This is a genomic window from Shewanella sp. LZH-2, from assembly GCF_016859145.1.
GTDB classification, from domain to species: Bacteria; Pseudomonadota; Gammaproteobacteria; order Enterobacterales; family Shewanellaceae; genus Shewanella; species Shewanella xiamenensis.
In genome coordinates, this window is the sequence record NZ_CP069350.1 from 3206173 (window position 1) to 3263843 (window position 57671).

Here is a 57671-nt window from a genome sequence, read left to right on the forward strand (position 1 = left end):
TTAACACTTCATCATCATTCACTTGAGAACTCCAGGGCATTGAATACTGGATAATTCTCAAGCACTGGCTATAGACAAACCACACCATAAATGATGCATTTCGACCTGTATAGTTATCATTTTGATATTTAAGGTCTAAAAAATGCTTCTATTGCAAGTAAGCGTCTTTTTAAGACCTGCGATGTCGTTAAACACAATTTTTAAAAGGAGTTATACATGTCTGTCGTAAAAACCATGTCAATCATAGGAATGGTGTTTTTCCCTTTATGCCTCATTCTTGCCTCTGCGTTTGCAGAAGTTGATTTAGAAGCTTCTGCCGGATGGGGGATATTTTCAGCATTATACGGGATTGGATACTCAATCACCGTTTTCGTCCAAAACAAAAAGCTCACTAATAGTGCCACGTAATGATTCATCTACTCCCGTTGAAAAAGCAAAGGGCGTGAGTCTAGAACATTGAAAATCAACAAGGTTTAAAACAAGTTGATAGAGTTCAACGATACTCTGACATACAGTAAAAAGTGTGGTTTATATGATTAAAACATTGGTTATTTTAGCTTTAACTTTGATGATTTTTGGCTGTGGAAACTCGCAGCCTAACATTGAAATTACTTACGAATATCAAACAACATTTGGCTATACGTATCCAAGTATCAACGTCAAAGCGATTAGCGATACTGTAACGATAAACAAAGTCATCATTAACAGGGGAAATTGTGGCGGCACCGTAATGTCGGGACTCCCTAAATTACTTAAATTTGGAGAATCGATTTCAGTGATAGCCAATGGTGATTGTGATGTAAAACAAGTCGATGTGCTTACCGATGATGGCGATTGGTCTGTTACTTTTTGATTTGGATTATAAAAATGCATTACAACACCATATGCCCCCCCGTAAGAGCATTTACTAATTGAAGAGCCAGGAAGTTGCACACCTTCGTAGCTTCCTATCTATCTGTGACATAAAGATGTGTTTGGCAGTCCGGACAGGGGTTAACCTTATTACGAATACCGATAAACATTTTGCCGCAACCAAGGCACTGGCATTTGAGCTGTTGATGTACAGGGATAGATAAAACATGGCTTCCGGTAGTTAATTCTTTCAGTGCCTTATTGATATCTTCATCTCTCTTAGCAATACACGCCTTCTCTCGGGGATGATAATACCAATCTTTAGCCTTGACACTTGTTTGAAGCCAACCTAATAACTGGGCTCTGGCGGTTCCTAGTTTTCCAGTTTTGGCCATCGGCTGATGGTAAAAAAACGTTGATAAAGCATCGATATTGAGTATTGCTGCACCAGCATTCAACTCTTGTAATAATGGCCTTTCGAGTTGGCATTTGCGCCCTCGGTATTCCAAATAGATCACTAGAGAGGCTTTATTGAATTCATATAAAGCATCAACTTTATGCCCGCAAAAATCAGCATCTACCGTAAGATTTACATCCGCAGTGACTTTTAACTCCTGCTCTTTAGATACCTTAACTTCGGGAGGATACTTTTCTCGTAAAACCTTTGGCACACTAACAGGCTTAAGATATTCAGGTAACTTGAGCGATGCGCCTTCCCGCAGCAATTGATGGATCATCATCCTCACTGAAACTTCAAAAGAAAATTCGCAATCAACAATGTCTGCTTTAGGTGTATTTCTGGTGTGGTGGGTAAAGTGCCATTCTCGCTCATCTCCCTGATGGGCGGACAAAGGCAAATGACAAGAAGGGCAAATACAATCGCAGGCAAGCCCCCGCTCGACCTCTGCAACATCTTTCCATTCGCCAGTGATTTTATCCTGCCCGAAAGGTACACCTAATTTCATTTCTACCATCCTTGAACAAGGTTAATCCCATCACATCTGCTTAGTTCCAGCGGCTAAAGCCTCAATCCGCGCTTTCAATTTGTCCGAGTCCATCGCTGGGGTCTCGGTATGCAGTATAGCGTGGCAGTTGGGGCACACAGGTATCAGGTCGGTGATGGGATTCACCTCTCTTTCATCATCAGCCAAGGCCAAATCCGCCCGGTGATGCACATGGATAAAGCCACGCCCGAGCTCACCATAAGTGCGTTCAAAATCAAAGTCACAGATCTGGCAAATGGGTCCAAAATGCGCAATACAGGCACGCCTTGCTGCCGGGTCTCGCTCGTGGACTGTGAGCTCTATGGTTTTCACAGCGCCTTCGTGATATGCAGGCTCTGGTGCTTCATACGTCTCAGTAAGGCTTTGTTCTGGCGAGGCAGCGGTTGTATTCCCTGCTGACTCACCGTCGTTTGAAGGTGGCTGAAGCGCAGTAAAAGCGCTACCGTAAAAGACTTCGGCCAGGGATTGGAACTCCGCCAGAATGCCAGCCAGTTGCCGCTGTTTACCAGCGCCTTAGGCATTGTAATAGCGAATATGCCCTGCGACTGACCGAAGTACAGCAACGAACTCATCGACATTCATCTCGCCCATAAATCGCTGTAGATAGTAGCGGGTCGCGCCGTTACTGATGGTTTTTTTGTAGGTTTCACCTGTCGGCATAATTTGGAGTGCAGACAGGTAGAACGACGCAGAAGGACGACCAAAACCTGTTTCAACCATCAGCTCAATTGCACGATTGCGGTGAAATCGGCCTTCGCGCATGGCTTTGGCAATATCAAAAGCGGGTTCGTATTGTTGTGGGGTTATTTTGGCCATCGTTCTTCCTTGAAATAGCAATTGTGCTCAAGCCAGTATAAATGAATATAAACCAGACTCTGTAACGGCATATCGGTCAAGTGACTGAGAAACCCTTACAGACTTTCAACCATCAGATCATGATCTGGCATCAATAGATGCCGCGGGACTTATATGACGAAAAACCAATAACGTGAGCATTGGAACCTTGGCTTTGAAGACACAATTCTGTGCAGATAATTCGATAAATATGGGTTGGAAATCCCCCATCAAAGTCCCACCTGTCAACGCCATCACTCATTCTGGCGATACCGGCTATATTGGGATACTTCCTGCCAAGCCGATTGGCTACAATGTACTGTGACAACTGCTTGCTATAACGAAAGTTCAATGGCCGCATCTCTGCCAAAAGCTCATGCAACTCCTTGGCATCTTGTTGCGTTAAGTCATATTTGACTTGTAATCCCTGAATCGACGTTGCCGTAACTATCGACTTACTCCCGGCGAGAGACGTAACAGCGTTCGATTGTTTAACTGGGATTACTGAATGAAGATTGGCTTTACTAACAAGTGGCAGGGTCAAAAGATTAATAGAAGACAGGGTAGGTTTGCTGACCACAGTCTTGGGCGCAGGCTCAGATAAAGAACCGCTCGGCTTAGTGCTTGCCGCGTTACTTGCATGTTGAAACAAACGGCCGTCGGCATACCATCTTTGCAGATATGTTAGTATCGTTTCCAGCCGATTTGTGTTTTGTGTGTGTGAAAACAGATAAACATCTTTAGCCGCCTTAGCGACCTTATTGTATAGCAAACCGCGGATGCTTAAAGTAATTTGCCCATTTTCCAACGCGCTTAACAGTGACGAGAGTGATTGTTTTTGGCTACTACTTTGCTGCCATGTTGGATTGTCTGTCGAAGACATTTTCATGTGCCTCCCCTCATTGCCCTGGTCAGCATTCCGATGCTGACTCTTGTGTGCCAAAAGCGACTCAATTATTTTATCCAAATTGAACATGCAATCCCTTCCCTAGCGTTTGCCCCTACATTACCGTCTAGCGTGAACTATTTCTTAAAATAGAAATCATTATTAAACAATAAGATAAACTAACCAACCCAATCCTTTACTTGACACATCCCCAATAGGGACCTACCATCCGCCTATCTCATCTACCATCTTTCGAGAGTAAGTGTAGAAGGAGTTACGGCCCCGTCCTTTTCGGAGGGCGCGGCCAGCCAAATGCCCTGCCGATAGACAATAACTCCCCCAACTAGATTGCCCCGTAGCGTTGCCAGCGCTTGTTGTATTTGCGCCTTTCATGTTCGTACTCAATAAAGAACGCTGTCCACGGCAACATAAAGTCACCACGGTCATCCAATACAACCAGGTATCCTTCTTGTTCAAACCAGATGTAGATCCGCTGCCACTTCCCCTTGGGTTCAGCCCAGACCTTTAAAACCGGGTCGGTACTGTTATCTATCACAGGTCTTGGCCAGCGAATGCGTTCACAACGGCGCATGTCCGGTAAACGCTCAGCCTCGTCCTCACCGGTTGACATCATATGCCAGAAGGTCGCAGATTTTCCATCATATTCAGGGTGTCGCTTCAAGCCTAGGCGCTTGCCCCTGAACTCAGGTTTGCTCATCACAAAGTCCTGCTCAAACGCAGCGTAAACCGCTTCAAAGTAGCGTAGCCAATCGCCATGGTGATCTTCAAGTAACAGTAATGCTGGCAGCCATACAGGTTGCATTACCAACCTCCTCTGCCGTTCCATATCATCAAATTGAATTTACTTTCCCGAAGCAGCGTATTGTGGGTCAGTTTATAGCCACTGCGCTGGCGGATCCGTTCTATCAGCGCCAACTTGGCCTCACTGCCATTCAAATGTCGATGTAAATAGCCCAAGGCGCCAATCAGCAAATCAGCTACTTGTAATAGCTCAGCCTCATGGGAATGAATACGCTGCACACGGTCGATGATTTTTTTTGAGTAATCATAGGCATTGTTACACAGCACATCGTGCAACTTGCTCACCCGCTCATGGCCCAAGGTGTCTTTGATATCGATATAGACGCGATAGGTGTTTTGCGGCTCAAAGATGGTTTTTAACATGACAAAGTACATTTTGTAGTACCAGTCATCATGGCTTTGGCCAAACGCCTGGTGATCCAGTTGCGACTTGTCCGGGATCACCAAACCACGAAAGTGCAAATCATCATCATCGAAAAAGTAATCCAGCACATCCATATAAAAACTGAGCTTAGACTTGCTGACTTTGGTCCATTTAACCTCAAAATCGGCTGGCAGCTTGTGCCTTTGCTTAATCTCCCTTAAGCGAGTGGTTATCTCCAGCCGCTTATCCAGCGGGCACCACACCGCGCCCAGCACCATCGCCGGTTGTCCATCACTTTCAAGGTGGCAGGACTCATCGCAATACACATTGAATATCTGGCTCATCAGGCAAGGGCTCCTTCCACCAGCGACTCGGCCAAAGCAAGCTGGGTCTGCTGGCTGGTTTGCAGGCGAGATTTAAGTTGATCGCAGAGGGTCATTAACTGATCCACTCTATCCATAATATGGTTTTGCTCCTTTATAGGACCCAACGGAATAGGAGCAAGTTTAAGCTTATCTTGAGATATATTCATTTGGCTTTCAGCCATGCCAGATTTGGAATCATCAATATAGACAGCTGTTGCACCAGCATTTAGGCATAGAGATATAAAACGCTCCGACAAACCAACTTCAACCAAGTGAAATCGAATTATTTTGTCAGAAATCATCAGCTTTGGTCTGGTTTTTTCAACTAAGCATGAAATTCCTACTCTATTTTTAGGGCCAGCACGAGTAATTAGGATGTCGCCAACCATAACTTCATACTCGGGTCTCGGAGTCTTTGTTTTATCAAGAACTTTGTTCTCATATTCTCGATACTCCAAGGTTTGTACTGCTGTTGTCTTCAGGACACCCCAAGTATCAATATCTGGTGAGGATTCAGGAGGACAAGCAGGACTCCAGCCTGCATCCATTATGGTTATGATGTCTTTTAAATGGCACCATTCCCATCCCTGCGGTAGTTCAAACGGTTTTTCGTCTTCACTAATCGCAGGTAGCGGTTTCTCTTTTTTGATTTTCTTCTCTTTGACCAGTTGCGCCTTTTCGGCGGCGATGCGTTCCAGCAGGGCGGAGGCGGGTTCATCGCTGGGGTCTTGCGGTACCAGCTTACCCATCACCGCCAGTTGCAGGATGGTCTGTTTCAAGGCGTCGATGCTGGCCTCGGTGGTAAAGAGGGTATCGAAGTGAGTGCTTAGCCGCGCCCAGTTTTGTGCCAGTTCATCGGCGTCGGTGCTGTCGGTCAGGGTCGCCAGCAGGGCTTCCACCAGCGTCTGATGGGCCGCCAGCTGCGACTCGCTGCACTGCTCCAGCTGGTCACAGAGGGCCATCAGTTCATCGACTTTTGTAACGATACTATGTTGTTCTGATAATGGGGGTAAACAAACAACTATTGGGTATAGCTTTCTTCCAGAAATTACAGGTTGTGCAGTTGCATTATCATTTTCATTAAGGTCTGTTGCTTTTAACAACAAAAACAAAAAATTAATATCTATATTGAGATATGAAAATTTGGTGACAAATGCATTGTCTGTAACCCATGCCTTTTGGGGTGTTATATGAACTGACCCACAGTAAAAACCCACTCTTCCAATAACCAAAGTAGGTTGACTGACATTATATTTATCGTGATAACCTGTAATTCCATTCCCACCAAAAACAGGAATATCACCATCAACAGCCATCTGCTTCGATGTGAGTCCATCACCAGATGATATATTAATAATATCATTCAGCCTGCACCATGCCCATCCTTTTGGTAATTCAAATTGCTTCTCTTCCTCACCAATTTCAGGCAAGGCTTTGGGCATTTTAATTTTGCCCTCTTTCACCAACTGCGCTTTTTCGGCGGTAATCCGTTCCAACAGCACGGAGGCCGGTTCATCACTGGGGTCTTGTGGCACCAGTTTGCCGCGCACGGCCAGCTCCAGGATCAGCTCGCGCAGCTTTTTGATGCCGGTGAGTTCCAGCTTGCTATTGCTACCGCGTCCGGCACTGCTTTTCGGGCGCACCGCCGCAGTCCAGAGATCCAGGTAGTCACTAATAGCTCCTGCATAACTGACATTCACGCCATCCATGGCGCTCTCGGTAATCAGATTTTCTATTTTCAGAGCAGCCATTATGCCTGCTCCCCTTGCTTGGCCGCACCTTTGCCCAAGGCATCGCCCAGAATGGCTTTTAGCTGGTCACGCAGGGTCTGGATTTCAGCCTGCTCTGTGGCATAGCGCGCCAGCAGCTCGTCAGGGTCATGGCTTATCTGCTCGCCGACATGGGGGTTTTTGATATCGAGGTTAAAGTTGCGCTCGATAATTGTCTCGATACTGACCTTCCAGGCTTGCTCGTTCTCTACCCGAGCAGCAAAGCCATCCGCCTCATCGCCCCACCAGGCAATCTCGGCTTCGAACTCCTCGAACTTCATCGGCTTGGTCTTGCTGTAGTTTTTCACCCCAGCCGGATAGGGGTGCTCGTAGAACCAGACATCCTTGGTGGGCTGGCCCTTGGTAAAGAAGAGGATATTGGTCTTGATGCCGGTATAGGGGGCAAACACGCCGTTGGGCAGCCGCACTATGGTGTGCAGGTTGCACTCGCTGGTGAGCAGTTGCTTGATCTTGGTTTTGACCCCTTCGCCAAACAGGGTGCCATCGGGCAGCACCACTGCGGCGCGCCCCCCTTTGCCATTGCTAGTACTGCCATCTTTGAGCACTTCGATGATGAGTTGCAGGAACAGATCGGCGGTTTCACGGGTTTGCATGTCGGCTGGGAAGTTTTTTTCAATACCGTCTTCTTCGGTGCCGCCAAAAGGCGGGTTGGTGATGATAACATCAACATCGTTATCCCAGTTTGACAGTGGCTGGCTTAGGGTATTGCCATGTTTGATTTGCACCGGCACTTCGATGCCGTGCAGCAGCATATTGGTGGTACACAATAGATGCGGCAACTGTTTCTTCTCAACACCATGAATTTGTTGCTGTAACTGTTGATGCTGGGCAGCGGTGCTGACCTGTGCCTTTAAGTGCTCGACTGCGCAGGCCAAGAAGCCGCCGGTACCGCAGGCAGGGTCTAGCACCTTTTCACCCAACTGGGGATTGATGCGATTAACCATAAATTTGGTCACAGCGCGGGGGGTATAAAACTCACCGGCATTACCGGCGCTTTGCAGATCACGCAGGATTTGCTCGTAGATATCACCAAACAGGTGGCGCTCACTGGAGTCAGTAAAATCAACCTCGTTGAGTTTGTTGATCACTTGGCGCAGTAAGGTGCCGTTCTTCATGTAGTTAAAGGCATCGCTAAAGGCCTCTTTCACCACATAACCACGGGGGTTGGTGTCTTTGGGGGCGGTTAAGTTTTTGAGGTCAACAAACAGCTCGTTGTTGACGAACTCTAAAAGCTCATCGCCAGTGATGCCTTCTTTGTCTTCGGCCCAGTTGCGCCACAGGTATTCACTTTGTATAGGTGAACGATAATCATCCTGCTCAAATTCCAGTTCTTGTTCCTGCGCATCAAATATTTTAAGAAACAGCAGCCATGAAAGCTGGCCTAGGCGCTGGGCATCGCCATCGACGCCTGCGTCTTTACGCATGATGTCTTGGATGGATTTAATAACGGAACTGATGGACATGAGAGAAATACCTGAATACCGGAAAATGCTTGGGATAGTAGCAAATTAGTGGCGTCAGTACACGAATTGAGGGGATATTGACGAGCAATATAATTGGATGGCGTGAATAAAAAATCGCCTTGTAGCAAATAGTTAATAACATACATCACAAAATCAATGTCTCTAGATAACAAGGACTGTTAAGGAATAAGTCTTTGTGCTTAAATGCGCATCACAACAACTCATTAACATGGACGAACGTGAGATACGATGATCATTGAATGCCCCCACTGCCGACACGATAACGAAATAGAGTATGCAGAACATATCCGCTGTAAAAAGTGTGAGAAGGACTATAAGGGGTTTAAATTTTCAAAGCGCAAATGGATTGCTACCGGGACCCTTGTTGTTGGCGTAGCTTTTGGTGTTCATACGGGCAAAGACCACTTATTGCACGACAATGCCGATCGTTATCCGTTGGATGTGGAATATGCCTTTTTGGACAGCTGCGTTAATGGCAGTAATAACCTGCTTCCCGCCAGCAGGTATCAGGATAAGCGTAAGGTGTGTTTATGCGCGATGAAAGAAACTCAAAAACAATTGAGCTATCTCGAGGCACAAAAAAATATCGACAATTTTAAGGCCACACTTCGGCTAAATGCCCGCAACTGCAATTAATCTAAAGAGAAAAAGGCCTACATCATGTGCAGGCCTTTGACTTATCAGTTCAGATTATTTTTTGGGCGTGTTACCACGCCCAAGGCCGGATGGATTACCCGTCTTGCTTGGGTAATTGGGATTTGGCTGAGGCTTTGCTGGCGCATAAGCAGGCGATTTAGTCATCACTGTCTCCTTATTTACCAGCATTTTGGTTTTTTGCTGCTCCGCTTTGGGCGCGGGCAGCGAAAGAACCTTTGGGAACTTGGCCACCATTCTGCTTGGCGGTACCAGACTGAATACGAGCAGCGGCTGCGGGTGTCATTGGGGTTTTATTGTTGGACATAATCAATTCCTTTAATGAGTTAAATGGGTGTCTTCGCTAAGACAGGCACAGAATCGCACAGGGATCGGGGACAAATGGGGACAGCACAAAAACAAAAGCAAATTAAAGAAATACTGAGCAAGCTACAGCTGAGTATTCGCAAATTCGCGGGCCTGGTATATGAAGCGCTGTACGATGATTTTGATGAAGAGGCAGAGATTAAGCTGGCTGAAACAATAAAAAAGCAGCTGAGCCGCAAGACGACACCTGAAGCGACTCTGGATCAATACCTTGAGATACTGGTCGAGCAGCCAGGCTTTGAGGCATTGCAACTTGGGTACATTAAAAGCCGCTATGTACCTCACACCTGTTTAAGTGATGAAATGACCGAGGCCATGATCCTGCTTTCTGCCGAGCTGGATTCCCAGACAGAGCAAGTCTGAGCTAGTACACCTGAAGAGCTAATCAGCCCGCTGATTGGTAGATAGCGGCCTCAAGCTCGCTGATAGCCTGCTCGTAATCAGCGACATCCCCAAAGCTCTTTTTCACAATTTCCATAGGGCGTCCCAACTCAGTAAAGGGGGCGACCTTCAATACCTGACGGTTTTCAATCTCCTGCACTCCTGCGTCGGCATACTTGTCGAGCAGGCTTTGGAGCACTTGCTGAGCGGTATCTGAATATTTGGTGAAATAGTTGCGCTTTTTCACCTGCTCGGCACGCTCGCGGCGGGTGAGTGGCGGCTGATCGTACACCACATGGCATATAAGGTCGAAGGGGTCCATTTCTTTGCCGACCTCTTGCTCCAAGAGCTCCCAGACGATCCCCAGAGTTGCCAGTTCCTCTATGACGGCCTGCTTACGCTCGGCGCCATGCCAGCGCTTGATAAACTCGTCCATAGAGGCAAACTCTTTAGACAGGGTTTTACGGGTGTAATCTTTAAATGACTCGGTAACCAGTTTGCCATCAGTGTCGTAATACTGTACCCGCTCCGCCAGCGCTTTTACGTCCACGCCGTTAACATGGAATTTGCGGACTTTATCTTCACTTTCCCAATCACTATCGTTGCCCTGCTTGTTATTGCCTGCCCCCACCTGATAGCTGGATGGCGGCTCCTGAATCGAGCCGGGATCGATATCCTCACCACCAAAGATTGAGGCGGGGTCATCACTGGTTGCATCAACATCATCTCCCGAGATGTTATTTAAACCTTCTTCGGTATCGAAGTCCTCTGGCTTAACTTGCTTAACCCGCTCGGGGGTGCCGTCGAAGCGCTCGTCGGCAAATAGTTCAGTAGCCTTTTTGAAATCGAGAATGGTAAACCACAGTTTGTTGTATCTGTCGTCAATGCGGGTTCCACGGCCGATGATCTGCTTGAACTTGGTCATCGACTGAATGGATTGGTCGAGCACCACTAGTTTACAAGTTTTGGCATCTACGCCGGTAGTCATCAGCTCTGAGGTGGTGGTAATGACCGGATAGGCTTTTTTCGGGTTGATGAAGTTATCCAGTTGGCCTTTGCCTATTTCATCATCTCCGGTGATCTTCATGATGTATTTATCATTTTTGGCCACTTGCTCAGGATTGAGGTTCACCAGCGCTCGGCGCATGCGTTCCGCATGATCGATGTCATTACAGAACACTATGGTTTTGGCCATGGGATCGGTGCGCTGCAAATACTGAGTAATCGTTTTGGCCACCAGTTCAGTACGCTCATCAATGACCAAGGTACGATCCATGTCTTTTTGGTTGTAGATGCGATCTTCAATTTCATGCCCGGCTTTATCCAGCTGGCCTTTGCTTGGGCGCCAACCTTGAACGTCCACATCAATATCGACGCGGATCACCTTATATGGCGCTAGGAATCCGTCTTCAATGCCTTGCTTGAGTGAATAGGTATACACAGGATCACCAAAGTATTCGGTGTTGGAGACTTCATCGGTTTCTTTTGGGGTAGCGGTAAGGCCAATTTGAGTCGCAGCGGAGAAATATTCGAGTATTTCACGCCAGGCGCTGTCTTCGGCAGCGCTGCCACGGTGACACTCGTCCACAACGATGAGGTCAAAAAAATCTGGGGCAACTTGTTTATACGCTTTTTGGCTTTCTTCTGGGCCTGTTAGCGCCTGATAAAGCGCGAGATGTATTTCGTAGGCTGGGTCTACAGTTCTGCCGGTAACCTTGGTCATGGCCGGACCGAAGGGCTGAAAATCATTAGTTTTAGTTTGATCGACTAGGATGTTGCGGTCGGCAAGAAACAGGATGCGTTTTTTAGCGCGGGACTTCCACAAGCGCCAGATGATTTGAAAGGCGGTGTAAGTTTTCCCCGTGCCAGTTGCCATCACCAAAAGCACTCTGTCCTGCCCTGCTGCAACAGCCTCCACAGTTTTATTGATGGCTTGAAGCTGATAATAGCGCGGCGCCTTACCGTTGCTGTCAGGATAATAATCCTGAGTGATAACCGGCAAATGCTCTGTCTTGTATCCCTTCCAAGTGCAGTACTTGTCCCACAGCTGCGCTGGTGTGGGAAAATCTTCGAGGGTAATAGTGGTTTCGAGTGCTACAGGATTGGTTTTATCGTGAAAAACAAAACCATCTCCGTTTGAGGCAAATATGAAAGGCACTTCCAGTAAGGCTGCATAATCCAGCCCTTGTTGCATTCCCTTGCCAATTTCGTGCTTGTTGGCCTTGGCCTCTATGACAGCCAGTGGCATGGATGGCTTGTGATAAAGCACTATGTCGGCTGATTTTACTTTGCGCCTTGCAGCCACCTGACCACGAACAATCACTTTACCATCTCGAAGTTTTACCTCTTGACGGATTTGCGTCATATCGTTCCATCCTACTTGCTTGATGGCTGGTAAAATGAACTTGGAAATGATATCGGCTTCAGTTAACAAGGCTTTTTGCATTAGTAGGCTTCCGCTACATCCATGGGTTGGAATATATTTTGATTCTCGCACAAAGAAACTGATTCAGGTAGCGGTGAACCTGAGTTATTTGATTTAAGACAATGGGATAGATATTTAAAATCAATCAAACACACGCAGATTGGCACGGACAAATACATTCTGTACAACCATCAGAAAGCAACAGAAGATGCAGACTCAGCACGGCTTCCTCCGAACATCTACCATATTGACAGTCTCAATATTGAAGTTTATGTTAAGGCCGTAAATTAGCACGCGATTCACCAGTGTGATACTGAATTGGCATTTATGGAGAGTATGGGTTGAGCCCGAAATCCAAGCTTGGCCGCTTTGCCATGGACTACATCCATTAGGAGTAGTTGTGAATCCTGATTGAAAGACTCCCATAAGGGGGCTTTCGCCACCGTTTGAGCAGCCATGAGCCAACGGGGGCATTAACTCAGGATCATAACTATGCCAATCAAACAGATCGAAACCGCCCCAAAAACCGCTCAATTTTTTAAAAGTGTATCCTATGAAACTCTAGCAGCATCTTGGCTACAGGCTGATGGCTGGGAAGTCTTTATGCCCCTTACCGATCATGGCAGTAAAACGGATTTGCTTATCTCAGATGGCAGACAGTTTTATCGTATCCAGGTAAAGTCACTGCAAACCAATGATGAAAATACTGAAGTGGAAGCCCAATGGCCAAAACATAAGATTGACTATGTGCTGTACTTTTCTCGAGTAGGGAACTGGGGCTACATTACCCCACCTTTCCAAGGACGTGTAAAACTGAATCGTAAAGGGCATATTCGGTTTCACCAACATCCTAAAAACTTCAATACAATGTTCGCCCAAATTTAGGGTAATTTTTATGCAAAAAGTTTTTTAGGTACATTAATAGGTGCATCGAATTAATCAAAAATAAAAATTCACTATTTAAATTAATAAATTACAAAACAAATTCAGATGACGCCGCCCAAATATAAGAACGAAGACGTCTCAGGAGGTCTTTTTTCTTGCCTAAAACAACAAAAAATCAATAACTTACGGTGCATTAACATCTAATTACGTCCAACTACAGCTTTGATTTTTAGGTACACCTGAGGGTACACGGCCTTGACTTCGAAACTACAGTGTACCCATCATGACCATTGTCACTACTCGCCTAACAGATAAAGAAATCAAAACGGCAAAACCAAGGGATAAAGAATATAACCTATTTGACGGTGACGGACTCCGCTTAAGAATTATCCAAACAATGGATTTTGAACTATTACAATCCCCCCATGTTTCGGGTATTTGTGCGCAATTGTAGACGATGCATCATAAGCTGTTTAGATAAACGCTCAATCATTGAACAAATGGACTCAGAAACACTATCAACCTCTTGTGTCTTAGTATATTTTCTCCGCCAAACCTCAGCTAAAGTGAAAATAAGTTGTTCCGCTTGACTTAGAGATTGATGTGATAACTCTCTGATAAATAAAACTCTACAGCATTCAAAAAAGCAATGTAGCACAATATTATCCGGTAGTTTCTGCTCATTCATTGTTTTATCGAGAACTAACCATTGTGGCTGACCTTCAATAAAAATAATCGCAGACATAATATTAGTGACTGACGCTAATGACGTACCGCCACAACATAAGTCGTGAATATTTTCACAAGCAGCCAAATTCAATTGAAGTCGGTAGGCAAGCTGGGCTTTTAACCATTGATGACTCACTGCTGTCACAAACGTCATGAACTAACCTTTAGCGATAGAGTTTTACGGTTTGAGGTATCACGTTAAACTTCGTACCTAAATGTGCAAAAAACACTTGAGCAAGCATAGATATGCCACGATAAAAATCAGTCTTTGCATGAAGCTCTGCTAATGCCAAACAGCGCCCCGCCCAAGGTAAAGTATGTTGTTGCAACAATAGCGTGCAGACTCTCACCTTTTGTGTGTCATTGGGGTTTAACGCTAATTCATCAAACAAGTATTGCAACACTAATAAAATCAAGCCTAAATGGTCTACGGGTTCATTTCGCGTCAGAGATAACTCGATACCATGGGTGTTATAAAAGCTAACCAGATTTTGAGTCGAAGCCTCATTCAGTAACTGCCCCTCACTGGTGTATACCGATCCCCAGGGGGCAGCTTTAGGATCGGCAGGGCCAAAAAATAGCTGCCCATAGTCTAATTGAAGCTCGATTAATTGCGATTCATCATCCTGCCATTGAGTCAAATAGCTACTTAGCAAAGCTTTTCCTGACTGTTCACCTGTCGAGAGTTCAAGCTCTGGCCACTGTGTTGCTAACTCATCTCGCTTAAATTGTGTCAGTAACGGCATATTAGGGTACGAGTACAAAATGTTATGTAGCACTTTTGCCATTGCACCCCAGGTTTGGTAATCATTCGTGTTGATTGTTGACATAGTGTTCCTTTTACAAACGAAGAAAAATGAGGGGACTAAGCCCCCCCATTTTCACTATTACACTTCTGCGGGGTTTAATAATTGCCCACTACCACCAACTGGTTGACCATTTCGATTGGCCTTAATAATCAAGTTTGGTGAAGTAATTGAGGGCGATGGTAAGGGGGCAATATGACCATCACCCTCTCCATATTTCGCTCGTAAATTATCCATAGTGTCAAAGTCGAGTGCCCGTAAAGGACAAGAATCAACGCAAATAGGCTTTTTACCTTCCGCGAGTCTATCGCTGCAACCATCACATTTAGTCATCACTTTACGCTCAATATCTAGCTGAGGAGCATCATATGGGCAGGCTCTCGCGCAACTTTCACAACCAATACAAAGTTCAGTGGCAACTTGGACTAATCCATCTTCACGGCGCTTATGCATTGCACCTGTTGGACAGGCTTTAACACACACAGGCTCACTGCAATGGTTACAACCAATAGACATGTAGTAAGCAAAGACATTTTGCTCAAAACTACCATCGATGTTTTGCGACCAATTACCACCACCATATTCATAAACACGGCGCCAAATAATACCGGGCAAATTAGCGACACCATTATTCATCACATCATCTTTTGCGCGAACCAAGCCAGTCATGCGATCCTTACAGGCAATATGACAGGTTTTACAGCCAGTACATTTGCTGCTATCGAAATAGAAACCATATTGTGTTTGTTGAGTCATTTTCATCTACCCCTTATGCCTTGACGATCTGCACGCGATTGGTGTGTTGTGGGTTTCCCTTTGCGAAAGGGCTTGGTTGGTAACGAGTTAACGTATTAATACAGCCACCAACATCAATTGGGTGCCCGCTCCTTCCAATCCGAGCGATATCAGGTTGATACCAAGCACCCTGACCTAAAGCCACAACACCTGGGGCAACCCTTGGGGTAATCCGTACAGGTAATTCAACTGTGCCACGATCGTTCCACATCTGTACTTTATCGCCACTTCTTAAACCACGACCTAAGGCATCAGTTGGGTTCATCCATACTGCATCTTCTGCGGCTTCGCGCAGCCATGGCACGTTATGATAACTTGAGTGTGTACGCCCCTTGGTGTGATAACCCATTAATTGCAGAGGATAATCATCCTTAGTATCTTCATCGTCGTAGCCTTCCCATGTGGGTTGATACATGGGAATTGCAGTGATGTAATCGCCTTTAACATTAGGATTAAAGATCCAATCTTTACCCTTTTGCGCCATCGACAATGAGTAGATCTCTACCTTACCGGATGGTGTGCTCACCGCTTTACCGCCATTGATATAGCTATCGAGTGCAAGTACTGGCGTCTTACTAAACGCACGGAACACACCAATCTTTTGCGCTTCAGCGTAACTGTTAGGGAATGCAGGTTGTGCATCCGTATTCGCGCTATTTGTGCGAGTCTTTTGGTATAGTTCCTCTAACCAAGCGGCTTCATCTTTACCTTCTGTGTACTCCGCTTCTTTACCCATTTTGGCAGCAATTAAGCGTCCCATTTCAAACATCGAAATGCTTTCCCACATCGGCTTAACGGCAGCCTTCATGGCAACGAGATAACCCATGATCCCGGATGCATAGCTATCATTGACTAAGTCATTCGACTCTAACCAAGTGGTATCTGGTAGTAAGATGTCCGCATAACGTGCGCTCGGTGTCATCCAGCAATCACACACGACTATAAGTTCACATTTGCTGTCATCTTCGAGGATTTTAGCGGTACCGTTACAGTCTGAATGTTGGTTAATTAATGCGTTACTGTTAATCGCAAATACCGCTTTAATATCTGCGCCAAGTGGAGTATCTAAATCAGCTGTACCACGGATCCCATCTTTACGCGCCGTCATTTCATGGCCACGCTCTATCGCTTCTGCCCAAGTAAAGAAAGAAATGGATTCTTTAACCGGATTATTACCACCGCTCATACCTGCACGGTTTAAACTGCCTTGATAAGGCAATGCACCATTACTAACACCTGGCTGCCCTACTTTGCCGGTTAGGAACGAAAGCATATAGCAAGCACGCATGGCTTGTTCACCATTAGCATGACGGTTTACGCCTGCACCAGTCACAATAAACGGTGCTTTAGCATTCATAATCTTGCTAGCGACAGATTTAATATTTGCTTCTGATATTCCGCAAATTTTAGCTGCCCAAGCGGGGGTTCTTGGGCCATTATCGACAAACTTACCTTCACCAAGAATGTAGTTGCGATAGTTGTCTTCAACGTCGATATAAGGCAAATATTGAGTCTTTTTAGGATCGCCACTTGCGGTAAATTCAGCGACAAGTTTTTCAAGAGAGGCCTTGTCAAATCCAACGCAATACTTATCTAAAAATGCCTTGGAATGCGTATCAACCCATCCAGAGCTAATCATTTCATAGGCAATCGCTTCTGCAAATGCCGCATCGGTTCCTGGTCTAATCGGTAACCATTGGCTTTCTTTACCCGCCATTGAGTCCGTATAACGTGGGTCCACCATAATCACTTCAAGGTTCGCATTCGCCTCAAGCGCTTTTAAGAAATCATATCCTTCACCCGACCCACTTTGACGCATTTCACTTGGGTTGTAGCCAATACCGAGGAACAGATCACTATCATATAACGCCGTTAAAGAAGAACCTGATGTGCTACCAAACCCAGTTGCTGCGGCCGCTTCATTTTGTTGTGCCCAAGAATAGTTACCATAAATCTTCAGGAATCCCCCATTCAGATTGAGCACACGATCAAAACACGCTGAGCTAGCAAATCCATAATAAGCCCCTGTTCCGTAGTGTTTCAAAATCGACTTATTACCGTAACTACTGGCAATACGCTGAATTTCACTCGCAATCGTTGAAGCAGCCTCATCCCATGATATTGGCACAAACTTAGCTTCTCCACGCTTACCAACACGCTTCATAGGTGTACGTAAGCGATCTGGTGCGTAAGTTCGGCTGCGAAGTGAACGTCCACGGGCACAGGCGCGGATCTGGTGGTTGCCGTATTCATCGCTAGTTTCATGATCAGCTTCAATACGGGTAATGATGCCATCACGACTAAATACTTTGATGGGGCAATTTGAACCACAGTTAACCAAACAAGATGACCAAGTTTGTACTTCATCACCTACTGGCGGCTTAGGTGGCACCACATTCACATCACTAGAACCTGAATTACAGCCAGTGACCGTTGCTGCACAGCCCATGGCTGCACTCATTTTTAGAAAACTTCTGCGTTCCATTGTCTTTACCTCTTATTAATCAAGGCAGCAGGTAGCTGAAGGTAAACATCAGCAAGTGCGCGTTGTAGTTATGGTTTAAGTCGCCTAGGGTGATTAACCCAGGAATGCTATTGACTGCGGATTGGCTATAGTCGGTGTCGTAATAACGCTCGTACTGATAACTTAGCTTGAGCCCCATACGCTCACTCAGAGCGTAGCGACCATAGAGCTCGACACTGTGGTTATAGGAGTAGTAATCGCCGTATGGCTGGACCTCGTTATAGGTGACTAAGGTATCGCTTGCGGAGTTGGAGAATTGATAATTCCCACCAAGTGTCAGCCTGTCATCGAATAAACCACTATAGGTAAACCCTGCACCTAAATTGATAAATTCATCAGCAACATCGTTATACCAGTCTGGTGAGGAAAACGATTGGCTACCGGCGATGGCGGAGTCTATCCATTGTTGGCTTGCAGAGGCATAGAGGTGCAATTGCTCAGAGAGTTGCATCCCCAATTGCAGGTCATAACCATAATCGGTCGATTCAGTGAGGCCTATAATGGTTTTAGCGTAATCATCCTTGGCATAATATCCATTTAAATCAATAGTCAACCACGAAAGTGGTACATAATTCACCTTCAGATCAACCGCCTGACGCTCACGGTCTGCGAGATAAAACTTACGCAATAGTGGATTTTCTTCAATCGAGGTATTTTCGACAGCGTTGTAGACCGAGCCGCTGCGGTTCTCATAGCGCCCACCAAAATCAATCACAGTGTTTGCCAAGGATCTGATATTCAGCTTGGCCCAAAATGCGTCATCATGGGTTTGTTCTCGCTCAAGGAAACTGCGTTCTACCTCTTTACGGTCGTAGCCTCCCATGAGGCGATACTCACTGTTAAAACGGTAACTGCTGTGGAGTTTGTATGTCAGCCTTTCGATGTCCATGGGGACATTTTGCTTAAACGCACCACTGACATTATCAAACTCTAATTGCGCAAACTCCCATACAGAGCTTTTATTATCGCGTTCGCTATAGTCAATCTGACCGTTAACACGCCATCGCGGGCTTAACATATTGCTGAAGCCAATCCGCGCATCTAAGGTATCAACCTGACCATCCCAGCTTTGTAATGGATTACCACTGACTTGGATTAAATCGCCATCTTGAAGCATACGTCCAGCGGCGAGACGGCCATTGACGTTGCCACGTCCAAGCATGTATTGCCCAGATAACGAGACTTGATGGGCATCATTATCAGGCGTAGCAGCATACACATCGGGCGAATAAGGTAAGCTTAAGTTATCAATATTATTTCGGTAAAAACTGCCATGGTAAGCCAGCTCGCTTAACCAATTTTCACCCGAAATATTCAGGCCAGCATTGAGGTTATCAGTGTTAGCATCAACAGGCAGTGCAAAGTTAACAGGGCGAGGAGTTACTAAACTACTGCGACGATTACCCGTTTTTTGTTCGTGGTCGTAGTTAATAAACGCCTGCATGACGCCATATTGCGCGGCTAATCCCAAGCCCACCTTTTCGCGTTCCAGCTGTAAATCGACATCTCGAGTCGCAGTGTCTGGCAAAAGTAGGCCATTGTTGTGCCACAACTGCGTTTGCGCTCGGCTGTCGTATCGAGTTAATAATTGATAATCAAGGTTCAGGGCATACTGTCCAGACCGACCTGCATCAAGGTGGGCATAGCTGTTCTCTAGTCCCAATTGATATGCTTGAACATTAGCTTCATAACCCGCATTGCGATAACCTACGTCCGCATCCATAGCCGCGCGCAATCCATCGCTGGCATCGCCAAAGGCATTCCCCGCATGAATATCATCATTCTTGGCCCAGCCTGCACTTAACTGCAGCTCAGCTTGATAACGCTTCTCTCCTATGCAGCTTTTACACTGATAAGCATCCAACTTTAGCCCTTGCAGATTAGCTTTGTGCACAGAAAAGTCTGCAGCACTCACACCACTGGTAGCAGCAAGCAATCCCAAGGTAATGATATTAAGTTTAAAAGACATGGCAGACTCCTTAATCAACGGGCAAAATTGCTGCCGCTAGGGTGGTTGGAGCCATGGATTTGGCTATGACAATTGAGGCATCCCATACCAGCACCAAACGCGTCAGTACCTGGCTGAGTGACCACCCGACTAGCATGTCCATCATCGGCATGACATTGTTGGCAGAGTTGAGGGACGCGTTGCTTGACGAGCGCGTCATTCACACTGCCGTGGGGATTGTGGCAAGTGGAGCAGTTTTCGGTCACAGGAGCATGTTCCCACAGGAAAGGACCGCGTTTTTCCGCATGGCAGCTATAGCAAGTGTCATTAACTGAGGTCTTTTTTAAGGCACTCTCATTAAATGAACCGTGGGGGTTATGACAATCGATGCAGGTCATGTCATTCCACTTTAATGGATGAGATGAACGCTTATTCATATCGGATTTCTGCCTAGTATGACAAGAAGTGCACACTTGGCTCACCTGTTGCTTTTGCAGTACCGGATCTTTAGCTGCATGGACTTTATGGCAATCCGCACAGGCTATTTCTTCCATGTTATGTAAGCTGCTATGCCAGCCACTTTGCTCAGTTTTTTGATGGCAACCTAAACAAACGGTATTTTGGCTCGGTGCTGACAATGGACTGTCAGAACCAAAGCTAATCATTGGCTCCTTGCCTCCTTGATTGTGCTGTCCGAGTGGCCCATGGCATGCCTCGCATTGCAATCCTGCCATTGGGGATTTGCTATTATTGATATCGCCATGCACCCCATCAAAAATAGCCATAACGGTGTTATTTTTACGATGGCACATTAAACAAGTATCTGCGCCTTTAGCGGAATATTTACCTTCAGCAAACTTATCTGTGAGTATTTTTTCTATTTGCTCTCCCAGTTTGTGACTTGATGGAATATCTTGAGCTTTAACAGATGGAGATAATATAAGGAACAGGCTCGCTCCCATTATCAGAGTTTTAATTTTACGCCATCTCATATTTAATGCCTTATGGTTAACATGACTTAGCAGTGGAAAATCCACTTTTATAGTAACCACAAAGAAACCAAGGTTAACGATTGTTAATAATAAACATCCAATAAGCCAGCCCACATCTAAAAACCACTAAAAACCTGCCTTAGATCACTAAAAAAAACAAAAGAAAATCATTCTCAAAAATTACACAACACATTGAAAGAAATAAGAATAAAAAAATAAAACCAGAAGAAGAATCTGAAATGGTTAATTTATTGTATTAAAGTTGTTTTGATTAAATTCAAACATTCACTAAGACTAATTATATTTTGATCACATTTCAACAATCCTAGATTTCTAATATAGAGAAGAAGTTAAAATTAATTAACCACTAAAATAAATTAATTTAAAATTAATAATAACCAGATATGTGAATTAATATAAGGTTATCACTAGCTAAAATTCAGCTACTCTAATAAAGATAAAACTCTTTCAATATAACAAACAAAAACTAATTTAGCTAAATAGCATTAATGCGCTAAATTTATGCACTCACTCGCCAGCCATCTGACTAAAACCCTATGCCTCCACATATAGCGTGACCAAAGTCACTTATCACAACAAGAAACATTACATCTACATCACCAAACATTAGTATCTGTGACGTTGCGTATGCAATACCGTTTATTAACATACTATAACTACATGGACCTACCTCCCTATGACTTGGACCCAAACATATACGCCACTTGGTAGCTTGTGGCTAACTGCAATAGTCGCCTTACTACCTATTGTATTTTTCTTTTTAGCTTTGACGGTGTTAAAACTCAAAGGTTATATTGCCGGAGCTTTAACTTTATTGATTGCCCTAGCGGTTGCAATAATCACTTATAAAATGCCTGTCACTATGGCAGTTGCATCTGCGATATATGGTTTTAGTTATGGTCTCTGGCCTATAGCTTGGATCATTATTACCGCGGTATTTTTATATAAAATCACCGTTAAAACAGGCCAATTCGAAATTATACGTTCCTCTGTAATTTCAGTGACAGAAGATCAACGCTTACAAATGCTATTGGTTGGTTTCTCATTTGGAGCCTTCCTTGAGGGAGCGGCGGGTTTTGGTGCTCCAGTGGCAATTACTGCGGCATTATTAGTCGGGCTTGGATTCAATCCGTTGTACGCAGCAGGACTTTGCTTAATCGCGAATACAGCGCCAGTAGCCTTTGGCGCGATGGGAATCCCTATCATTGTCGCAGGCCAAGTTTCATCACTTGATCCATTCCATATTGGACAACTCGCTGGCCGTCAACTGCCAATATTATCGATAATAGTGCCATTCTGGCTTATTGCGATGATGGACGGTATTAGGGGAATTCGTCAAACATGGCCCGCTACATTAGTGGCAGGCGTTTCATTTGCAGTTACACAATTTTTTACCTCAAACTTTATCGGTCCTGAATTACCCGATATTACTTCTGCTTTAGTCAGCCTAGTTTGTTTGACATTATTTTTAAAAGTATGGCAACCAAAAGAAATTTTCACTTTTTCAGGAATGAAGCAAAGAGCTATTACGCCAAAATCTACGTTTTCTAATAGTCAGATATTTAAAGCTTGGTCTCCATTTATTATTCTTACAGCGATTGTAACCCTGTGGAGTTTAAAAGATGTACAACTCGCACTAAGTTTTGCCACTATCAGTATTGAAGTGCCTTACTTGCATAATTTAGTGATAAAAACGGCCCCGATTGTGACTAAAGAAACCCCCTATGCCGCAATATATAAACTCAATATATTAAGCGCTGTAGGAACCGCCATTCTATTAGCTGCAATAATTTCAATTTTTATTCTTAAAATGTCAGTAAGTAATGCACTTAAATCATTTAAAGAAACATTAATTGAATTAAAATTCCCTATATTATCCATAGGCTTAGTATTAGCATTCGCTTTTGTAGCAAACTACTCAGGTCTATCTTCAACCTTAGCGTTAGTACTGGCAGGCACTGGAGTGGCTTTCCCGTTCTTTTCACCATTCTTAGGTTGGCTAGGGGTATTTTTAACCGGTTCAGACACCTCATCAAATGCTCTTTTTGGTGCGCTGCAAGCCAACACTGCAAACCAAATTGGTGTAACACCGGAGTTATTAGTCGCCGCAAATACGACTGGTGGGGTAACAGGAAAAATGATTTCGCCACAATCTATTGCGGTTGCCTGTGCAGCTACTGGGTTAGCGGGTAAAGAATCTGATCTTTTCCGCTTTACTCTAAAGCACAGTCTATTTTTCTGTACTTTTATTGGTTTACTCACAGTGATCCAAGCATACATAATACCTTGGACACTCGTGTTTTTTACTAAGTAAACTTTTCCTATCAAAAATATCAAAATGCCGAGTGAATTATCACTCGGCATTTTTTATATTTACGATAAAAATAGTTGGCTGTGCTTATATCAATGACTTTATTTAAATGGACGATATACACTGCACATATATTTACGTTGTCATGCTAATAGCTCAAGATGCCCGAATGAGTTGCGCCTTATTTTGATTAAGATAAGACCAAATCACCCCAAGGAAAACTAAATCTTTGAGGATAAAGAATTCAGTCACCGGTACACCATCAACTAACTTCCATACCGACGGTAAGGTCAACAGGAAACTGAGCGTAATCACAAAAGTAATAAGAGCGATCAAACTGGCCCAGTAACCAACACGTGGGCGCCAAATCCCTATCACCAACCCTATTGCTGTGACTATCTCAACCACACCAATTAAATTAGAAACTCCCTGCTCCGATAAAATGCTATAGAGCCAGCTCATCAAAGGATGACTTGCAACGAGAGGACGAATTGCTGCCGCTTCGGTTGGCGTAAACTTAAATATGCCAATCCAGAGGAGTGTCAGTACCACACCGCCAAGAGCAAGCAAAAAACCTTTATCATATTGTTTCATAAATGATCCTTGGCTAAGGACGCAAAGGAACTATTGGGAAATCAATTTCTGTTGCGGCCAAATGATTTCCATAGTTGGTCAGGGTGTTGACTACAACTTGGCCGAGTACTTCGAGCATTAATTCATCATCAACGCCAGCGTGACGAACATTAGCAAGTTGTTCATCGGTGAGCACTCCACGTTGATGAACTAACGCGGTCGCCAGTTGCAACAAAGCATTATCGAGAGGAGACTCTGCATTTCCTTGGCGCGCAGACTTTATCGCGTCAACTGATAGGCCGGCCTTACTCGCTAACAATGTATGTGCAGATAGGCAATATTGGCACTCATTACTTTGGCCAATTGCCAGCGCGAGTAATTCACGCTGAGTCGTCGTTAACCGCCCCTTACCTAGTGCGTCAGCAAAAGCCAAAAATCCATTAAATAACACTGGCGAGTGAGCTAACGTGGCATATAGGTTAGGTACCATACCAAGGTTACGCTGCATTGCGGCAAAGCTTGGTGCAACAGTTGAAGAAGGTTGAGAAACAGGTTTAATACGGCTCATAGTCGTGCTCCAATTTAATTGTGTAAGTTACGGTTGATAGCTTACAGCCCACAATGATACGATTTATCGCAAATAGTCCTTAATTAAACGCCTATCGTCTCAAAATGGATCCTCTCTCAATTCTATTGGCTCATACAGCGCCACGTGCCTCGATGTTTTTCGCTGGTAACTTATGCCAAACCTCGCTTAGCCAAGATTATCCTGAAGGGGGCCATCTACACTTGCTTAACGCGGGTGCGATGACGCTTTATCAAGAATTTGATGAACCACGATTGTTAACAGAACCTTGCCTAATCCTTTTTCCTCGGGGGCTTAAACACAGCATGGAACCCGTTGATGCTAAAGGATGTGATCTCGTCTGTGCGAGCGTTTCATTTGGACAAGGAAACCAATCCCCAATACAAATGGCACTCCCCAATGTATTAGTGCTACCGCTGAGTGAACAGCCAGAATTAAAACCGCTAGTCACCCTACTTTTTTCAGAGGCATTTGCGAATCAATATGGCCAAGCCCCCATTATCACTCGCTTGTTGGAGACCGTATTTATCTTATTGTTGCGTTACATCGTTGATAATGGCCACACTCAACAAGGCATATTGGCTGGATTATCTGATCCACGACTAGCGCGTGCGATTGGCGTGATGCATAAGCGTTATGAGGAAAAATGGACAGTAGCAACACTCGCGAAAGAAGCGGGCATGTCTCGCTCACGTTTTGCGGCTCATTTTCAACTGTTGACGGGATTATCGCCACTTGAGTATCTGACTCAGTGGCGAATGATGATGGCATGCCAACAATTATTGGCTGGGGAACCTATTGCTCAGGTTGCACTGAGTGGTGGATACAGTGGCAGTGCAACCTTTGCACGCGCATTCGAACGAGAATTTGGGATGCCACCAGGACGCTGGCTTAAAGCACACCGTTAGCGCTGATGTGCATTAGCTCATCCTTGAGCCAATACGTTCAGTTCACCTCAAATCGCCCAAGATGGGTTTTGGGCGATTACCGTTCTGCTATTGACCGACATCAACCCCTTTTTGATAGTGATACACGGATGAGGCTTCACCATTGAAGTAATACACTAATTGACCGTGTAATTGATTATCAACGTACTCCTCGCTTCGCTCCAAGCTGCCATCTTCGTTAAAGCTGTAGCTTTTACCTTGCAAGCGGCCTTTATCATCATATTGCATCAGCCCTAATAAATGGCCATTTGCCGAAAACGCTTGCCAGCGACCAACTTCGTGGCCCGCACGGTACTGCCCGTGCCAGAGCTTAACCTGGTTATAACTACTGTCATCAACCAACCATTTACCTTCACGTTGACCGTTTACATACTGGCCTTGAGCCTGCAATTGTTTATCAAAGCCACGCTGTAAATACGCACCATGTAATTTTTCGTTTTGATAAAACGCTTGCAGCATTAGCGTGCCATCGGCGGCGATTTCGGTTTGTTCACCGTTAAGCTGGCCTTGTTGATTAAACTGCTCATTACGGGTCATATCAGCGCTTTTGGTCACCCACCTACCGACCTTTACACCGAAATGATATTGCCCGGTGACAAATCCACCGTCTAAGGCATTATCTTCGCGATATGCGCCGTGCATTTTACCTTTGCTGTAGTTTATCCGTCGTACATAACCATTCCAGCCATCCCCAATATACAAACCGTCATGCAGTCCCTTGAGTTGTTCTTCCCGTTCAATCAACTCACCGGTTGCAGTAAAACGCTGACGCAGACTCCAGTCCTTTACAGTATCACGCTGATATTGAGCGGTTAATGCTCCAGTTGCATCGAAGCGTTTTTCAGTAGTTAGCTGGCCTTTGGCAAGATACTGTGTGTCAGTTTGGCTTGTTACTTTACCTTCATCATCGTAGCTAATATTTTGAATTTCGCGGCCATCCTTATCATACAATTGTTGCGCTGCTAACCGCCCTTGTGGATCAAAACGCTGCTGTATCCCTACCTGCTTATCATGCTGATAGTGTTTAATTTCCTGTAACACATCTGCCGCTTGGTAAACCAACACTTCGCCATGTATTTTGCCGTTAAGATAAAACTCTTTGGTGAATAACCAACCTTCCTTTGTCCAATACAGTCGCTCACCTTCTCTTTTTCCCGCCACCATATTCACGGTTTGCTCCGGCTGCCCATTGTTATGGAAGCTTTCATAAAGCCCTTCCATACCGTTAGCGCCATAGGTTACCCGTGTTTGCAGCTGGCCATTGTCAAAATAACTTTGCGCTAATCCAGATTCCACACCATTCACATAATGTTGATGGTCGCGTAATTGACCATTGGTATGGTAACTTTTCTGCTCTCCATGTAACTGGCCATTCAGGTAGTGGTACTCTCCCGAGAGTTTTCCATCTTCCCAGTAATGCAAATGTGTTCCCTGATAACGCCCTTGTGCATCGCTACTGCCCTTGCGAGACAGTTGACCGTCGGGGTAGAAGAACTCGAAATCACCAACGATATAACTCTCCGCTAAATTGGGACTGTTAACGCGGCCCTTAAAAACCGGTTTATCCGTCTCCAGATAAAATAGCTGCACTGGCCACTCGCCATTTTGCGCTGTTGCCGCTTGCTGCTGATAATAGATGGCTTCACCCGGCACATCGCTAAGGCGCCATTGTTCGTCGAGTAAGATCCGCTCCGCAGACAAATTAAATGACATAAAGAGCACTGATAATATTAATAAAACTCTCATATTCGGCTCCTTAAGGTAATGCTGGGAAGGTGGTAATCCACTGCTTATTCACTGGATCGCCGCTGATGGTCAGATATTCTATCGCGGCAGCTCGCCCTGCCAGCACAAACCAGCGCTCCTCACGTAATACTTGCAGCAACGGGCGCTGATAAAAATCACTGCCATCACCTTGAATAGCTGGAGCTAACGCTACATTCTGCGCATTTAAAAAACGATAACGGCGCATAAAGTCGGCCACCGTTTGAGTAGTATCTAAATTGGGCAGTTGGGTGATATCAATCAGCCAACCTTGTTTAGGTTGATAGGCAAGCGCTTGCCATTGAGGAGTACCAGTGCAGGCTAAAGTGCTGGCCACACGGATACCATAAAAGTTGCGACGGATGCCATCGGCACTCGTCAGTTGATACTGTACAGACTTATCGAGCTGCTCCACTAAGCTGTTTTCAGATTTGATAGATGTCCATTGCAACGTGTGACCATCGACTTGTGGCGCATCCACCACGCTCAAACGACACACCGCGGCTTGCTCGGAGGTTAACTGTAAACCAACGCCGTATTTGGCCAGCATTTGTGGTTCGAGTAATGCGGGATCATCGGGGATTGAGGGTTGCGGTTGCTCATCGTAATGCGCATACATATCGTCACGGTAAAGCGTTGTCTCATACACTGGGGGATAGTTGGTATTTTGCATGTAATCGTTCATCGGAATAAAACGAACATTTTTAGTCAATTCGCGACTATCCGCGGCAGTATTAACATAAATGGTGAGCGTCGGCGGCTCAGCAGGAAAGCTAAACAGGGTGGTGGATTGATATTGCTCCGATGAGACTAACGCCAACATATTCAGCTCAGCAGGGGTTAACCAATCCGGCCCTGTCGTAGTAGGGGTTTGGTACTTCAGCATAGCGCCTTCAGCCCCGTCAAATCGGCCAGTCAACCAAGATTTATTGGTCGCATCCTGCGATGTCAGCAGATAAGTGAAGGGTTTATCGGCAACGGGGGTCAGCTCTAGTTGTAAATCTTGATACTGCAAGGTCACCGTTTTGCTTGGATCTGGCGTCAAGGTCAGTTTGACCAGTTTCGCCCCTTGATAATGGGCTTTAGCACGAAACTCAGCTACCTGATCAAACAGTGTCGAGGGCTCGTTCCAGCCGATAAGCAAATGTTGCTCAAGGGAACGATAAAAACCATCCTTTTCAGGGTAACTGTAACCACCGACCTTAAATAGTTGTATTGGCAACACTCGACCATCGGCACTGTGGGCGGTGATATCGGTTAAGTGAAAATCACCAGTGGCTTTTAAACCTGAAACATCATGCTGATAAGCAAGGCTTAGTTGGTCATCACTTAGGTCAAAGTAACCCGCATCAAGCGCAAATACCGCCTCTTCCGCTAAGGTTTTATTCGCATCTTCTAGCACTAATTCAGGTTGTTTTGGGTACTCTGTTGGCGGGAAATCGTAATCAAAACCCACTCGTTGCGATAGGTCACCCAGCTTTCGCTCACTGGGCACCATTATCACATTGCTGCGCATCACGCCTTTAAAGCCATAACGCTCAAATGGCGCTTCAGCGACTAAAGCCATCTGCACTAGCCAACCTCGCTCACGCTCTAGCATCAGTTGGCCGTAAATGTTGGCTTGGGCACCGTCACTTTGTACTTGAGCCAGTACATGTGTCTCTGTGACTTTTAACACGGTAAGCTTGGCATTAGCATGGCCTTGATAGGCTGGAAGCGCAACGATAGCGCCCTCTTTAGCGGGTATGCTGTTAAGAAAGACCGATGAACTAAATAGCTTTTTAAGCTCCTGCTCCAGTTCAAGCCCCCGCTCAGCCAACTGCGCTTGCCATACAGGCTTGTTGAGTGCGCTAAATGCTTTAACGCTGCCATCGTCTAAATTTAATGTAAATTCAAAACCCTGTGAAAAAATAGCGTGCATTTCAGGGTTCCGATCAGCCCGTTCGCCACTACTCACGCCACTCCCTTGACCATCACGCATTTTCATATAATCGACATGCACTTCAAACCGACTATTTGTGCCCGTATCGAGAACCTTATAACGCAATAATTGATGGGATGTGGTATTCACTGTTTCGGTACGACTATCCGTATCGACTGTAATCTTGGTGGAGCTATACACTTGATATGCACGCTCTTCACCTTTTTTAGGATTAAACTCCACATCAGCATCCCCAAAGGAACAGGCCGATAATAGAAAACAGCTCACTACGCTAACCAAATACTTCATGGTTATTCCTTGTAACTAAATAATTAAACGCCGCATTATGCCCGTTCATGGAACATAAAGAAAATTATTAGGTTATTTTTTACTTATATAGTAGTCATTAGCATAGTATTTTTCTATGCAGGCTTAACGACTATTTTGTGTGTAGCTTAATGTTATATATCTTGAGGACTGAAGAAGGAGGGAATATTAAATAATTAGAAAAGCACCGAACTCAAAATATCACTAAATAGTGGTTTAAAGCAAAAAATACTGCCAGCGCAACAAAGTAAACTCTATGTTGCAAAAAATAACAACTAAGCTAAATAATTATCACCTTGCTAAATACAGTACATGAATTAGCAAGGCGACAAATATAGAAGCAATTTTAGAAGTCGTAACGCATACCAAGGCTAACAATGGTGTCGTCAAAATCATCATATTGCTTCACATCAAACTGACCAATTTCGGTGTGTAGCCGTGTTGACTTACTTAATTTATATTCAGCACCAATCGCCCACTGAGAGATTTCTGGCACCTCATCGATTAAGGTGTTTTTACTAGCATAAACACGATTAGCGATTAATCCGGTACCGGAGTTATCAAATCCATATTGGGCCTTTAATGATAATTGGCCTAATTGATATTTGGCACTAACAATAACACCGTCACCTTCACGCTGTTGCCAATCAGTTTTATCAGTATTCACCAATTTTGAATGTTGCAGCATTGTCGCAAACTGCCACTTATCCCACTTATATTGGACAACGCCACGGTAAGCTTCAATATCTTCCACACCGTCACTGTAGGCAACTGCAGCGTACACATCACCCGTTTTAAAGAACTTATCACCATAGGTAACCGCTAACTGGTAATTGCCATTATCACGGCGGTTATCATTATTACTGTAATGATTGTCCTCCAACAAATAGCTCACACCTAATTGCAACTTATTCCAATGGGCGGATTTGTATTCAAAGGAATCACCCCAGCGTTTATCTCCGGCAAATAAACGGTCATGTTTTAAGGAGTAATTGTCCATTGCATCAGACATCCCCTTAGCCATTTTAAATACCGGATCAATCCGCCCAACCGCTAAGGCACCATAAGTGCTGTGCTTCACACCAATAAATGTTGGGCGGGCTGAGAATGGTTTATCGCCACTATCTTGGCTCTCACCATTTACGCCAACCTCAATTTGGTAAAACAGTGAGGTGCTGTCGGTTAATTGGCTAGCGCCTTTAATACCGATGCGCGTAAAGTTATTTTCTAATACGGTGCCGCTTTTATTTTTATGCGTCGCACTGCCGCTATCGGAATTGGTTACCGAATAATCGATACGACCATAAAACTTATGTTCATCGGCCACGGCCTGTGTAGCACATAGCGCCAAGGTAAGCATCGAAATAGCAAATGATTTATTCATCATGTTAAGTATCCAATATTACTGAGCAGGTAAGGCATGTTCATTAATCACGCCATCGGCACGCATTTGCTTGTACAACACATCAGCGAGTCGCAGATAGTTGTCCCAGGCATCTGAACGCTTAGTAAAGCCGGTTTGGGCGTAACTACCGGTATCACCTGCTGCTGGTAAATCATTAATATTGAACAGCGAACCACCCTCTTTCAGATGCGAAGATAAGGCATCGATCATCACGTTGAATCCAATACGTGCGGGCTCAACATAATTAATCGAGTCATATTTAGATTGGCGATAAAATGCTTTCAAGGATGCATCTTGGATATCTTTCTTCTCGTCAGCAAAAATCTCATCGTAATGGGCATGGGTAATTTTGTGGCTATTTTTATCAACCACTAACCGCAGCATGGCAGTTACACCTGTCCAACGGCCCTTTTCATCGAGTATTTTTTCCGCTTGCTGATAAAAAAGCGCATCACTCGCACCCGCTTGAATGCGGTTGTGGATCTTAGCAGTCAAGGGGATCATCGATTGTTGGATACTGTTTGAAGCGCCAGCAACAATATCAATACCTTGATATTTAAGACGATTAGGCTCAGTTAACTTATTGCCTAACTTGGGATCATAGTTGGGATTTAACTCAAAGGTAAGTTGGTCTTTTTCCATCATTAACTTTTCCATGGTTAATGCGGATTGAACCCATGCAGTGCCTTTCTTTTTGCCCATGGAGAAATTGTATTCAGACATACGCTTAGGCACATTTTGGTATAAGCGAGTGTAATAATTCGGACGACCACTCTCATTAAACTCGGCCAGAATCACATCCTGAAGATTGGTTGAATCCACCACCACTAACATGCTACCCATATGCCCTTGACGGAAACGGGCTTCTTCAAAGTAGTAATCACCTTTCACTAAGCCTAAACGCGGTTGGATAGACCATTTCAGTTTAAAATCATCATCCCCTGTTTGACTGCGAGCACCCACGCTTTGATATTCAGGCTTACTGCCATCTACACGAGGTAAATCATTGATTGCTTTTAAAATACCATTGGATGAGTAGGTTGCGCCTGAGATGGCATCAATCCCCTCATGACCATTACGGCTCACAATCTCGGGTAGCAAACGCTCAGCATTAAGGTACAGTGACTCGGTTTCTTTATGTGACAGAGTTTTTACCTGAGTGATATTCCCCTGCTCAACCTTAACTTCAAGGGTGATGTCGCTCTTTTTACCCTTACCACTGACATGATGGACGCCATCAATATATTTCCCCTGCGGTGCAGTATTAGCACAACCTGCTAAGGCAAATGTTGCGAATGCAACCGCACTAACCAGCAAACTTTTTTTAAAATGTAATTCAGATTTCATCATATAACGCTCTTCAACTAATGAACTTGCCGCCAGCATAGACCTCGGAAAGAATTCGACAATTGCGGATAACCGCAATATGCCAACCTCAATTCAAAATAGTTGAGTTAGCTAACACTTTGCTGATTGATTACTGTCATCAACTGAAATTCATGCTACTAATTTAATCGTCATCAAGATGGGGGATGTATGAAATATTTATTATCTTTTACTGTATTAATTTATCTCTTTTTTACGCCAACAATGGCAAATGCGACTTTTTCACCATTCGACTGCAATACCAATGCAACATTTAATTATGAGCACGGGAAAGGCAGTATGAATACGTTAAAATATTTTGGCACATCTATTACCATTGATATTTACGAAGCGGATAAAGACAAATCCTATTTAGCATTATGCCATGCACTTAATGTGGTGCAGGAATATCATTATTTAGCATCAAACTTTAGCACTTACCCTGGCTACACCAATATTCAGACTATCAATAACAATCCTGAAAAATTACACCATATCGATGCAAAACTCACCGAATTATTAGCAACCAGTATTGAATGGCATGGCATTACCCAAGGCCGATTTAACGTTGCCTTAGCCCCCGTGTTAGAAGTTTGGCGAAGCTATCGTAAACGTTGCCAACAGGGCGGCACATGCGAACTACCTAGCGATATCGAATTAGCCAACGCAGCAAAACACATTGATATAAAACAGATAAAACTCGACAAAAAAAATAATACCATTCAGATGAAAGCCGGAATGAAGCTGGATTTAGGCGGTATAGCCAAAGGTTGGATGGTTGAAAAAGTGTATGACCAATTAAAAGCCGATAACATTACCGCCTTTATGATTAATGCCGGTGGAAATATCCGCCACTTTGGTACACATCCTGATGGTCGCCAATTTATTACGGCTATCGAAAACCCATTAATTCGCAAATATCAATTAGAGCATAAAGATTTTAGCGAGATTAATAACGGTGAAATCTATCATGAAATTATTCAAGGTGAAGATATTACCATTGTATCAAGTGGTAATTATCTCAATTATTACGCAGTGAATGGTCAAGAGTATCATCATATTATTGACCCAACGACACTTTACCCGAAAAAAGAAGGTGTTTCAGTGTCGGTTATTATGAAGAATAAACCCATTCTAGCTGATGTGATTTCAACCAGTTTATTTTTATTGCCGATGCCCGAAGCACAAGATTTAATAAAGCGTATCGGCGATATTGAAGCGGTATGGTTTCTGGATGAACAAGGCCACAAAATCAACACCCCACAATTTGATCAATATCGCGCCAAGCTCAATCCTTAGGCTAATGTGTGAAGCGGCTCAATATATCAGTAATCACTAATAGGCATAATATGGCCAATATTGTTGGCCATCAGCTCAGCATCGCGTAGCCTCTTTACTGCCGAGCTGTTAGGTCTTGTGTGTTAACCATTTAATGAAATCGCCCTGTCAGGTTTAAACCATGTATCAATTCTTCACTCGATTAATGTTTATCCTGGCCTTTTTTATTGGCTTCAATCTGCCAGCCATTGCCGCTGCCCCCCCTGCAAGTGATCCGGTGCGGATTGGTATCATGGCATTTAATGAGCCCGATGAAGTCATGGCTAATTGGCACCCAACCGCTGATTGGCTGAGTCAGCAGCTGCATCGTCCTGTACACCTCACGCCATTAACGCCATCTCAATTAGATGAGGCATTAGCTAAACAAAGTATCGACTTTTTAATTGGCAATGCTCTCACCACGGTCGCATTTAAAAAAAACTATGGCACCAGTCACTTACTCACCCTAGTCCATAACCGAGTGCATTCACCAGAGCAGAGCATCGGCTCTGCCATCGTCACGCGAATTGACAACAACCTGAGCCAATGGGCACAACTTAAAGATGAAAAGTTGGTATCAAGCGACCCACAAGCCTTTGGCGGATTTCAAATTTTTGCAGCGACAATGGCAACCAAAGGCATCAATGCCTACCGCGATATTCCCCAGCTGCGCTTTATTGGTTTTCCACAGCAAAAACTATTGCAAATGCTGTTATCGGGTGAGGCTGATGTTGCGATATTACCTAGCTGCGTATTGGAAAATGCACAAGAGCGAGGACTCATTCCAGCGAATAAATTAAAAGTGGTCCTTAAGCAACCGCATCCTGATTTTGCCTGCGAAGTGTCCACACAGTTGTATCCCGGCTACGCCTTAACCAAATTAGGCCATACGGATCATAAACTTGCTACCCAAGTGGTCACCAGCCTGTTGCAAATATCCCCAGAGAGCCAAGCGGCGGTGCAAGGAAGATATCAATATTGGTCGGCTCCCGTGGACGATAGCCCGGTATTTGAACTGTTAAAACAATTAGAGCAATGGCCATTTGTCACTAACTGGCAGCGATTACTGCACAATGCCTTACCTTGGGGTGCAAGCTTCATTTTTGCCTTGCTACTGGGCTATATTCATCACTTAAGGGTTAAACGTTTAGTGGTCAAACGCACCCAAGCCCTATCTGCCGAAATAACCCATCATCAGCACACCCAAAAAATCTTACTCGAGCAACAACAACAGTTTTACCGCGCCCAACGGGTACTGCTGACGGGCGAAATGGCCTCAGGCATTGCCCACGAGCTAAAACAACCCCTGGCCGGTATTCGCTATCTCACCCAAGGCTGTTTATATCGGCTAGATAACACCCAAGCCGAGCTTGCTACCGCGCTCAATAAGGTCATCAACCAGGTCGATAGAGCCCAAACCACTATCCATCGTCTGCGCACATTTTGCCAACAAACCAGTGATTACCAGCCCTGTGATTTACGCGCCGTGATAGAAGAAACCTTGACCTTGATGCAACCTGAATTTCAGCGGCTCAAACTCAGCCCTAAAGTCAACTTACAAACCTTACCCGTATTTGCCGATGCCAGTTTGATCCAGCAAGTGCTGGTGAATTTATTACGCAATGCCCTAGATGCCATGGAAAACAGCCCCCGTAAGTCATTGATTATCGACACAGGTACCACAAGCGAAAGCGTCTATATTCATATCACTGACTCGGGTTGCGGCCTGAGTGATAACGCCCTCGAACGCTTATTCTTTCCCTTTGAAACCTCCAAACCCCAAGGGCTTGGCCTAGGCATGGTTATCTGCAAACGCATTATTGAGGAACACAAAGGCAAAATTGAAGCACAACATGCCGCGCCGGGGTTAACGGTAAAAGTCACCCTGCCACTCAACCAGCCATCAGCTTAAGAGAACTCAAATGACACCACTTTACCTTGTAGATGATGATCAAGATGTACTGGATTCGTTAAGCTGGATGCTTGAAGGAATGGGGCTTAACTGCAAAGGCTTTAACGCTGCGGATACGTTTTTAAAAAGTGTTGATATCAAGCAACCCGCCGTACTTTTGCTCGACATCAAAATGCCAGGTATGGATGGCGTGGCACTGCTAAGCCATTTAAATCAAGCGCAAAGTGTAATCAGCGTCATCATGCTCACCGGTCACGGCACCATTGCCATGGCCGTAGACTGCATCCAACAAGGCGCACTCAACTTTCTTGAAAAACCGGTTGATGGTGAGAAGCTATTTCAGCTTTTAACCCAAGCTCAACAACATACTGAGCAAAAATGGCATCAACAAAATTTGCAATCAGACATTGCCAATCGACTCGCCACCCTCAGCCAGCGTGAAACGCAGGTGATGGAGGGTATTCTGGCGGGAAAAATGAATAAAGTCATCGCGGCGGAGCTAGATATTGCGCAGCGAACCATTGAGTTGCACAGGCAAAAAGTCATGCAAAAAATGCAGGTAAGTAACGCCGCCGAACTTGCTTGGTTGCTAGCCAATCATAAATTTTGAAATTAAGCTTATGATTTAATCAGCCTAATTCTTAGTCGCAGTGAGACAAAGCTCGCTCACTGCGCGTGGAATAAAACCCGAATTGCAGGACGCCCTAACCACACTGACGAGTACAGGGAGATAATGCCTTGGTGTCGGTATTTGATAGCGCGCTACAGGCTGCGCAGGTCATATGGTCACGATAATGTTGGTCAAAAAACTTGATGGTTCTGGCCTCTAACGAATCAAACAGCGCAAAGGTTAACGGCGTTTTCCAATCGTATCGCGCCATCAGGTTTGCCAAATGTCGATAACAGGTTTCACGGCGATCAGATAAAAACTCAGGCGCAATCAATTGACTTTCAAATTGTGTCAGAGCACCCGTTAGATAAAAGGTAATTCCTTGAACTAATTCTTTTATTTGTAATGGAGTGGCGACTAATTCACCATTCTCAACCGCTAAATGTAATGAGTCTGTAAACCACCCCCAAAAAGCATTAATACGTTTTTTAAAACGTTCAACTTTTTCATCACTCGCCAATTTCCACACCATGGTATTTACCGACACCGAACGCAGCGTAAAAAAGCTACTACTGCGCTTAATGGTTTCAAAGGTAAATAATATCGGTAAAAGCACTTTCTCTTGTGCAGTTAACTCTGGATTCTTATGGATAAATATCGGTAAGTGATTTGATGTTGCACTTCTTAAAAATAAACAAACCAACACATCTTCTTTACGTTCAAAAAACTTATATAAAGTACCTGTAGAACATCCAACCTCATGTGCCAGCTGGGAAAACTTAAATGATACAATACCTTGTGATTCAATCAGCCTTTCAGCCGCATCCAATATTTGATTACAACGTAAAATAGAGAGTGAATCAGATGGACATTTCATTCATTTATTCCAACATACGTAAAAAGTACATTATGTGTTGCTAACAAATAATATTTATAGACAGTAAAGAGTTAATCGGGATAAAGGTCACATCCAAACCTCTTAAATACCAACCTTTGTGAGTTACCTCAAACTTACATTTTATCAACAGCATACTTTCATAGATTAAATTATCTTCATCTCGTTCGTTATTAAAGCAATCTACTTCAAAGAAAAGATATTCACGAGATAACTCACGAATAAAATTGTCACTGAAAAAAAGTCGTGACTCACTTCTCCTTAGGCGCGGTTCATAACCTCTATCTTGCTGGTAACTGACATAGAGGGTTAACAAAAAATGCATGATAGAAGAAGTTTTTTAAAGCTAGGTGCAAGCGCAGCGGTCGGCGGTATCGCAGCGGCACTACCAAGTGCAGCATCAGCCACTGAATGCGCCTCAAACATTAAATGGGATGAAACTCGTGATGTGATTGTGGTGGGTTCGGGTTTTGCGGGTCTGTCATCCGCACTAAATGCTAAGCGTCAAGGTCTAGGCTCGATACTGGTATTAGAAAAAATGCAGGTGATCGGGGGTAACTCTGCGATCAACGGTGGCTGGTTAGCTATCCCTAAAAACCCAATTCAATTAGCTCAAGGGATCAATGATGACTCACCCGAAGAGCTAGTGAAGGATCAAATCATTTCTGGCCGCGGTATGCAAAATACCGACATGCTGCGACAAATTGCCAATCGCGCCCTCGATACCTACCAATTGTGTATCGACACTGGCGTCAAATTCCGCGAAGGCTTTAACCAACAAGTGGGTGGCCACAATAAAGCACGTGCTATTCGCACTCAGCACGGTGTCGGTGGCGATATCACCACAAAGCTGTACGAAGCAGGTAAAAAAGAAGGCGTTGAATACCGTCTACAACACTATGTTGAAGACTTCATCATGGATGGCCAAGAGATTGTTGGCTTGAAAGTGCGTCAAAATTATCGCTTTCCGGATCTCAAAACCGGTAAAACGATCTACATCAAAGCCAACAAGGCCGTTATCCTTGCCCACGGTGGTTTCTCACGTAACTTAGTACTACGTGAACTGGTCGACCCTGCATTAGATAAAACCTTAGATTGTACCAATGCACTCGGCGCAACTGGCGAAGTCACGCTAACGGCTATGGCACACGGTGCTTTCCCGGTTCATATGAGCTTTATTCAAACAGGTCACTGGGGCTCGCCCGATGAAGGCGGCTTTGGCTGGTCAAATGCTCTGCTCTCGATTGGTTTCCATAAAGGAATTTCAGTCAATGTGTTAGACGGTAAGCGTTTTATGAATGAACGCGCCGATAGAAAAACCTGCTCCGATGCCATTATGAAAAACCGTCATCCAGATGGCTCACCCGCCTATCCCGTGGTGTTTTTTAACCATGACGATCATGTTGGTGCAGAAGAAGTGACCCGCGCAGTGCGTGACCAAATCGCTTGGAAAGTCGATAGCCTTGAGCAATTAGCTAAGCAATTCAATATTCCAGTTGCACAGCTCAAACAAACCGTTGCCGAGTACAACAAGCAAGTGCCCCAGCGCATCGACCCTTTATTTGGCCGCATGATGGATACGGCAGTTGAGCTTAAACCGCCGTTTATTGTGTCGCGTATTTGGCCAAAAGTGCACTACTGCATGGGCGGCTTAAAAACCGATTTAGGTGCGCGAGTCATACACAGCCAGTCACTGACCTCCATCAAAAAGCTCTATGCCGTCGGCGAAGCGACAGGCGGAACTCACGGTGGAACCCGTTTAAGTTCAACAGCTTGTCTAGAGTGCTTAACGATGGGAATTATCGTTGCTGAAACCATCAAATCTGACATGCAGGCCTAAATCATGATGAAAACATTACTACTCACACTCGTTGTTGCAACTCTGTTCACTGGCGCAGCCAATGCCGGAGACCTCGTCAAGATGAAAGGCAGCACCCAAGGCAGAACCAACCACGAATTTATCTACCAAGATAGTTGTAAAGGGTGTCACCAAGGTTCGGGTAAACAAAATGCCACCGATGCGGCCTGCGTTGAATGTCATGGCGAAATCACCAGTATTGCGGTGGATGAGTCCAAGCTTGCCATCCCTGAAGCCCATCCACACAAATCACTGCACTACAACGAAGGCGCCAGCTGCTTAGCCTGTCACGGCGAGCATGAGAAAAAGGCTCCAGTGTGCGCTGAATGCCACCGAACTTGGTTCAAAGAAATGTAATTTAATTTTTATAATACAAAAACTTAAGAAAGGTAATGATGATGAAAAAATCCACCCGGTTTATGTTGTCCATGGTGGCAACCGCTATCGCACTATCTCAAACTAACGCCTTTGCCGCAGAGCAAGAAGATGGCATCAATGTTGGCGGCGCCGTGCGCGTTAACTATGGCTATCGCGATTATGATGAAAAATCGAAGGATAAAGGCGGCGACTTTAACTTCGACATGGCCGCCATCAAATTTGATGGTAAAAAAGGCGATTTCGGTTTAGCGGCGGAATACCGTTTTACCTCAGGCACTAACTACATCAAGTATGGTTATGGCTACTACAACATTGATCCAGACTGGCAACTGCAATTTGGTATCAACAAAGTGCCCTTTGGTAACCGCGAATTTATCTCTAACAGTTGGTGGTTTGGTCTGCCTTACTATTTAGGCTTTGAAGATGACCATGACATCGGCTTAAAAGCGACCTATGAGAAAAACGGCTGGCACACGGATTTAGCGTTTTATAAAAATGCCGAATACGGCCCAACCGAAAACAAGCGTTATTCAACTGACTTGTATACCGGCACCATCAATGGCACTGAATACAACAACGAAGAAACCAACCAACTCAACGTGCGCCAAACCTACACCGCCGAATACGAAGGTGGCGCAACCACTTTTGGTGGCTCAGTACAGGTCGGCCAAATCTACAACAGCAAAACCGGTAATAATGGCGACCGCTATGCTGTCGCACTGCATTTAGACAGCAGCTACAACGGCTGGAACCTACAAATGCAAGCCATGCAGTATGAATACAATGCTGCAGATGCTATCGACGACAACAAAATTGGCGTATCGGTGGTGAGCTGGCAGTACGAAATCGCCTCAAAAGGCCAAGCCTATAACATCAACATTGCCAAAACGGTTAACACAGATTGGGGCAGCATTAAGTTTTATAACGACTTTGGTTTAATGACGCCTGATGTTGATGACGATAGCTACGACAACAGCATGCAAAACGTCACCGGTATGGCGATTTCTGCTGGCCCAACTTACACCATGATTGACTTTGTCATGGGTAAAAACATGACCTTCTCGACCGCCAATAACGACCACGTTGGCCTACCAGAAGTCGGTAACGATTGGGATAAACGTATCAACATCAACTTTGGTTACTACTTCTAATATTTGCGCAGTTTAGGACGTCCCTCCTCCCTGCCGTTTTAGACTGCTATACCTTTTTCGGCCCTATTCGTTAGGGCTTTTTTTATGCTTTTTTATTATAGAGTGAACGATGAAACTACAATCTTTACCTACACTTGCCGTTTATTTTATTTGTTCATCCTCACTGTATGCCGCCGATGTGCAATTAGGCGGCTTTATTAAGGCCAACACTCGCTTTGTTGAAGGAAATCTAGCCTTTCAAGACAGTTGGACAGGTGGAGGCAAGGTTGTCGAGCACAGCAAACGCACCCAATTTGGCGCCCAAGAAAGCCGCTTTAATTTGACACTTAACACCGATGAGGCCAAAGCCTTGGCCGAAATCGATTTTGTTGGCTCCAGCCAAGGAAATCCGATTATCTCTAACTCCTACAGTCCACGGCTTAGGCATGCCTATATCAGTTATCAAGGCATCACCGCTGGGCAAACCTGGTCAACCTTAGTCAATACCAGTACCTTTGCCGAAACAGCCGATTTAGGTGGGCCATTAGTTGGACAAGCCATGGTAAGACAAGCACTTATCCGCTATAGCACCGAACAATGGCAATTCGCCCTCGAAAATCCCTACACCTACGGCACCCAAGCCCAAACGGATGGACTAACCAGCGTTACAGCAGCCAAACCAAACTGGATTGATACCAGCCATGACTACATCCCAGATATGATTGCCCGCTACAACCAATCCGGCGAGTGGGGCAATGTGTCTATCTCAGGCTTAGTGCGTTATTTAGATCCAGCGGGCACATCGCAATGGGCTGGCGGGCTCTCCCTTGCCGCCAAACTCTTTACCTTTGGCCAAGATGATCTGCGCCTGCAATTGCACTACGGCCACCTAGGTCGTTATGTCGGCACCGACGCTGCGCGCGATATTATTGAAGGAGAATTAGAAACCTCGACATCCGCCATGTTTGCCTACCGCCACTTTTGGACTGACTACACCCGCTCGACACTCTTTTTTGGACACACAAGCACTGAGAGAGAACAAACGGATCGCAGCCACGTTGGTGTGAATCTGTTTACCAATTTAACCCAAGCACTCACCCTAGGTATTGAAGTGGGCCGCTATCAAATTGAGGATAACAACAGCTCAGCCCATCCCTATGCGCAGCAGGGAATGGCCAACTATGCCCAGCTCAGCATGCAATTGCAGCTGTAAAGCGGCTCGGACGGTAAGATTATTCGCGAGTAAAGTCACGAATAAGTTTGCCACTCAAAATATGCCGTGATCCAATTCACCTTTACCATCAACCAATCACTTTATTGTTAGTCACGTAACAACATAACCAACACAATATCGCCACTAAGCGATGCAAAAATAGGATTGGAATGATGAAATTAAAAATGCTTTTTGGATTAGCCGCACTAACGTCTACAGCGGTTATGGCTCAAGGCCCACAATGTAACCATGCGCAACTGCCCTATCAACAAATGACACCAGTGCCGTACGACAGCACACCCTATGTGCCGCAAAACACCATGCCAGAGCAGTGCAGTAACCCAGAAATCGAGGCCTACATTGCTGATTGGGAAGCAGGCAAAATCGACTTTAACACCATCAAACCCAATGACAGCATTGCTGCAGACCAACGTTTTTGTAAAACCTTGGATGACCACGGTAACGTACTCGAAGCCAAAAACTGCGATCCTAAAAACTCACCTGTGGGTTATATCTGGAAAGAACTCTCAGACAGCCCAATGGTTATCGGTATCACCAATGGTTTGAAATCAGACCATGAACCACATTTCCACGGTCAACCAGAGTGTTACTACGTGGTCAACGGCACCAGTAAAACACTGGCAAACAATAAATTTGAAACCTTAGCAAAAGGTCAGTACTTCTATATTCCTGGTGCCCATATTCACAACACCCCAATCCTCAATAAAGAAGGTTTAGGTGTATTTTACTGGTATCCAAACAACGCCCACTTTGATGGATTTAAATACTACTGGCGTAAAGATGTGAAAAACCTACGCGTGGCCGAAGAAGCCTTCGACCGTGTAGATGCCATCCGCAAACGCGACTTAGATTTAGGCCCATACGGCACCAACGAAGCCTTCTTCAAAAAATGATTTAAAAATTAGTCAAAAATGATTTAAAAAACTGAAGTAAAACGCTTCAAAAAAGGGGTTAACACTCACCTGTTAACCCCTTCCATCCCGCCAGCGCGATAGTTAATATCAGAAACCCCTAATAAAACTCGTCAACCCAAGCTATGTGTCTTAATATCAAGCTATTTAAAGGACTGAACTTATTAGGAAATACGCAAAATGGACTTAATATTAACTATAGCAAGAGCAATCTGAATCGTTTTAAAAAAACCACAACACCACCAGATAAAGCAAGATACGGGTGATAACCAGTATTTGCTCCGCGTTGTTAGAAAAACAGCGCCGAATCAATATGAGTTGCATGCCCAAAATCCAGCGTATCAAACGATGTTAGCCACGGACTCAATAAAAACCTTTGCGCGCTTAAAGGCCGTTCTGGAAATCCAAGATTAGCCTGTACTAACGACTCATTCGAACGGCTGAAAGCTTCTCAACTCTGCTTTTCGACCTTGTTGATGCTGCCTTTGTATCCAGTGGCATCAACAGCTTTTAGCAGATTGTCGAGGTTATAATCCTCAGCGACAGTCACTACCGCTTGCTCAGTTTTCAGATTGGCTTTGGCCTTAATCACGCCATCGGTTTTGCGCAGAGCTTGATTGACGACGGTGACGCACAATGGGCAAGTCATGCCTTTAACATCGAGTGTGACCAACAGATTGTCTGCCCAAGTGAAGGACGTAAATCCCAATGATGTGATGACCAATAGGGTCGATAGTGTGGTTAATCGTGTGGAAAATCCTGTGATACGTGATAGTGGCTTCATTCAAACACCTCAAGCAACCAAGGTAAAACAAAGGGATACAGCTGAAAGGCCAACACAATCGGCACGCTAAGCCAGTAGATGAGCAACATTTGTCCTCGGCTAAACTTGCCGGTACAAAGCGGCTTTTTAGCAAAGTACAAACGCCAAAACCCAAACAAGATAAGCCCGGTTGACAGGATCAACATGGGCACTTGTAACCAACCTAAACTCGATAACCCCGACAGCCCCGCCGCAGAGACACCAAACACTAAATAGATTAAGGGCGCAATACAACAAAGGCTGGAAGCGATCGCCGCAATCACTGCGGCGGTCATGGTGGCTAACAGCTGTTTAACGCTGTTCGCTTGACTGGTAGTCATAGGCAAATACTTTTGGCTCATAGTAATTGACAGGATCGCCATCCACTTCAGCGTAAGGGTAACCAAAATTGTTGAGTGGAGTCTGCTCTGCGGCGGGGAATAAGTCAAAGTCACGGCCATAGTTAAAGCCTACCCAATTCATTTCCCAGTTACCAAATAGGTAGTCGTTCACCGCTTGCACAGCAGGGTCGTTATGTTCTTTATTCTCGGTGAGGCGCATTTTAGTCACATCCGCAGGATCGGCGGGTAACCAGCCATAACCAGCAAGGTAGAACATGGCACGGCAATGTTGGCCACCAGTGACATCAGCAATCCCTTTTTCATCAGCGCTGCCAAAGGCTTTTTTAGAGTATTTCCCCATCTTGATCGCTTGGCCTAAACGAATACCAAACATCTCACGGGCGGGCACACCCACTGCGCGCATCAGCGCCACAAACACTGAGTTGATATCAGTACATTTTCCACCGAGTTTGCCACTTTCAAGAATCGCGGCCACATCACCATTACCGCAACCTATCACACTGTTATCACGGTACATATTGGCACTCACCCAGTTATAAATGAGTTGTGCTTGTTTGAGTGGTTCGGTCTCTTTACCCACAATCTTATCGGCGGTCTGCTTCACGATACCGTCCACTGGCATATGCTTGGTTGGCTTAAGGTAGATGGCCACTTCAGCAGGATACTCAGGTTTTACTGGCGCGCGATAATGGCTTAACTCGCCGCTTTTAAGGGGTTCCCAATCTTGGGTTTCTATCACTAATTCTAATGTTAAGGTCATTTTACCTTTAGCATCGGGCCAAGTCGCAAACAGGGTTTTGGCGCCATAATGGTTATTAGCACTGATATAAGCATCTTGATAAGTGCCGCTAAAGTTAAGTTTTTCAACCTGTTGAAAGGCCGTGTTTTCGGGTAGCGGCACCCATAACTTCACCACACCTGATGAGCCTTCTGGCGCGACTAATTGATAGGTATTGGTTAAGGTAAAACGGCGACGGCCGCAGGCTTTATCGACCATTGAACTGGCTTGGGTCGACGCCGCTAACACTGGCATCACGGTTCCCGCTGCCGAGAGAATTGCTGCACCTTTCAAAAAATCACGCCTTTGCATTAGATATTCCTTATATGAATAAGTATTAGAAAAAAAGAGACCACTAAAGTACTTGATAGCGATTATAGAAAGTCCCATCTGCACCTCAATAGTGTCGTGGATGGGAATGGGATCGATGTACCAAAAACCCCTTAAAGAGCACATAAATGCAAGAATAGTTAAGATAAGTGGGACATTTTGTCGCAAAGGTATTGAGTTTAGCGGTCGGTCAATTCAGTACTCTTAAAAACGTTGTCACACATTACTTATCCATGTTTGGCTCGACAGCCTCTTAACTGATGCATGGTCAAAATGACTAAACACCAAATAAATCAAAATCAAAGTAAAAAAGCCCTGAAGCTCTGCCGGAAAATGAAACTTAGACGTAATTGTTGCAAAATTGTTCCAAAAATAATGGTAAAAAACCACATTCATTCTAGGCTTAAAAATGCACATACCTTACAAAAGTAGGTTTATCTATGAAACATAAACTGTTATTCAGTCTCTGTTCTCTCTTACTTGCCACCAGTGTCCAAGCCGAAGTGAATATTTCAGGTTTTGCCTCAGTGGTTGCGGGTAGAGTAATAGATGGCACTGGCGTTGCAGAGTTTGACCTTGGCCCAACCTTCCTAGCTGATTATCCACTCGTGGGCGCATACGATGAAGATATCAGCTTTAAACCCGACACACTTTTTGGTATTCAATTTTCAGCCGATTTACTTGAAGGATTATCCGCCACTGCTCAGGTGGTTTCCCGAGGTGCCGATGACTTTTCAGCCGATTTTGAGTGGGCCTATTTATCCTACGAATTAAATGAACACTGGACGGTACAAGGCGGTAAAAAAAGACTGCCACTCTATTATTACAGTGACTTTTTCGACGTGGGATATGCCTATCCTTGGATCCGTCCACCAGCAGACAACTACACATGGCAAATATTTAACTACACAGGTGTTAGTGCGCTATATAACTATCTTATTGGCGAATGGACTATGTCTGGACAGGTCTATTACGGCAGTGAAGATAGTGACCCCAATAAATTACTCTCCGATTTCTTCTTTCTCGAGAACACTCGCGAAGTTTGGAAAGATATTGGTGGAATCGTAGTGCAATTAAATCGTGACTGGTTGGATATTCGCTTAACCCATATGCAATATACCAATGAGCGTTATATTGGTGGTGTACAACAAGAATGGAATGGCAATAAACAAAGAACAGGTAAATTTTACGGCTTATCGGTCAATATCGATTATAACAACTTCTTATTTTTATCTGAGCTGAATAGATTGGATCTAGATGGCAGTAATCTAGACACTTATCTCGTCACATTGGGATACCGCATAAAATCTGTTATGCCTTATGTCTCGTATTCTGACTTTAATGATGGTGAAGGTGGTGAAGTCCATCACACCACTTCTGCGGGTATACGTTGGGATTTCCATCCCTCTGCCGCCTTTAAAATTCAATACGATGATGTAAAAGATGAAGGCGGCCCAGGCATGAAGGTCGCGGGAGACTCGCAATCCATCAGCCTCGGCGTTGACTTGGTATTTTAGGAGAGAGACATGAAAAAATTACTTTGCTCAATCCTACTTAGCTTAGTATCAATGCCCATTTGGGCAGGCGTGGTGGTAATTGTTCATCCGAGCAATGGCGATACTATTGATCAAAAAGCGATAGAAAACATTTATCTAGGAAAAACAAAAACCTTCCCTAACGGTGCCTCCGCTGTTCCAGTGAATTTGGACAGTGCCGTACCATTAAGGGAAACCTTTGACTCAAAAGTCTTAGGTAAATCATCGAGTCAACTCAAATCCTATTGGTCACAAAAAGTATTTACCGGTAAAGGAACACCGCCCAAAGAAGTCACTAGTGGGGCAGAAATGATTAAACTTGTTTCTTCAAACCCCAATATTATTGGCTATATTGATAGTAGTGAGGCCAATGATTCGGTCAAAGTGGTTGCCGAATTTTAAGTTGGTGTGCCGGAGTATACTCCGGCACCTTTTGGGGGCTGATAATGAATTTTTTTAACAACGTTTCTATTTTTAAAAAAGTTGGCGCAATTTTTATTTTAGCTGTCGTTATATTCACATTAAATTTAAGCATTAGTGTTATTTCAATTAATAAAAATCGCGCAACGCTTAATTATATGGAGCAACAAGTTTATCAAAGAGTAGAGTTAGCCAATCAAAACGTATTTTTTGTGCAACGACTCGATGAACTTTATACCCAATCGGTTTCCTTTGCAGATGAAGATTTATTGACCAACGCGGAAAATATGTACGAGTCAGTTCGTAAGAATCTACAACAGCTTGATAGCGTTGATCCCTCGCAGGCAACTCAGTTAAACGGCTTATCTAATAAACTCACCCGCTACAATGACATGACGCTAAAGCTAGCTAAAGGCATGCTGGCTGGGACTATCGATATGGCAAATATTGGCCAAATCAGCCAAGAAAAGTCCCAAGCCTTTGAAGCGGTTCTCAATGAGGTACAAGCCTACAAACAGAGTAAAATCATTGAGTTTAAACAAGCGATCAAAGAAGCCGCAGACAGATCGGAGCAAAGCCTGTGGCTAACTGTGTCCTCTGGTATTGCATTACTTATCGTGATGTTTATTGTGACCATTGCAATTGCTCGCTCGATTAGCTCCGCCGCCCATAGCGTTGCCCGCTCGCTTGAAGAACTCGCTGATGGCAAAGGGGATTTAAATCATCAACTCACTGTTTCTGGCACTGATGAGTTAGGCCAAGTTTCCAGCAACTTCAATCGATTTCTAAGATTACTTGCCGATTCCATCCTACAAGTAGTGAACGTAACAGACCCGCTGTTAGAGAGTTCACATTCGTTAAAACAGCGGATGGAAGATGCGACTAAAGCGACTCAGCAACAGAGCCAAGATGCCAGTGCAGTGCAAGTTTCAATGGAGGATATGCGTCATTCCGTGATTGAAATATCGCAAAATGCTCGACAAGCCGCCAGTGCCGCCCAAGTTGCCGAAAAAGAAGCCATGCAAGGCATGAATGTGGTGCAACGAACCATAGATATCTCCCAAGATCTCAACAAAGGAATTCAAGTTGCTTCAAATTCTATCAATGAGTTAGCTAGAGATACTGAAAATGTCACCTCAATTTTAAATGTGATTACCTCGATTGCAGAACAAACCAATCTGTTAGCGCTAAACGCCGCGATTGAGGCCGCACGTGCGGGTGAACAAGGCCGAGGTTTCGCGGTCGTCGCCGATGAGGTGCGCGCCCTAGCCTCTAAAACCGCCGATGCAACTACTGAAATCCGTCAAGTATTACAAAATCTTAAAACCGCCGCGGTTTCTTCCGTTAATACCATGAATGCCGCCTTAACCAAATCCTCAGAAAATGAAACCAACGCGAAAAATACTGGCCTCGCCTTAAAATCAATCCAAGAGCAAATCGTCAGTATTAATGGAATGAACACGAATATTGCTTCTGCAACCGAAGAACAAGCTTCTGTCGCCTCTCTCGTTGTAAATAATGTGGTTAGTATGAATGCTTCCTTTGACGAAACCTTACAGATTTTGTCACAGGTGCGAAATGTGTCGGAAGGCTTAGTCGATTTTGCCGATGAACTGAAGAATGCGACTTCGCAGTTTAAGCTTTAGCTTGATTCACACACCTTCAAACAAATTTTGAGGGTGTGCTCATTTCTCGGGCGTATGGAATGTTTCGATGTTCGTTATGGCAAGATCGTGCTCGTGAAACAAGGAATAACGCCTAGTTATTCTACTTCAATGTCGAGCAGCTCTTATGACAAAATGTAAGAGTAAGCGTTTGCCAGAAGACACCAAGCTCGGATAAATAAATGTATATCAAACAGCTTATTGCAATGATAACTACGTTCAATGGACTTGCAATAAGCTCACGATTGACGCGTAAACTCACCTTGTAGTGGTCAACTAAATTTGGCAACAGCTTTAGAATCTAGCCAAAATCTTCGCTCGGATTCATTTGGGCTTAATCCTCTTAATACTATTAATCCTATTAACCAGAGTTAAAGCTAACAAGGGTATTACCGAGTCATAAAACCGCTATCTAATGCAAATTCATTTGAGTCAAAGCCAAGTTGAGTGTTTCCAACAGTAGCAGCCACAAAACATAACAATCTGATATAGCTAAATAAAAAATACAAAAACTTTCTATGGATACAAAAATATTTGCAATAACGATTGCTCTATCGCCAAAAAATGCAAATAATGTTGCAAATTTAGACTTTGGTGATTCAATCATGAAAAGCATTATTCACGCAGAACACGCGCCTCTGGCCATTGGCCCTTATTCCCACGGCACTCGCTGTAACAACCTTATTTTTACCTCAGGACAACTGCCAGTATGCAAAGACAAAGGTGGCGTGGTTGATGGCGGCATCAGCGAGCAATCGGTGCAATGCCTTGAGAATCTAAAATACGTGCTCGAAGCTGGCGGCGGCAGCATTGAAACCGTACTTAAAACCACTTGTTACTTAAGCGAAATCAGTGATTTTGCCGCTTTTAACGACGTTTATAAAACCTATTTTAAAACCGACTGCCCAGCGCGCAGCTGTTTTGCGGTGAAGGATCTCCCACTGGGTGTCAAAGTGGAAATCGAAGCCATCGCCCACGTTAACGATTAAGCATCTGTAAGGTTGTAGCCCGATGAAACCCCAATGGCAGCAGTATATTCACATCATCAACCAAGTTGTTAAACCTGCTTTAGGCTGCACAGAGCCGATTGCCGCAGCTTACGCGGCGGCGGTTGCACGCACATTGTTGACTGGTGATCCAGACGCAATTGCAGTGCAGGTCTCTGATAATCTGTATAAAAACTCAATGGGCGTCTATGTGCCTGGAACAGGTAAAATAGGTCTTGCAATTGCCGCCGCCGCTGGCGCACTTGCGGGCAATGCCGATGCGGGCTTAGAAGTCCTTGCCAGCGTCACCCCAGAGCAAGTGGCGCAAGCACAAACCCTTATTGATGCGGGTAAAGTAAAAGTCGAGCGTACCGCGACCGATGAATTTATCTATTGCTGTGTGACCTTAACCGCGGGTGAACAAGAAGCCATGGTGAAAATCTGCGGCGGCCATACTTTAATAGCCGAGAAGCGCTTAAATGGTGAGTTAGTATTTACCGCCGATAACGCCCAAGCCAAGGCTACAGGCTCAATCTGCGACGGCGTCGATATCAATATTGAATCGATTTACCACTTCGCCCAAGAAGTCCCCTTCGAAGAAATCCAATTTATCCTTAAAGCCTCTGAGTTAAATAGCAAATTATCCGATGAAGGTATGTCCAAACCCTATGGATTAGAAGTCGGCCGCACCATGAAAAACGGTATTGCCGCGGGGATTATTGGCGAAGACCTACTCAATAAAATTGTGATGCTAACTGCGGCAGCTTCCGATGCGCGTATGGGCGGCGCTAATCTGCCCGCCATGAGCAATTTAGGCAGTGGTAACCAAGGGATTGCGGCCACGATTCCGGTAGTGATCACCGCTCAGTGTTATAAAGTCAGTGAAGAAAAACTGGCGCGCGCCTTAATTATGAGCCACTTAGGGGCGATTTATATTAAGTCACACTACCCGCCATTATCGGCATTTTGTGGCAATACGGTCACCAGCGCCGCCGCCTCTATGGCGATGGTGTATTTAGCAGGCGGCAGTTTCGAGCAATCCTGCTTTGCGATTCAAAACGTTATCAGCGACAGCTCGGGTATGGTCTGTGATGGTGCGAAAGCCTCCTGCGCTATGAAGGTCAGTACCTCATCGAGTGCGGCGGTGCGCTCCTTCTTAATGGCGCTCAACAGCCAAAACGTTTCTGGGCAAGGCATCATTGCCAAAGATGTTGAGAAGACCATCAAAAACATTGGCAGAATGGTCCTTAATGGTATGTCATCAACGGATGTCACCATTATTAACATCATGTCAGAGTAAGACGGTTATTCCTGAGAGGCTTCTGAATAAAGGCTAACATGATGAAATTACATGACTTAACCCAAAGCGATCTGGATATACTCAAGTCCATCGAAAATATCGTCGATGGGATTGCCGCCATGTATGGCCAGCATACAGAGGTAGTGCTGCACAGCTTAGATGCTAAGCATCCTTCGGTGGTCAAAATTGCCAATGGTCATATAACCGGGCGAGAAGTTGGCGCGCCGATTACCAATCTTGCGATACAAAAACTAAAATCGGAACAAGATATTTCTAACGCTTACCTGACAAAATGTGCCAACGGTAAAACACTCCGATCAACCACCACCATTATCCGCAATAGCAAAGATCAACCGATTGGATTGCTCTGTATCAACACGGATATGGATGCCCCATTGCAATCAGTCCTGCGCACTATGATGCCAGAACAACTGTTTAGCAATGAGCAGACCCATTCACCCGAAGTATTCGCACGCAATATTGATGAGGCGCTACATAGTGCGATTGACAGTGTGAACCACGAAGTTCGTGCTAACGCTGCGATTTCACCTTCGCAAAAAAGTCGCGAAATCGTCAATCAACTCCATGAATTAGGAATTTTTGAACTCAAGGATAGCGCCCAAGTAGCCGCTACTCGGTTGGGGATTTCAGTGCATTCCATTTACCGCTATTTGCGTGAAATCAAAGCCAATCAAGCTGAAAACGACAAAGCCTCAGCCTAAAATAAAGGGCTAAGATCTAATAACCTTAGCCCTTGCGTTTTAGTATTTTGCGCTCATTATTGCGAGGCTTGTCCGCTCAAGCCCATCATATTCCATGCCTGTACCGTGCCATCGGCCATTAACGCAATGGCATCAAACAAATTGCTTCGAATCTCACGCATTTGACTCAAATCAACGGCTTGCTTATCTAACGTCATCGCAGGCTCTTCACCCATCCATACAGCAATGGAACCATCTTGGCGTTTAACCGTAAACCCAAAGCCTGTCGGGAAAATATCCGATGCTTGAGTGATTTGAGTTTTAGGTCCAGAGTGACCATCAACCACGGTGCCATCCTGTTTTAAAAAGGCAAACTCCCGCTCATAGGTCACCACCTTGTCCACCTGCGGGATTTCTTGATAACGTGGTTGATGCTGTCCCAAGTCCCAACCTTCCCAAGCAACGGCTGTATTATCCCGACGTAGCGCGACAAATCCCTCATCAAAGGGATAAACCTTATCAATGTTTTGCAACTTTTCCTGTATGACTGACGTATCGGCACCATTGAATTTACTGCCCCATACGTACAGTTGACGACTAATGGTTAGAGCGGCAAACGCACCACGATTTGCATAAATATCAATCACTTTATTAGCGCGACTTGTGGTAGATAAACGCGCTGGAAACGCGGCATGATACTCAGTCAATTCGCCCTCACCCCACGAATATACGCTGCCATCAGCCAGCAGTGCCGCAAACCCATGATCGGTGTTAACAACTTTCACAGCAGGCGCTAATTGGCTAAGTTTGGCTAATTGTTCACGGCCTTTTTGCTCATCGCTGGGCCCGCCCCAAGACACTAATTTCCCTGTCGCTGTCCTCGCGGTAAAGGCATTATCATTAGCATAGAGCAAATCGACATGGGTAAGTTCAGAGGCTACGTGACGACTATCGCCGCCATAATCGGCGCCCCCCCAAGAGACTACAGTTCCATCTTGCTTTAAGGCAGCAAAGGCACCTTTGTTAATCAACACTGTGTCAATATTGGTCATAGCAGGCGCGGCATATTGCCCCGAGATCAGTTCGGCAGGCGTTGAATCCAAGTTAGACCAACTCACTACACTGCCATCTTGTTTGATGGCCGCATACAGCACCTCTCCCAACACAAAAGAACGAACACCTGTCAGCACTTGCTTCATAGCCATTCCCCAAGGAATAAGCTTTCCGTCATGGGTTAAGGCCGCAAAACCACAGCTATCCTCTGCCGCATATAGGTGTTTTACATTGACCAGAGGCTCGGCGGCATTATTGATATCGCCGCCACAGTCAGGCTCGCCCCATGCCACCACAGTGCCATCTTGCTTGAGCGCCGCAAATGCACTGAGATTACTGTAGATTTGACTCACTTGGGCTAACTGAGCGGGCATCGGGATTTTGGGCGAATCGTCAACCAGCTCAAGGTTGTTCGGGGTGGAAGTGACAACATTATTCACGGCGGTTGATGGCCGATGAGCTAAGATCGTGTCAGAAATTTGCTGCTTTAATTCAGGTGATATTTCAGAATCTTGTTTATCAATGAGTAAGTTAACTACATGACCTAAAGCAAAAATTGCTAGCGCCACACCAACCCAGGGAACCTGTTTTTTTTCCACAACTATATCCTTATCGTAACGACAAACTCTCACTGAGTTTAAACGGATGCACAACATCGATGGCTGAGCACTCACTATAATTGGGCGATTGTAACTAAAGAACGAGCAAAATGACATTGCCCTAAAGTCGAGATATTCCATCGCCCTTAAAACAGAAAAGCAGCGATATTCGCTGCTTTTATTCACATCATCCACAGAATTAGCTAATCCCGTTTACCAACCTTTTCTAAGCCCGACACTAAGGCAATCGCCGCTAACATGCACACAATAGCAAATAAGAGTTGTGAGGGCTGGCCAGTCACTTGCTCAAAATTAAGTGGCGAAATATTTTGTTCCAGCAAAGGCACTTGCTCGCCATGGGAGTTGGTCTGCCAGGTTAAGGTTTGTTTCCAAGGCCAAATTTTGCCTAAGGTACCAAGCATCAATCCGGTTAAAAACACGATAGTGGCATCATGGTATTTACGTAGCAGCGCCGACAATAAATGGCTAAATGTCAGTAACCCCATTACGGCCCCCACAGCAAAACACGCTAGAATATCCAGTTGAATATTTTTCGCCGCAGCTAATACAACGGGATATAAGCCGAGCAATAATAAGATAAAACTGCCCGAAATCCCGGGTAACACCATGGCACAAATCGCAATCGCACCGCCAAAGAAGATATTTAAGTAACTGGCTTCCACCGACACAGGATTAAGCACAGTAATTGCCCAAGCCACTAACACACCAAGCGCAAATAAACCTAAACGCGCCAGCGTAAAGCCACTCACCTGCTTGAGCATATGCACAACCGAGATAATGATTAAGCCGAAGAAGAACGACCAAATCGGAATGGGATGCGCCACCAGCAACCACGAAATCAGCTTAGCGAAGCTAAAAATACTGGTCAGGATCCCCGCCAATAGACTAACTAAAAATCCACCATTGATATGTATAAAAGCGCCTTTTAGCCCCTGCGACTTAATCACACCCCAAAGGGATGGATTGATGCGCTTAACGCTTTCAAGCAAGGTATCAAGAATGCCAGTAATGAAGGCGATGGTGCCGCCCGAAACCCCTGGCACCACATCGGCGGCGCCCATGGCCATGCCCTTAAAATAGGTCAGCAAATATTTCAATGTAAGTCCTTGTTGCTAAATCAATATGTGGTGTCATTGATGACAAATTTGTCGTGATTATACGGTGTTAGCCTAAAAACAGCGAAATGAAGTTTACTTAATTCAGCCGACTGGCAATTATTGTTACCTCAATGTTACACTCATCCGACCAGAAAAAGATAACCGCGCCACTAAGACCTAACATCATCATTGGCCAAAGATTATCCCCCTTAGTTTGCACTCCGATGAAGGATAAACATGAGTACTCACGAAGAAACCCGTACCAAACCGAACAAGGTGCTTGCGCTTTACCACAAGACCCAAGGTTTACCCTTTGGCCAAAAAATCTTCTCAATGATGGTGTCACGTATGGCGCCTTATTTTGGCACCATCAAACCACTGATCACTGAATTGCGCCTTAACTACTGTTCATGTTTAATAAAAAAACGTCATGCTGTTCATAACCATATAAAAACGGTGCACGTGATTGCAATTTGTAATGGCCTAGAAATGGCAATGGGCGTGATGGCCGAAGCCTCAATACCCGCCCATTTACGCTGGATCCCTAAGGGCATGAGTGTGGATTACACCGCCAAAGCGGGCAGCGATATTTTGTGTGTGGCTGAAGTCACGCCAGAGCAATGGGCCCCCGGCGATATGCTGGTGCCCGTAACCGCCTACGACACTCAAGGCGTCGTGGTCGTGAAGGGGCATATCAAATTATGGATTTCAGAAAAGCCGCAAAAATAAGTTAACGCCACCGAGCCAAGGTTAATCGTCAAGCAAGATAACAAGTTAAGTTGTCTTGCCCAAACCTTACGGACTGCTATGCTAAGCAAAACAATCTAACAGGGGGACAACATGGATGAATTTTTACAGGCCGCCATTGATGAAGCCAAACAAGGATTAGCCGAAGGCGGTATCCCCATTGGCTCAGTATTAGTGATTGACGGTAAAATTGTCGCCCGCGGGCATAATAAACGCGTGCAGCAAGGCAGCGCCGTGTTACACGCTGAGATGGATTGCCTCGAAAACGCTGGCAGATTGACCGCCGCCGATTATCAAAAGGCCACGCTCTATTCAACCCTCTCCCCCTGCGATATGTGCAGTGGCGCAATTTTACTCTACGGCATCCCTAAGGTAGTGGTCGGTGAAAATGTCACTTTTCAAGGGCCGGAAGCCTATGTACAGTCCCGCGGAGTCGACGTAACTGTGGTAGATAATCACGAGTGCAAGCAGTTAATGCGCGATTTTATCGCCGCCAAGCCACAGCTATGGAACGAAGATATTGGTGAATAGCAACGCTGTTTGTAGCTCTTATCGAATGGCTCAGCAGTGATATACCTTAAGCACCAGTTCGGCGAAGGCCTCGTACCATAAAATTGAACGGAGCTGAGCTCCGACTCGGTTTACCCCATTTCGTGTAGAGAAAGGATGCCTACTATCAAACCTATCACTCAAGCTGCTAAAGATCCTTGGGCAAATCCCTCAAAGGCGAATCACACTCACGATCACTCGATCCCAAGTACTCGCAATGCCAACCTCGATGCGATTCGGGGCTTAGCCGTCTTGGGGATATTTTTTATGAATATCTATTTTATGGGGATAAGTTTTTATGGCTATGCGCCCCATCAAATCCCCTTACTTTCAGACCAAATCCTCCAAAGCATTAGCAATTTCTTTATTGAAGGGCGCTTTATCAGCCTATTTTCTATCCTTTTTGGTGTTGGGCTTTATATTCAATTTCAGCGATTTAGCAACAAGGGCTTGGCCGCTTATTCGCTGCTAAGCTCACGCTTGAAATGGTTGATTGTCTTTGGCCTGCTCCACGGCATCATTATCTGGCCCGGTGATATTTTACTGACCTATGGGGTCAGTGGATTTTTAGCACTTTGTTACCGTGATGCCAGCATCGACGAGTTAAAACGTAAGGCCAATATTTTTATTTTCATTGCCTTAGTGATGATCAGCTTAATAGCGCTTAGCGGCAGTGACGAACTGTTTACCCGCGAATCAGCACTTTTTGCCGAGCAATATAACGCTTGGACAGCAAGTTACCCTAACCAACTGCTGCTGCATTTAATTCAAGTTGGCTATATGGCGCTCGTGATCCCTTTTACCTTAATGTGGTTTACGGCAGGCTTAATGTTGCTGGGGATGGCACTCTATCAACAAGGCATCTTTGAACAGGGTTTTGACCGTAACACCTTACTCAAACTCGCTTTAGCCACCTTAGTGTTATCCTCCATGGATACCCTATTAGGCTTAACCGAAAACCCCATACTGGTGATGTTTTCAGACATTCTAGTCATGCTGAGTGCTATCCCGATGGCGCTGATTTATATCCATATAGTGGTTTATATCTGCCAAAACCGCTCGACCGTGCTAAAGCCACTGCAAAATGTCGGCAAACTCGCCTTTAGCCTTTATATTCTGCAATCTATCGTTGGCGTATTTATCTTTCGCCACTTTGCCCCTGAGTTACTGTTAACCCTCAATAGAGGCGGTTATATGGCAATAGCCTTGGGTTATTCGCTACTGCAATTGCTGCTTGCGAGTGTATATTTACGCTACTTTAAGCAAGGGCCGCTCGAAAAACTCTGGCGCCACCTTGCCTTTAAATCCATTCGTCCCTAGCACCAGAACAAATGAACAACAAAAAAACGACTCACACCCGCTCGCCCCGCGCCTCAAAGCCGAGAGTGATTCACAGCAAGGCGAGTTCGATGCCATTGTTATTAGCGCTGGTCTTTCTCGCCATGTTAATTGGCGCGGCTTGGTGGCATATGCTGCCAGTCGCGATTGCTGGTTTATATTTGGCGCTGAGTGTATGCACTTTTTTCACCTACGCCGTTGATAAATCAGCCGCTAAAAGAGGTAAATGGCGCACCAAAGAAAGTACTTTGCACCTGATGTCGCTGATGGGCGGCTGGCCCGGTGCACTTTTTGCCCAGCACCTTCTACGCCATAAATCAGTAAAAACGGCCTTTCGTAAACTGTTTTGGCTAACGGTAGTAACCAACTTGGCCTTGCTGGGTTATGGGCTCCAAACCGGAGTGATGGATAGATTGATTTAAAGCGCGCATATCCAATCAACCTGAAATCCCCAATCAACCTGAAGATACGAATGTCAGAGTGCCTACAAGTTGTAGAGCCCTTAGGGACGCCAATTCAAGGCTCATACATAACAAAATGTCGGCCAAATTTGGAATTGACACAATACCGAAGTCGCAATGAAAAAATTAGCCCCGTTAACTGTTACTACTTTTAACGGGGAAATTTTGAGCTATATCAGTACTTAAAACCAGCTTAGGGCAATACTGATAATGACCCCTGTGATAATCAACTGCATTAAACAGAATCCCATGATATCCCGCGCCTTTAATCCGGCGATGGCCAGCACAGGTAGAGCCCAGAAAGGCTGAATAAGATTGGTCCATGCATCACCCCAAGCCACCGCCATAGCAACACGTGCCACATCGGCGCCCAAAGCTTCGGCAGCTGGCAACATAATCGGCGCCTGCACCGCCCATTGTCCGCCGCCCGAAGGCACAAAAATGTTCACAATGCCTGCGCTGATAAAGCTCCAAAATGGCAGGCTTTCTGCGCTGGCGATGGCTACAAATCCTTCGGAGATACTTTGGGCTAAACCCGATTGCATCATCACCGCCAT

General features: G+C 45.0%; 54 protein-coding genes (2 of these 54 only partly in view). 25 read left to right on the plus strand and 29 right to left on the minus strand.

The genetic code is table 11. The features are described from left to right. Positions 1–22, minus strand: the beginning of a protein-coding gene (locus tag JM642_RS14095; protein WP_203432020.1) for a helix-turn-helix transcriptional regulator. The gene continues 236 nt to the left of window position 1, outside the view; the window shows 22 of its 258 coding nt (coding positions 1–22); it begins with the start codon at positions 20–22; its stop codon lies beyond the left edge, outside the window. A 194-nt stretch (positions 23–216) separates the two neighbouring features. Between JM642_RS14095 and JM642_RS14100 the strand changes: the two genes are divergently transcribed. Both JM642_RS14100 and JM642_RS14105 read left to right on the plus strand, forming a co-directional pair. Next, complete coding sequence (locus JM642_RS14100) at positions 217–408, plus strand: hypothetical protein (RefSeq protein ID WP_203432021.1); 192 nt, start codon at positions 217–219, stop codon at positions 406–408. 124 nt (positions 409–532) lie between these two features. Further along, positions 533–853: a hypothetical protein gene (locus JM642_RS14105; protein ID WP_144375450.1), complete on the plus strand. Its 321-nt coding sequence runs from the start codon at positions 533–535 to the stop codon at positions 851–853. Positions 854–947: 94 nt separating this feature from the next. Here the strand turns inward: JM642_RS14105 and JM642_RS14110 are convergent, their stop codons facing one another. The 7 genes from JM642_RS14110 to JM642_RS14145 all read right to left on the minus strand — a co-directional run bounded on the left by JM642_RS14110 (position 948) and on the right by JM642_RS14145 (position 8380). Then, complete coding sequence (locus tag JM642_RS14110) at positions 948–1817, minus strand: hypothetical protein (protein ID WP_203432022.1); 870 nt, start codon at positions 1815–1817, stop codon at positions 948–950. A gap of 552 nt (positions 1818–2369) precedes the next feature. Next, positions 2370–2672 (minus strand): hypothetical protein, encoded by a 303-nt coding sequence (locus JM642_RS14120; RefSeq protein WP_203432024.1) that lies wholly within the window; start codon positions 2670–2672, stop codon positions 2370–2372. Between the two features lie 130 nt (positions 2673–2802). Next, positions 2803–3579: a hypothetical protein gene (locus JM642_RS14125; RefSeq protein WP_203432025.1), complete on the minus strand. Its 777-nt coding sequence runs from the start codon at positions 3577–3579 to the stop codon at positions 2803–2805. A 340-nt stretch (positions 3580–3919) separates the two neighbouring features. Continuing rightward, positions 3920–4399 carry a hypothetical protein gene (locus tag JM642_RS14130; protein WP_203432026.1) on the minus strand — a complete coding sequence of 160 codons (480 nt, stop codon included), beginning with the start codon at positions 4397–4399 and terminating at the stop codon, positions 3920–3922. Further along, positions 4399–5106: a DUF3800 domain-containing protein gene (locus JM642_RS14135; RefSeq protein ID WP_203432027.1), complete on the minus strand. Its 708-nt coding sequence runs from the start codon at positions 5104–5106 to the stop codon at positions 4399–4401. Before JM642_RS14135 ends, JM642_RS14130 begins: the two co-directional genes overlap by 1 nt. Beyond that, the gene (locus JM642_RS14140) at positions 5106–6878 is read right to left on the minus strand and encodes a restriction endonuclease subunit S (protein WP_203432028.1); all 1773 of its coding nucleotides are present in this window, start codon (positions 6876–6878) and stop codon (positions 5106–5108) included. The genes JM642_RS14135 and JM642_RS14140 overlap by 1 nt, the downstream gene beginning before the upstream one ends. Further along, positions 6878–8380, minus strand: coding sequence for an N-6 DNA methylase (locus JM642_RS14145; protein ID WP_203432029.1), 1503 nt, complete (start codon positions 8378–8380; stop codon positions 6878–6880). The genes JM642_RS14140 and JM642_RS14145 overlap by 1 nt, the downstream gene beginning before the upstream one ends. A gap of 249 nt (positions 8381–8629) precedes the next feature. Here JM642_RS14145 and JM642_RS14150 point away from each other — a divergent pair, with 249 nt between their 5' ends. Next, positions 8630–9037, plus strand: coding sequence for a hypothetical protein (locus JM642_RS14150; protein ID WP_203432030.1), 408 nt, complete (start codon positions 8630–8632; stop codon positions 9035–9037). A 175-nt stretch (positions 9038–9212) separates the two neighbouring features. Here JM642_RS14150 and JM642_RS14155 read toward each other — a convergent pair whose 3' ends face one another. Beyond that, entirely contained in the window at positions 9213–9362 is a 150-nt protein-coding gene (locus JM642_RS14155) for a hypothetical protein (RefSeq protein ID WP_011626831.1), read from the minus strand. Positions 9363–9436: 74 nt separating this feature from the next. Here JM642_RS14155 and JM642_RS14160 point away from each other — a divergent pair, with 74 nt between their 5' ends. Further along, the gene (locus JM642_RS14160) at positions 9437–9784 is read left to right on the plus strand and encodes a hypothetical protein (RefSeq protein ID WP_203432031.1); all 348 of its coding nucleotides are present in this window, start codon (positions 9437–9439) and stop codon (positions 9782–9784) included. Positions 9785–9806: 22 nt separating this feature from the next. On the opposite strand, the gene JM642_RS14165 is transcribed toward JM642_RS14160, so the two are convergent. Further along, positions 9807–12248, minus strand: a complete 2442-nt coding sequence (locus JM642_RS14165) for a DEAD/DEAH box helicase family protein (protein ID WP_203432032.1) — start codon at positions 12246–12248, stop codon at positions 9807–9809. Positions 12249–12719: 471 nt separating this feature from the next. Between JM642_RS14165 and JM642_RS14170 the strand changes: the two genes are divergently transcribed. Continuing rightward, a complete protein-coding gene (locus JM642_RS14170; RefSeq protein WP_203432033.1) occupies positions 12720–13112 on the plus strand; it encodes a group I intron-associated PD-(D/E)XK endonuclease in 393 nt (130 codons plus the stop codon). Positions 13113–13524: 412 nt separating this feature from the next. Here the strand turns inward: JM642_RS14170 and JM642_RS14175 are convergent, their stop codons facing one another. From JM642_RS14175 to JM642_RS14200, 6 genes are read right to left on the minus strand one after another with little or no spacing between them, the layout of a single operon-like run. Beyond that, positions 13525–13995 (minus strand): hypothetical protein, encoded by a 471-nt coding sequence (locus tag JM642_RS14175; protein WP_203432034.1) that lies wholly within the window; start codon positions 13993–13995, stop codon positions 13525–13527. A 10-nt stretch (positions 13996–14005) separates the two neighbouring features. Continuing rightward, a complete protein-coding gene (locus tag JM642_RS14180) occupies positions 14006–14671 on the minus strand; it encodes a molecular chaperone TorD family protein (protein ID WP_203432035.1) in 666 nt (221 codons plus the stop codon). Positions 14672–14728: 57 nt separating this feature from the next. Then, positions 14729–15403, minus strand: a complete 675-nt coding sequence (locus tag JM642_RS14185; RefSeq protein WP_037416111.1) for a DMSO/selenate family reductase complex B subunit — start codon at positions 15401–15403, stop codon at positions 14729–14731. Positions 15404–15416: 13 nt separating this feature from the next. Continuing rightward, positions 15417–17927 carry a DMSO/selenate family reductase complex A subunit gene (locus JM642_RS14190; RefSeq protein ID WP_144345634.1) on the minus strand — a complete coding sequence of 837 codons (2511 nt, stop codon included), beginning with the start codon at positions 17925–17927 and terminating at the stop codon, positions 15417–15419. Positions 17928–17946: 19 nt separating this feature from the next. Then, on the minus strand, positions 17947–19935 hold the full coding sequence (locus tag JM642_RS14195; protein WP_203432036.1) for an MtrB/PioB family decaheme-associated outer membrane protein: 1989 nt from the start codon (positions 19933–19935) through the stop codon (positions 17947–17949). Between the two features lie 14 nt (positions 19936–19949). Continuing rightward, positions 19950–20906 (minus strand): DmsE family decaheme c-type cytochrome, encoded by a 957-nt coding sequence (locus JM642_RS14200; protein ID WP_037415802.1) that lies wholly within the window; start codon positions 20904–20906, stop codon positions 19950–19952. Between the two features lie 697 nt (positions 20907–21603). Between JM642_RS14200 and JM642_RS14205 the strand changes: the two genes are divergently transcribed. Beyond that, entirely contained in the window at positions 21604–23241 is a 1638-nt protein-coding gene (locus tag JM642_RS14205) for a lactate permease LctP family transporter (protein WP_037415799.1), read from the plus strand. A gap of 153 nt (positions 23242–23394) precedes the next feature. On the opposite strand, the gene JM642_RS14210 is transcribed toward JM642_RS14205, so the two are convergent. Together JM642_RS14210 and JM642_RS14215 are read right to left on the minus strand one after the other, a co-directional pair. Continuing rightward, positions 23395–23832: a DUF417 family protein gene (locus JM642_RS14210; protein ID WP_203432037.1), complete on the minus strand. Its 438-nt coding sequence runs from the start codon at positions 23830–23832 to the stop codon at positions 23395–23397. A gap of 13 nt (positions 23833–23845) precedes the next feature. Further along, on the minus strand, positions 23846–24379 hold the full coding sequence (locus JM642_RS14215) for a carboxymuconolactone decarboxylase family protein (RefSeq protein ID WP_037415794.1): 534 nt from the start codon (positions 24377–24379) through the stop codon (positions 23846–23848). 104 nt (positions 24380–24483) lie between these two features. Here JM642_RS14215 and JM642_RS14220 point away from each other — a divergent pair, with 104 nt between their 5' ends. After that, positions 24484–25305, plus strand: coding sequence for an AraC family transcriptional regulator (locus JM642_RS14220; protein ID WP_069454512.1), 822 nt, complete (start codon positions 24484–24486; stop codon positions 25303–25305). Between the two features lie 87 nt (positions 25306–25392). Here the strand turns inward: JM642_RS14220 and JM642_RS14225 are convergent, their stop codons facing one another. From JM642_RS14225 to JM642_RS14240, 4 genes are all read right to left on the minus strand, one after another. Beyond that, the gene (locus JM642_RS14225; RefSeq protein WP_203432038.1) at positions 25393–27090 is read right to left on the minus strand and encodes a toxin-antitoxin system YwqK family antitoxin; all 1698 of its coding nucleotides are present in this window, start codon (positions 27088–27090) and stop codon (positions 25393–25395) included. A gap of 10 nt (positions 27091–27100) precedes the next feature. After that, positions 27101–29338, minus strand: a complete 2238-nt coding sequence (locus tag JM642_RS14230; protein ID WP_203432039.1) for a hypothetical protein — start codon at positions 29336–29338, stop codon at positions 27101–27103. Between the two features lie 364 nt (positions 29339–29702). Then, the gene (locus JM642_RS14235; RefSeq protein ID WP_308507677.1) at positions 29703–30743 is read right to left on the minus strand and encodes a porin; all 1041 of its coding nucleotides are present in this window, start codon (positions 30741–30743) and stop codon (positions 29703–29705) included. Positions 30744–30758: 15 nt separating this feature from the next. Further along, positions 30759–32111 (minus strand): FMN-binding protein, encoded by a 1353-nt coding sequence (locus JM642_RS14240; protein WP_203433826.1) that lies wholly within the window; start codon positions 32109–32111, stop codon positions 30759–30761. Positions 32112–32426: 315 nt separating this feature from the next. On the opposite strand from JM642_RS14240, the gene JM642_RS14245 reads away from it, so the two are divergent. From JM642_RS14245 to JM642_RS14255, 3 genes are all read left to right on the plus strand, one after another. Continuing rightward, positions 32427–33425, plus strand: a complete 999-nt coding sequence (locus JM642_RS14245) for an FAD:protein FMN transferase (protein WP_239000448.1) — start codon at positions 32427–32429, stop codon at positions 33423–33425. Between the two features lie 160 nt (positions 33426–33585). Then, positions 33586–35355, plus strand: coding sequence for a PhnD/SsuA/transferrin family substrate-binding protein (locus JM642_RS14250; RefSeq protein ID WP_203432041.1), 1770 nt, complete (start codon positions 33586–33588; stop codon positions 35353–35355). A 10-nt stretch (positions 35356–35365) separates the two neighbouring features. Beyond that, on the plus strand, positions 35366–35965 hold the full coding sequence (locus JM642_RS14255) for a response regulator (RefSeq protein ID WP_203432042.1): 600 nt from the start codon (positions 35366–35368) through the stop codon (positions 35963–35965). Positions 35966–36059: 94 nt separating this feature from the next. On the opposite strand, the gene JM642_RS14260 is transcribed toward JM642_RS14255, so the two are convergent. Then, complete coding sequence (locus JM642_RS14260; RefSeq protein WP_047539632.1) at positions 36060–36842, minus strand: TetR/AcrR family transcriptional regulator; 783 nt, start codon at positions 36840–36842, stop codon at positions 36060–36062. 337 nt (positions 36843–37179) lie between these two features. Here JM642_RS14260 and JM642_RS14265 point away from each other — a divergent pair, with 337 nt between their 5' ends. From JM642_RS14265 to JM642_RS14285, 5 genes are all read left to right on the plus strand, one after another. Continuing rightward, entirely contained in the window at positions 37180–38700 is a 1521-nt protein-coding gene (locus tag JM642_RS14265; protein ID WP_203432043.1) for a flavocytochrome c, read from the plus strand. Positions 38701–38703: 3 nt separating this feature from the next. Next, positions 38704–39075, plus strand: a complete 372-nt coding sequence (locus tag JM642_RS14270; protein ID WP_203432044.1) for a cytochrome c3 family protein — start codon at positions 38704–38706, stop codon at positions 39073–39075. Between the two features lie 38 nt (positions 39076–39113). Continuing rightward, positions 39114–40247, plus strand: a complete 1134-nt coding sequence (locus JM642_RS14275; RefSeq protein WP_144375530.1) for a hypothetical protein — start codon at positions 39114–39116, stop codon at positions 40245–40247. Between the two features lie 109 nt (positions 40248–40356). After that, the gene (locus JM642_RS14280; RefSeq protein WP_203432045.1) at positions 40357–41439 is read left to right on the plus strand and encodes a hypothetical protein; all 1083 of its coding nucleotides are present in this window, start codon (positions 40357–40359) and stop codon (positions 41437–41439) included. Positions 41440–41609: 170 nt separating this feature from the next. After that, positions 41610–42353, plus strand: a complete 744-nt coding sequence (locus JM642_RS14285) for a cupin (protein ID WP_037425485.1) — start codon at positions 41610–41612, stop codon at positions 42351–42353. Between the two features lie 469 nt (positions 42354–42822). Here JM642_RS14285 and JM642_RS14290 read toward each other — a convergent pair whose 3' ends face one another. From JM642_RS14290 to JM642_RS14300, 3 genes are read right to left on the minus strand one after another with little or no spacing between them, the layout of a single operon-like run. Next, on the minus strand, positions 42823–43155 hold the full coding sequence (locus JM642_RS14290) for a heavy metal-associated domain-containing protein (RefSeq protein WP_144345644.1): 333 nt from the start codon (positions 43153–43155) through the stop codon (positions 42823–42825). Then, entirely contained in the window at positions 43152–43469 is a 318-nt protein-coding gene (locus JM642_RS14295) for a mercuric transporter MerT family protein (RefSeq protein ID WP_047540796.1), read from the minus strand. The genes JM642_RS14290 and JM642_RS14295 overlap by 4 nt, the downstream gene beginning before the upstream one ends. Positions 43470–43485: 16 nt before the next feature. Continuing rightward, positions 43486–44625 carry a transglutaminase domain-containing protein gene (locus JM642_RS14300; RefSeq protein ID WP_203432046.1) on the minus strand — a complete coding sequence of 380 codons (1140 nt, stop codon included), beginning with the start codon at positions 44623–44625 and terminating at the stop codon, positions 43486–43488. A gap of 458 nt (positions 44626–45083) precedes the next feature. Between JM642_RS14300 and JM642_RS14305 the strand changes: the two genes are divergently transcribed. The 6 genes from JM642_RS14305 to JM642_RS14330 all read left to right on the plus strand — a co-directional run bounded on the left by JM642_RS14305 (position 45084) and on the right by JM642_RS14330 (position 51270). Continuing rightward, positions 45084–46160, plus strand: coding sequence for a porin (locus JM642_RS14305; RefSeq protein WP_203432047.1), 1077 nt, complete (start codon positions 45084–45086; stop codon positions 46158–46160). Positions 46161–46169: 9 nt separating this feature from the next. Continuing rightward, positions 46170–46580 (plus strand): phosphate ABC transporter substrate-binding protein, encoded by a 411-nt coding sequence (locus JM642_RS14310; RefSeq protein WP_037425478.1) that lies wholly within the window; start codon positions 46170–46172, stop codon positions 46578–46580. Positions 46581–46624: 44 nt separating this feature from the next. Then, positions 46625–48244, plus strand: coding sequence for a methyl-accepting chemotaxis protein (locus JM642_RS14315; protein ID WP_203432048.1), 1620 nt, complete (start codon positions 46625–46627; stop codon positions 48242–48244). Between the two features lie 623 nt (positions 48245–48867). Then, a complete protein-coding gene (locus tag JM642_RS14320) occupies positions 48868–49251 on the plus strand; it encodes a RidA family protein (RefSeq protein ID WP_055647334.1) in 384 nt (127 codons plus the stop codon). Between the two features lie 22 nt (positions 49252–49273). Then, positions 49274–50548, plus strand: a complete 1275-nt coding sequence (locus JM642_RS14325) for an L-serine ammonia-lyase, iron-sulfur-dependent, subunit alpha (protein WP_099457715.1) — start codon at positions 49274–49276, stop codon at positions 50546–50548. Between the two features lie 41 nt (positions 50549–50589). Next, positions 50590–51270, plus strand: a complete 681-nt coding sequence (locus tag JM642_RS14330) for a PAS domain-containing protein (protein WP_203433828.1) — start codon at positions 50590–50592, stop codon at positions 51268–51270. 56 nt (positions 51271–51326) lie between these two features. Here JM642_RS14330 and JM642_RS14335 read toward each other — a convergent pair whose 3' ends face one another. Both JM642_RS14335 and JM642_RS14340 read right to left on the minus strand, forming a co-directional pair. Continuing rightward, a complete protein-coding gene (locus JM642_RS14335; protein WP_203432049.1) occupies positions 51327–52901 on the minus strand; it encodes a hypothetical protein in 1575 nt (524 codons plus the stop codon). A 203-nt stretch (positions 52902–53104) separates the two neighbouring features. Beyond that, complete coding sequence (locus JM642_RS14340; RefSeq protein ID WP_172589853.1) at positions 53105–54019, minus strand: DUF368 domain-containing protein; 915 nt, start codon at positions 54017–54019, stop codon at positions 53105–53107. Positions 54020–54256: 237 nt separating this feature from the next. Between JM642_RS14340 and JM642_RS14345 the strand changes: the two genes are divergently transcribed. From JM642_RS14345 to JM642_RS14360, 4 genes are all read left to right on the plus strand, one after another. Then, entirely contained in the window at positions 54257–54748 is a 492-nt protein-coding gene (locus tag JM642_RS14345) for a hotdog fold domain-containing protein (protein ID WP_037415749.1), read from the plus strand. Positions 54749–54859: 111 nt separating this feature from the next. Further along, positions 54860–55297: a nucleoside deaminase gene (locus tag JM642_RS14350; RefSeq protein ID WP_088585881.1), complete on the plus strand. Its 438-nt coding sequence runs from the start codon at positions 54860–54862 to the stop codon at positions 55295–55297. A 135-nt stretch (positions 55298–55432) separates the two neighbouring features. Then, positions 55433–56635: a DUF418 domain-containing protein gene (locus JM642_RS14355; protein ID WP_203432050.1), complete on the plus strand. Its 1203-nt coding sequence runs from the start codon at positions 55433–55435 to the stop codon at positions 56633–56635. 89 nt (positions 56636–56724) lie between these two features. Next, positions 56725–57075 (plus strand): DUF1294 domain-containing protein, encoded by a 351-nt coding sequence (locus JM642_RS14360; RefSeq protein ID WP_047534924.1) that lies wholly within the window; start codon positions 56725–56727, stop codon positions 57073–57075. 221 nt (positions 57076–57296) lie between these two features. On the opposite strand, the gene JM642_RS14365 is transcribed toward JM642_RS14360, so the two are convergent. Next, a protein-coding gene (locus tag JM642_RS14365) for a short-chain fatty acid transporter (RefSeq protein ID WP_203432051.1) crosses the window boundary here: on the minus strand, positions 57297–57671 show its final stretch. It continues 957 nt past the right edge of the window; the window shows 375 of its 1332 coding nt (coding positions 958–1332); its start codon lies off the right edge, out of view — the gene reads right to left on this strand; its stop codon occupies positions 57297–57299.

Bases quoted from the DNA above. Each gene is read 5' to 3' on its own strand.
- JM642_RS14100 (WP_203432021.1), top strand. From the start codon at position 217: ATGTCTGTCGTAAAAACCATGTCAATCATAGGAATGGTGTTTTTCCCT.
- JM642_RS14105 (WP_144375450.1), top strand. From the start codon at position 533: ATGATTAAAACATTGGTTATTTTAGCTTTAACTTTGATGATTTTTGGC.
- JM642_RS14110 (WP_203432022.1), bottom strand. From the start codon at position 1,817: ATGAAATTAGGTGTACCTTTCGGGCAGGATAAAATCACTGGCGAATGG.
- JM642_RS14120 (WP_203432024.1), bottom strand. From the start codon at position 2,672: ATGGCCAAAATAACCCCACAACAATACGAACCCGCTTTTGATATTGCC.
- JM642_RS14125 (WP_203432025.1), bottom strand. From the start codon at position 3,579: ATGAAAATGTCTTCGACAGACAATCCAACATGGCAGCAAAGTAGTAGC.
- JM642_RS14130 (WP_203432026.1), bottom strand. From the start codon at position 4,399: ATGCAACCTGTATGGCTGCCAGCATTACTGTTACTTGAAGATCACCAT.
- JM642_RS14135 (WP_203432027.1), bottom strand. From the start codon at position 5,106: ATGAGCCAGATATTCAATGTGTATTGCGATGAGTCCTGCCACCTTGAA.
- JM642_RS14140 (WP_203432028.1), bottom strand. From the start codon at position 6,878: ATGGCTGCTCTGAAAATAGAAAATCTGATTACCGAGAGCGCCATGGAT.
- JM642_RS14145 (WP_203432029.1), bottom strand. From the start codon at position 8,380: ATGTCCATCAGTTCCGTTATTAAATCCATCCAAGACATCATGCGTAAA.
- JM642_RS14150 (WP_203432030.1), top strand. From the start codon at position 8,630: ATGATCATTGAATGCCCCCACTGCCGACACGATAACGAAATAGAGTAT.
- JM642_RS14155 (WP_011626831.1), bottom strand. From the start codon at position 9,362: ATGTCCAACAATAAAACCCCAATGACACCCGCAGCCGCTGCTCGTATT.
- JM642_RS14160 (WP_203432031.1), top strand. From the start codon at position 9,437: ATGGGGACAGCACAAAAACAAAAGCAAATTAAAGAAATACTGAGCAAG.
- JM642_RS14165 (WP_203432032.1), bottom strand. From the start codon at position 12,248: ATGCAAAAAGCCTTGTTAACTGAAGCCGATATCATTTCCAAGTTCATT.
- JM642_RS14170 (WP_203432033.1), top strand. From the start codon at position 12,720: ATGCCAATCAAACAGATCGAAACCGCCCCAAAAACCGCTCAATTTTTT.
- JM642_RS14175 (WP_203432034.1), bottom strand. From the start codon at position 13,995: ATGACGTTTGTGACAGCAGTGAGTCATCAATGGTTAAAAGCCCAGCTT.
- JM642_RS14180 (WP_203432035.1), bottom strand. From the start codon at position 14,671: ATGTCAACAATCAACACGAATGATTACCAAACCTGGGGTGCAATGGCA.
- JM642_RS14185 (WP_037416111.1), bottom strand. From the start codon at position 15,403: ATGACTCAACAAACACAATATGGTTTCTATTTCGATAGCAGCAAATGT.
- JM642_RS14190 (WP_144345634.1), bottom strand. From the start codon at position 17,927: ATGGAACGCAGAAGTTTTCTAAAAATGAGTGCAGCCATGGGCTGTGCA.
- JM642_RS14195 (WP_203432036.1), bottom strand. From the start codon at position 19,935: ATGTCTTTTAAACTTAATATCATTACCTTGGGATTGCTTGCTGCTACC.
- JM642_RS14200 (WP_037415802.1), bottom strand. From the start codon at position 20,906: ATGAGATGGCGTAAAATTAAAACTCTGATAATGGGAGCGAGCCTGTTC.
- JM642_RS14205 (WP_037415799.1), top strand. From the start codon at position 21,604: ATGACTTGGACCCAAACATATACGCCACTTGGTAGCTTGTGGCTAACT.
- JM642_RS14210 (WP_203432037.1), bottom strand. From the start codon at position 23,832: ATGAAACAATATGATAAAGGTTTTTTGCTTGCTCTTGGCGGTGTGGTA.
- JM642_RS14215 (WP_037415794.1), bottom strand. From the start codon at position 24,379: ATGAGCCGTATTAAACCTGTTTCTCAACCTTCTTCAACTGTTGCACCA.
- JM642_RS14220 (WP_069454512.1), top strand. From the start codon at position 24,484: ATGGATCCTCTCTCAATTCTATTGGCTCATACAGCGCCACGTGCCTCG.
- JM642_RS14225 (WP_203432038.1), bottom strand. From the start codon at position 27,090: ATGAGAGTTTTATTAATATTATCAGTGCTCTTTATGTCATTTAATTTG.
- JM642_RS14230 (WP_203432039.1), bottom strand. From the start codon at position 29,338: ATGAAGTATTTGGTTAGCGTAGTGAGCTGTTTTCTATTATCGGCCTGT.
- JM642_RS14235 (WP_308507677.1), bottom strand. From the start codon at position 30,743: ATGATGAATAAATCATTTGCTATTTCGATGCTTACCTTGGCGCTATGT.
- JM642_RS14240 (WP_203433826.1), bottom strand. From the start codon at position 32,111: ATGATGAAATCTGAATTACATTTTAAAAAAAGTTTGCTGGTTAGTGCG.
- JM642_RS14245 (WP_239000448.1), top strand. From the start codon at position 32,427: ATGAATACGTTAAAATATTTTGGCACATCTATTACCATTGATATTTAC.
- JM642_RS14250 (WP_203432041.1), top strand. From the start codon at position 33,586: ATGTATCAATTCTTCACTCGATTAATGTTTATCCTGGCCTTTTTTATT.
- JM642_RS14255 (WP_203432042.1), top strand. From the start codon at position 35,366: ATGACACCACTTTACCTTGTAGATGATGATCAAGATGTACTGGATTCG.
- JM642_RS14260 (WP_047539632.1), bottom strand. From the start codon at position 36,842: ATGAAATGTCCATCTGATTCACTCTCTATTTTACGTTGTAATCAAATA.
- JM642_RS14265 (WP_203432043.1), top strand. From the start codon at position 37,180: ATGCATGATAGAAGAAGTTTTTTAAAGCTAGGTGCAAGCGCAGCGGTC.
- JM642_RS14270 (WP_203432044.1), top strand. From the start codon at position 38,704: ATGATGAAAACATTACTACTCACACTCGTTGTTGCAACTCTGTTCACT.
- JM642_RS14275 (WP_144375530.1), top strand. From the start codon at position 39,114: ATGATGAAAAAATCCACCCGGTTTATGTTGTCCATGGTGGCAACCGCT.
- JM642_RS14280 (WP_203432045.1), top strand. From the start codon at position 40,357: ATGAAACTACAATCTTTACCTACACTTGCCGTTTATTTTATTTGTTCA.
- JM642_RS14285 (WP_037425485.1), top strand. From the start codon at position 41,610: ATGATGAAATTAAAAATGCTTTTTGGATTAGCCGCACTAACGTCTACA.
- JM642_RS14290 (WP_144345644.1), bottom strand. From the start codon at position 43,155: ATGAAGCCACTATCACGTATCACAGGATTTTCCACACGATTAACCACA.
- JM642_RS14295 (WP_047540796.1), bottom strand. From the start codon at position 43,469: ATGACCGCCGCAGTGATTGCGGCGATCGCTTCCAGCCTTTGTTGTATT.
- JM642_RS14300 (WP_203432046.1), bottom strand. From the start codon at position 44,625: ATGCAAAGGCGTGATTTTTTGAAAGGTGCAGCAATTCTCTCGGCAGCG.
- JM642_RS14305 (WP_203432047.1), top strand. From the start codon at position 45,084: ATGAAACATAAACTGTTATTCAGTCTCTGTTCTCTCTTACTTGCCACC.
- JM642_RS14310 (WP_037425478.1), top strand. From the start codon at position 46,170: ATGAAAAAATTACTTTGCTCAATCCTACTTAGCTTAGTATCAATGCCC.
- JM642_RS14315 (WP_203432048.1), top strand. From the start codon at position 46,625: ATGAATTTTTTTAACAACGTTTCTATTTTTAAAAAAGTTGGCGCAATT.
- JM642_RS14320 (WP_055647334.1), top strand. From the start codon at position 48,868: ATGAAAAGCATTATTCACGCAGAACACGCGCCTCTGGCCATTGGCCCT.
- JM642_RS14325 (WP_099457715.1), top strand. From the start codon at position 49,274: ATGAAACCCCAATGGCAGCAGTATATTCACATCATCAACCAAGTTGTT.
- JM642_RS14330 (WP_203433828.1), top strand. From the start codon at position 50,590: ATGAAATTACATGACTTAACCCAAAGCGATCTGGATATACTCAAGTCC.
- JM642_RS14345 (WP_037415749.1), top strand. From the start codon at position 54,257: ATGAGTACTCACGAAGAAACCCGTACCAAACCGAACAAGGTGCTTGCG.
- JM642_RS14350 (WP_088585881.1), top strand. From the start codon at position 54,860: ATGGATGAATTTTTACAGGCCGCCATTGATGAAGCCAAACAAGGATTA.
- JM642_RS14355 (WP_203432050.1), top strand. From the start codon at position 55,433: ATGCCTACTATCAAACCTATCACTCAAGCTGCTAAAGATCCTTGGGCA.
- JM642_RS14360 (WP_047534924.1), top strand. From the start codon at position 56,725: ATGCCATTGTTATTAGCGCTGGTCTTTCTCGCCATGTTAATTGGCGCG.